The organism is Thioclava sp. L04-15 (assembly GCF_002020275.1).
In the GTDB taxonomy this organism is placed as follows: Bacteria; Pseudomonadota; Alphaproteobacteria; order Rhodobacterales; family Rhodobacteraceae; genus Thioclava; species Thioclava marina.
In genome coordinates, this window is the sequence record NZ_MPZW01000007.1 from 1 (window position 1) to 56,348 (window position 56,348).

Genomic DNA, 56,348 nt, shown 5'->3' on the forward strand with positions numbered 1-56,348 from the left:
AAACTTGTTCGTCGTCTTGCTCATGATGCTCCATCCTACTCAGGAGTTGGAGCCTCCGGCAAACATGGGGCGGTTCACTTGCGCGTTGCCCTCCAAGCTCGTGTTGGCCGAACGCTTCAAGATGATTGCGATCGCAGTCGACAGGAGCACCGGCTTCTGGACGAACACATCGAGGTCTGCGATCCCGTTGTCGTTCAGGAGCGGCTTGGCGCACTGGCGCAACTCGTCACCCTCGAGGATCTCGGTCTCGATTTCGATCAAGCGCCGTTTGAGGCCAATCGCCTGGCGGCCAAGATCAGGATCGAGCGGCTCGGGGGCAGAAATGCCGATCAGCTTCGTCGCTGCGTCGAGCAGATTGCGGACACCGTCCCAATTTCCCTGGCGCGCAGCCCTCCTGAGCGCTTTGTTCTCAGTCTCCAGTTCCTCGATGCGCGCGTCGAGCTCGGCGTCGCTCGTTTTCGTCATCTCGTATTGTGTCTCGAGAAGCCGTGCGAGCTCGGCGCGCAATATCTCCGTCAGCAGGGCTTTTGCGTCTTCTTTCGTCAGTGTGTCGTTCAGAATTGCGTCCACGATCTTTTCTTTCTCTTGCTCGTAGACCGCGAGCAGCGCAGCGGCGCGCTTCACGGCATCGGCTGGGAGATCGGTGCGCAAGGAGAGGCACAAAAAATGGTTTGAATCCCGATTTTCACCGGCGAGGGGCAGACGCTTTCGGAAATAGAAGATCCGGCCGCGCCGCATCATATAAGGGCCAGCCGAGAACGGGTGCTTTCGGGAAATGGACAGGCGAGGTCCGCCACGCCTGTGTGTCACACCGTGTGTTACAGTTTTTGCAGGCTGTAACACACGTGGGGTGATACGAGGGCTATCAGCCCTTGTTTCATTGGCGCTGTCGAAAAAAGTGGCTGGGGCGGTAGGATTCGAACCTACGGTGCGCGGTACCAAAAACCGGTGCCTTACCACTTGGCTACGCCCCAACGTGGAGCGGTGTTTAGCCAAGCTCGGGCGGGGCTTCAAGAGGAAAATCGGAAGAAATTTCGATTGCGTGCAGATCGGCTCTCGGGCAGGAGGCGGGGCATGGAACGAAGTGATGTGGTGATCCTCGGTGCGGGCGCGGCGGGGCTGATGGCGGGGATCGAGGCAGGGCGCCGCGGGCGTTCGGTCACGGTGCTCGATCATGCGCGCAACCCCGGCGAAAAGATCCGGATTTCGGGCGGGGGGCGGTGTAATTTCACCAACCGGCTTCTGACGCGCCAGAATGCGTCCGAGCGGTTCCTGTCCCGCAATCCCCGCTTCGCACTCTCCGCACTGTCTCGCTACACGCCCGCCGATTTCATCGCGCGGGTCGAGGGCGCGGGCATCGCCTGGCACGAGAAACATCTGGGCCAGCTCTTCTGCGACGGCAAGGCCACGCTGATCGTGCAGATGCTGGTCGAGGATCTGCGTGCATCAGGGGGGCGCCTCCAGCTTGAGACATCGATCGAGAGCCTGCGACGCGTCGGAGAGGGATTCGTCGTCGAGACGTCGGCGGGCCCCATCGCGGCGGAGGCGGTGATCGTGGCGACCGGCGGCAAATCGATCCCGAAAATGGGCGCCACCGGGCTTGGGTACGAAATCGCCAAAAGCTTCGATATCGAGATCGTCGAGACACGTCCCGCGCTGGTGCCGCTCACTTTCGCAGAGCAGGAACTTGCGCGCACCGCGCCGTTGGCCGGGCTCGCCCGCGCCGCCCGCGTGAGCCACGGCAAGACCCGCTTCGACGAGGATTTGCTCTTCACCCATCGCGGCCTCTCTGGCCCGGCGGTCCTGCAGATCTCGAGCTACTGGCGCGAAGGCGATGCAATCACGATCGACCTCATGCCGGAGGGGGATATCGCGGCGCTCCTGGCCGCGCAGCGCGCCGAGGCAGGCAAGCAGGCGCTCCATAACGCGCTTGCGCGCCATGTTCCCGAGAAACTCGCGCAATTCGTCGTGGCCGAGGCGGGGCTGACGGGCCGGCTGGCGGATCAATCCAACAAGGCGTTGGCGTGTCTGGCGGAGCAGATGCATCGCTGGCAGGTGCGCCCGGTGGGCTCGGAGGGCTACCGCACGGCCGAGGTCACGCTGGGCGGTGTCGAGACGGATGAACTCGACGCAAAGACGATGGAGGCCCGCCGCGTGCCGGGGCTCTATTTCATCGGAGAGGTGGTCGATGTGACGGGTTGGCTCGGCGGCTATAATTTCCAGTGGGCCTGGGCCTCGGGTTGGGCGGCAGGGCAGGCGGCCTGAAAGGCGCGCCTCTTCTTCTTGATGAAAATATCTCGGGGGGTGAATTCGGCGAAAGCCGAAGAGGGGGGGCAGCGCCCCCCAATTCCGTTTCCCCCTTGCGCGGTATCGGGTCTTACCGCCCGACGCCCACATAGGCCTCGAACCCGGCCTTCTTGGCATCCTTGTGATGGTAGATGTTGCGCAGGTCGGCCATGCGCGGGGTCTCCATCTTCTTCGCGAGCTTCTTGAGATCGAGGGCGCGGAACTCGTTCCACTCGGTCAGGATCACCACGCAATCGGCCTTGGCGGCGGCCTTGTAGGCGTCATCGACCCATTGCACGCCCGGCAGCAGGGCCTCGCCCTCGCGCTGGCCCTGCGGGTCGACCACGCGCACCTTGGCACCACCGCCCACCAGCGCGGGCACGATGGTCAGGGCAGGGGCTTCGCGCATGTCATCGGTGTTGGGTTTGAAGGTCACGCCGAAGACCGCGATCGTCTTGCCGTTCACCGATCCGCCGCAAAGATCGACGATCTTCTCGATCATCCGGCGCTTGATCTCGTCATTGACCTTGATGACGGTCTCGACGATCTCCATCGGGCAGGAATAGTCCTGACCGATCCGCGCCAGCGCCGCAGTGTCCTTCGGGAAGCACGAGCCGCCATAGCCCGGACCCGCATGCAAGAACTTGTTGCCGATCCGCCCGTCGAGCCCCATCCCGCGCGAGACCTGCTTGATATCGGCGCCGGTCTTTTCGCACAGCCGCGCGATCTCGTTGATGAAGGTGATCTTCGTCGCGAGGAAGGCGTTGGCAGCGTATTTGATCATCTCCGCGGTCTCCAGATCCGTGTAGAGGATCGGGAATTCGCGCAGGAAGAGCGGGCGATAGATCTCGCCCATCACCGCTTCGGCCTTCTCCGAGGTGGTGCCGACGACCACGCGGTCAGGACGCATGAAATCGTCGATCGCGGCACCTTCGCGCAGGAACTCGGGGTTCGAGGCCACGTCGAACTCGGCATTCGGATTGGCCTTGCGGATGGTTTGCTTGACCTGGCGGTTGGTGCCCACCGGAACGGTCGACTTGGTCACGATCACCGCATAGCCGGTCAGCGCGTTCGCGATCTCCTCGGCGGCCGCCATCACGTAAGTCAGATCGGCATGACCGTCGCCGCGCCGCGTGGGCGTGCCCACCGCGATGAAGACCGCATCGGCGCCCGCAACGGCGGATTTGAGATCGGTGGAAAAGCTCAGACGGCCCGCCTCGACATTCTTGGCCAGCAGCGCATCGAGCCCCGGCTCGTAAATCGGGACCTCGCCTTTGAGCAGCATCTCGATCTTCTCGGGGTTCTTGTCGACGCAGACCACCTCATGGCCGAAATCCGAGAAACATACCCCGGAGACGAGCCCGACATAGCCCGTGCCGATCATTGCGATTTTCATAGTGTGACGCCCCTTGTGGCTGCCTTGTCTTTCGTGATTCCCGCTCCGCGCCGTCCTTGGGCCGGATCGGGCAACCCCTCGTGTTTCTTCTCAGAATCCGGACGATAAAACGAGAGGCGAAACGCCGCCCCGGGTTGGTTGCGGCGGAATTCTGGCCATTTCATGCAAGAAAAGTGCCAAACTGCAACAGTCTTTAATGCCACGTGATGAGGTCACGAATTTCCCCCTTTGCAATCAAGATTAGCTGTGTAAATCTCGCCCGGAAGCTGCCAGTTATGGGTGGCTCCTTACGGTAATGACGGAGATTACTATGAAAAAGATCGCTACCATCGCTCTCGCTCTCGCCCTCGGCCTCACCGGCTCGACCGCTTTCGCCGGCGGCTACACCGCTCCGGTCGTTGAGCCCGAGCCCGTTGTGGTTCAGCAGTCGTCGTCCTCGAACCCGGCGATCGTTGTTCCGATCCTGCTGCTGGTTGCCGTGGCTGTCGCTGCGTCGAACAACTAATTTCGGGTAACACCGATTTTGGAAGGGGCCGGACGCATGCGTTCCGGCCCTCTTTCATATCCGGACAGGAGGGGTAGGGCCTGACAGTCCGGGGACTGGAAAAAGCCCGCGTCTTTGCGCGGGCTTTTTTCGTTTCGGAAGAGGGAGGCGGGCGCTCAGTTGCGCAGCTGTTGGATCGCCACGTATCCAAGCGCAGGCCCGATCCATTGGCGCGACGCGAGGATCGTGCCGTTGCCCTCCACCAGATAGCTCAGGTCAAGCGTGACGCCAGAGCCTTCGCAACGTTCGGCTACCTGCCGGGCCGAGATTCCGCCCTGATCGACGATGCCCGCGGGCTGGATCGTGCAGGTGACGGGCAGGGGGCGTTCCGCCCCGTCGCCGTCGAGATAACGGAAGGTTCGTTTCGCGGTGCCTGCCTTGCGCGCATGGATCAGCGCGCCTGCCGCAGACGTATCGGCCGACATCAGGTCGCGCCCGAGGCCGCGCGTGCCCGCAAGCAGCCCGTCACGCAGGATGAAGGCGCGGGCATCGGGCGTCTGGTAGGTGCGCATCGCCCCGTTCTCGCCGCGCATCGCGCCCACGGTCGAGGCGTTGCCCGCCTCGAAGGTCACGAGGATGACGGGGCCCTGGATCGATTGCAGAGCCGCCGCCGCGAGGCTTGCCGGGTCGCTGGGTGCAGCCGGGGCCGCGTCCGCTTTCTTGCCGGGAAGGATCTTGCCGAAGGCCGATTTCACCATCGTGCCGCCGACCGAGCCGCCTTCCTGCACGCCGGCGCTGTCGTGGTTCGAGCAGCCCGCAAGCAGGCCGAGGCCCAGAACCGCCCCGAACAGGGCGCGAGGGGCCCCGCTCATCGCCAGAACCTCCCCCAGTCACGATAGAGACCGCCCTGGTGGCTGCCCTCGAGCGTCTCGTAGAGCCGCCCGTCGACATTCACCTGAGCGCCGCCATCGCCGACCGACGGCCGGATCGTCGTCGAGAAGCTCTTGAGCGAGGGCTGGCCGGTCGCGTACCCCAGCGGGATCGTCAGGCGGATGCCCTTGTCGAAGTGGCCGTCGCCGAACTCCTCTTCCGACATGTCGGTGAAGGTCGCGAAAGCGCCGATCTTCCAGCCGTTGGCCATCTCGCGGTCGAGCGAAATCGTCGCGCCCCAATCCTCTGCGAGGTAGCGACCGACATCGAGCTGGCCGGTCAACCCGTCGCCGAAGTCGTAATAGGCCGAGACGAAGCCGGTGACCGTGTCGTAATCCTGGAAGCCGAAGCGCTGGTCGAAATCACGCTGCTTGACCCAGTTCAGCTCGGCCCCGAGCGCAAGGCGGCTGTCGACGGGCTTCCACAGCAATTCGCCCGAAATCCCGCCATACATCCGCTCGAGATAGCCCACGGTGACGCGCGAATAGAGATCCTTGCCCGGGCGCCCATAGGCCGCGAAGGTCAGGTTCTGAAGCGCGAGATCGCCGTGTTTCTGGTATTCGTAGATGTCGCTGCGTACATGCGGCACGGTCGAGGTGGAGGTGGTGGTAACCTCGTCGAGATTGCCCAGAACCTTCTGGCGCACCTCGCCCGCAAGCACGAGCCCGGGCGCGAATTCGTAACGTGCCTTGATCGCAAAGCCCATATCGGCATGCAGCCCTTCGCCCGGATCGAAGGGCGACAGCTCGAGGTAGGGGCCGATGCCCCAGAGCAGGCGTGGATAGAGCCCAGCCGTCTGTACATAGCCCTGATTGCCGCGCTCGGCCTCGCCGATCTGCGCGACAGCCGCGATCTGGGTCGAGGGGCCGTTTTCCAGCCGCTCGATATCGCTGCGCGAGAGGGTCGTCGTCGAGGCGGGCATGCCGCGCTCAACCAGCGTGATCTTGATCGTCTCGACCGAAGCGGGCAGGGCGCGCGTCGCGATGCGCGCGGCATGGCCGATCGCCTGCGGGTTGGCGCGATAGGTCTCGTTCGAGATCCGCAGATCGGCGGAGGTCGGGCTCAGCTTGAGCGATTCCAGAACCTGCCCGTCCTTGCGCAGCGCATCGGCGATCGCGGTCTGGATCGCGGGGCGGGCGGTCGAGTCATTGGCCCAGTCGGTCGACCAGGCCTCCGGGTCGGCCGCGCGTGCGGGGCGCGGCGCGACCGGGATCGGGGCGCGCTCGAGCCCCGAGGGGGCGACCGGATGACGCGGATCGAGCGCGATGTTGAATTGCAGCCCAAGCTTGTCGCCGTGCAGCACGTAGCCCGAGACCGAGGCGATCTGGTTGATCCTGTAATCGACGCCGAAGTTGAACGGCGTCTTGACGTCAATCTCGCCCGCGGCCTCCTGCGCCGAATAGGCGTCCTTGGAGTATTCCGCCTTCAGCGTGAGCTTTTCGGTGGCTTGCCAGGCGATCGACGCGAAGGGTGCCGAGGGGCCCTTGAACCAGGCCTCCGAGTTCAACCCGCCCGTCGTGGAGGGGGCAGGGCGCGTGCCGCCACCCGAGCCGTCCGAACCGAGCCGACCCCAGCCCCAACCGATGCTGGCACGCAGGCGCGGTGTGATGGTCTTGGTCGCGACCACATATTCCGAGGCGTAGATCCCATTGTCGAAGATGTCGCGCAGGCCGACGGCGAAGGCCGGGCGCCAGCCCTTTTCGTTCAGCACCTGGAGATGCAGATCGAGGCTGCGATCCTTAAGCGTATCGCCCGCATCGAGCCCCTGCTCGCGCGAGTAACGCACGGTCGCGGTCAGGCGCGGGAAGACCTGAAAGGAGAAGTTCGCGCGCTGGCTGCCCTGATAGCCCGAGAGCGAGCCCACCAATTCGCCATCGCGGAAGACCTCGGCGGTGGGGGTGTCGATCGCACCGGGTGCGCCAAGCGTTCCGACGCTCCAGGCGATGGTCGATTCCGCCCCCGCCGGTTGCGCGAGCCCCATGCCCGCCAGAAGCGCCGTCGTCGCGATGCCGCCCGTGATCCGTTTCATCCGTCTTCCCCGAAGGTTCGTTCCCAGTCTGAGGCCTTTCGTAACCGCTTTTGCACGCGCGCGCGAGAGGCGAGTGAAGATGTGTGAACGGGCGTTGCAGTTTGGCGGCATGGGGGCAGTCGATCTGCGCCCTCAAAGCGTGCGCAATCACCCTGAGCGCAACATCTGCGGCCACCCCTTGGAGCGGGGCGATCCGCGATGGGGCTGCGCCAGTCCGGCGTTCGCGATGTGCGCGCGTTCGCCGGGGCGTCCTGCGGCTGGGGGGCGATTGGCCCCGACCTGCCCCCTGCGGCAATCTGTCAGAATGATCTCTCGAAAATATATGTTATCTGATAACATAACGAAGCGAGGAGCCCGATGTCGCAACCTGCCGAGCATATGCCGAACGCGCGCCGCCATGGTCATGGCAAGGGCCATGGCCCCGCCCATGCCGCGCGGCATCAGCAGGACCAGCACGATTTCCACACGCTTCTGAAGCATCACGCCCAGATCGCCCGCGAGGTCACCGAGACCCCTGACGGCATCATCGCCACCACGCGTTCGCACGATCCGCAGATCGCGGCGCTGATCCGCAAACACGCGGTCTCGATGCATGAGCGGATGGAGAAGGGCCTTGGCTTGCGCAACTGGGATCCGGCTTTCGCCGAGATCTTCGCGCAGGCCGACAAGGTCGAGATGCAGATCGAATTGCTGCCCGATGGCGTGCGCGTCATCGAGCGGTCCGATGATCCGAATGTGGCGATCCTGATCCACGCGCATGGCGCGGTGGTCTCGGGCTTCGTCGAAGGCGGAGCAAAGGTCGCGGCTCACGAGAGCCCCTTGCCCGACGCCTATATCCGAATGGCCGGCTCGTCACCGGTCGGGTGAGCGATCCGGCGGCACGCTGCGTCCCTAGTGCCGCCGGATCCGCCCTTATTTCTTAAATGCAGGACTCGAACAGCGCGCGGGTGTTCTCGCGCGTCATCTCGACCGGGTTGCCGCCGCAGGAGGGATCTTCCAGCGCCATATCCGTCAGCATGTCGAGGTCTTCCGCTTTCACGCCCATCGCGGTGAGGTTGGCGGGGATACCCAGCTCGGTGCGCAGGCTCTCGACGCGCGCCTTGAAGCCCTCGAACCCGCCCGCGATGCCTAGGTAAGCCGCCGCTTGCGTGATCTTCTCCTCGATGGCGTCGCGGTTGAAATCGAGCACCATCGGCATCACGCAGGCATTGGTCGTGCCGTGATGGGTGCCGTAGACCGCCCCGACCGGGTGGCTGAGCGAATGGATCGCGCCAAGCCCTTTCTGGAACGCGACCGCCCCCATCGCCGCCGCCGACATCATATGCGCGCGCGCCTCGATATCGGTCGGGGTGGCGTAGGCCTTGGGCAGGTTCTCGAACACCAGCCGCATGCCTTCGAGCGCGATGCCCTGGCTCATCGGGTGGTAGAAGGGCGAGCAGAACGCCTCGAGGCAATGCGCCAGAGCGTCCATCCCGGTGCCAGCCGTGATGAAGGCGGGCATGCCCACCGTCAGCTCCGGGTCGCAGATCGTGACCACCGGCAGCAGTTTCGGGTGGAAGATGATCTTCTTCTTGTGGGTCTCGGAGTTGGTCAGAACGCCCGCGCGCCCCACTTCAGAACCGGTGCCTGCCGTGGTCGGCACCGCGATGATCGGTGCGATCGTGTCGGGGTTGGCCCGCGTCCACCAGTCGCCGATATCCTCGAGATCCCAGACGCTTACCGACTGATCCACCATCAGCGCGATCATCTTGCCCAGATCGAGCGCCGAGCCGCCGCCGAAGCACACGACCCCGTCATGCCCGCCCGCGCGATAGACCTTGAGCCCGTCTTCCATGTTCTTCTCGTTCGGGTTCGGATCGACCTGCGAGAAGACCGCGCGGCCCAGACCTGCGGAGTCGAGAATTTCCAACGCCTGCGCGGTGATCGGCAGGCTCGCCAGCGCCTTGTCGGTCACCAGAAGCGGCTTGGTGATGCCTGCGGCCTTGCAGTGATCGGCCAGTTCCTTGACCCGGCCGGGGCCGAATTTGATCGCGGTCGGATAGGACCAGTTGGCGGTGGGGGCGCTCATTTCGTCACCTTCTTGAGATGGTAGGATTTGGGTCGGGTCAGCGCGTGATAGCCGAGCACGGAGAGCGAGCCGCCACGGCCCGTTTCCTTGCAGCCCGTCCAACACAGCGCCGGGTCGAGATAGTCGCAGCGGTTCATGAAGACCGTGCCGGTCTGCAGCCGGGCGCCGATCGCCTCGGCGCGCACCGGATCGGCGGTCCAGATCGAGCAGGTCAGCCCGTAGTCGCAATCGTTCATCGCGGCGATGGCTTCCTCGTCGTCCTTCACCGACATGATGCCGACGACGGGGCCGAAGCTCTCCTCGCGCATCACGCGCATCTCGTGGTTCACATCGACGAGGATCTGCGGCGCGAGATAGGCGCCGCCGTCATCGGCCGGGAACAGCGCCGGGTCCAGCAGCGGCTTTGCCCCGTCGGTGATCGCATCTTCGATCTGGCCGCGCACGACATCGGCAAAGCGCTTGTTCGCCATCGGACCGATCGTGGTTTCCGGCTCGAACGGGTTGCCGAGTTTCAGCTTGCTCGCCCAGTCCACGGCCTTCTCGACGAAGGCGTCATACAGGCTTTCATGGACATAGATCCGCTCGATCCCGCAGCAGCACTGGCCCGCGTTGAACAGCGCGCCATCCATCAGCCCGTCGACTGCGGCATCGAGATCGGCATCCTTGGCCACATAACCCGGGTCCTTGCCGCCCAGCTCCAGCCCCATGCCCACGAAGGTACCCGCCGCGGCTTTCTCGATATTGCGCCCGCCACCGACCGAGCCGGTGAAGTTGATGAAGTCGAAGGCGCGCTCGCCCAGCAGCGTCTCGGTCACCTCATGGCTGAGGAAGACGTTCTGGAACACGTCCTGCGGGATGCCCGCCTCGTGGAAGGCCTCGGCGATGCGCTCGCCCACCATCAGCGTTTGCGTGGCGTGTTTCAGCATCACCGTATTGCCCGCGATCAGCGCCGGCACGAGCGAGTTGATGACCGTCATGTAAGGGTAGTTCCACGGCGCGATGATCAGCACGAGGCCCACCGGCTCGCGGGTGATCTGGCGCAGGAAGGCCGGGCTTTCCTCGACCACCATCGGCGCGAGCGCACTTTCCGCGATCGAGGCCATGTAGCCCGCGCGCTCGTTCATGCCGCCGAATTCGCCGCCATAGCGGGTGGGGCGGCCCATCTGCCAGGCCAGCTCCTCGACGACCTGGTCCTTCTTCTCGTTGAGCTTGGCGATACCAGCCTCGACGAGCTTGATCCGCTCGGCCAGCGGACGCGCCGCCCAATCGGCCTGGGCCGCCTTGAGCTGCGCGACCATCGCCTGCGCCTCCGGGTGGGAGAGCGTCTTGCGCTCGGCATAGACCTGCCCGTCGACGGGCGAGATGCATTGGATCACTTTCGACATCATGTCTCCTTGCGGGCGTCCACGGCCCGCGGTCTCACTTTCAAAAACTCAGGCGCGCTCGAAGCCGCGCATCCGTTCCCAATCGGTCACGACGCGGTTCTGCTCTTCCAGCTCCCAGCGCGCGGCACGGGCGTAATGGGCGACCACCTCAGGGCCGAAGGCCTCCTTCAGCATCGCGCTGCCTTCCAGCGCGCCGAGCGCCTCGCCCAGAGATTTGGGCACCTCGGTCACTTCGCCCGCCTTGTAGATATCGCCTGCGGCTTCCGGCCCCGGGTCCATCTCGCCCTCGATCCCCGCGAGCCCCGCCGCGAGCAGCGCGGCACAGGCGAGGTAGGGGTTCAGGTCTGCCCCGCCGATCCGGCATTCCACGCGGATGCTCTTGGTGCCCTCGCCGCAGATGCGGAAGCCCGCGGTGCGGTTGTCGAGCGACCAGACCGCTTTCGTCGGCGCGAACAGCCCCTCGCAGAAACGCTTGTAGCTGTTGGTGTAGGGAGCGAGGAAATAGGTGATCTCGCGGGCATGGGCCAGCTGCCCGCCAAGGTATTGATGCATCAGCTCGGACATGCCGTTGGGCGCCTCCGCATCGAAGAAGACGGGCTTGCCAGCTTTCCACAGCGACTGGTGCACATGGCTCGACGAGCCCGCCTTGTCGGTGTGGTATTTCGCCATGAAGGTCGCCGAGAGCCCATGCGACTGCGCCACTTCCTTCGCGCATTGCTTCACCAGCACATGCATGTCGGCGGTCTCGAGCCCGCCCGAGTATTTCACGTTCAGCTCTTCCTGACCGCGCTCGGCCTCGCCCTTCGAGCACTCCACCGGGATGCCCGCGCGGTAAAGCGCATTACGCATGTCGCGCATCGCGGGCTCGCAGCGGGAATTGCCGAAGATCGAGTAATCGACATTGTAGCGCGCCACCGGGGTCGGGTCGGGATAGCCCGCGTCGAACAGCTCGGGGTAGCTTTCCTCGAACAGAAAGAACTCCAGCTCAGTCGCCATCATCACGTCATAGCCCATCTCCTTCGCGCGCCCGATCTGGCGCTTGAGGACCGAGCGCGGCGCATGGGGCACCGGCTGATGGGTGTGATGGTCGAGCAGATCGCAGATCACCAGCGCCGTGCCCGGCACCCAGGGAATCAGGCGCAGCGTCTCCATGTCGGGTTTCATGACATAGTCGCCGTAACCGCGCTCCCAGCTCGAGGCCTCGTAGCCCTGAACCGTGGCCATCTCGAGATCGGTGGCGAGAAGGTAGTTGCAGCAATGTGTCTCCTGCCAGCCGCTATCCACGAAATGCTGGGCGTGGAAACGCTTGCCCTGAAGGCGGCCCTGCATGTCCACCAGTGCGGCGATCACGGTGTCGATCTCGCCGGCCTTCACGGCCTTCTTGAGCGCGTCGAACGAGAATTTGGCGGTCATTGGCTCCTCCGGGGTTTGAATGCGCCTCGCGACACTGCCGCGAGGCGAGGCGCCCGGCAAGAGCCGGACGTGGGGCAGGGCGCGCGGAACCGATCAAAGCGTCGCGCGCCCGCGATGTCGTCAGCCGTAGCGGTAGGGCGGGCCTGCCTTCGCCATGGTGTCGTTGTATTTCTTGAAGATGTCCACGACCTTCGCCTTGAGCGGGCTTTCGGCAGCGATTTCGTCCCAGAACTTGTGGGCGGCGTCTTCGACCTGTTTCCACTCGGCATCGGGGATCGTGGTCAGCTGCATCTCGGTGCCGTCCACGCGCAGCTTCGCTTCGCCCGACCAGTACCAGTACTGGCGGTGGTAATGCGACTGGTCGAAGCAGGTCTTCATCAGCGTCTTGAGACGATCCGGGACCTCGTTCCAGCGATCCATGTTGGCAAAGAAATGCCCGATCCACGCGCCCGAGATGTTGTTGGTCAGGAAGTAGGGCGCGTTCTTGCCCCAGCCCGAGGTGTAATCCTCGGTGATGCCCGACCAGGCGACACCGTCGAGCTCGCCGGTCTGAAGCGCGACTTCGACGTCTTCCCACGGGATCGTCACCGGCACGACGCCGAATTGCGCGAGGAAGCGCCCCGCGGTCGGGAAGGTGAAGACCCGCTTGCCATTGAGATCGGCCAGCGACTTCACCGGCTCTTTCATCGCGAAGTTGCACGGATCCCACGAGCCCGCCGAGATGTGCTTGATGCCGACGGCCGAATACTGCTCGTCCCAGATCTCGTTGAGACCCCATTCGTTGAACAGCGTCGGCACGTCGAGCGAATAACGCAGCCCGAAGGGGAAGTAGCCGCCGAAGACGGTCACTTCGGTCGGCGAGGCCATCGAGTCGTCATCCGACTGGACCGCGTCGATCGTGCCCGACTGCATCGCGCGGAACAGCTCCGAGGTCGGCACGAGTTGGTCGGCGTAATAGAGTTCGATCTCCATCTGACCGTCAGCGATCTCGTTGAAGGTCTTGATGCAGTTGTCCACGACCTGTTCGGCGAGTGCCGGACCTGCATAGGTCTGCATCCGCCACTTGATCTTGGATTGCGCGAGCGCGGGCGCCGCGAGACCGGCTGCCGCCGCCCCCACCGCCCCGGTGGTCAGAAACTTACGTCTTGTCGTCATCTTTCACTCTCCTTGTTGGTAGGAAAGGCCCGGTTTGTCCGGGCTCTGGTTATCGTCCCAAAAACGCATGCGGCAGCCAAAGCGCCAGCTGCGGGAAGATCATCACGAGGATCAGCGTCAGGACCATGACGCCCACGAAAGGGATCACCGAGGCATAGATCACCGGCAAGGTGAACTCCTTCGGCGCCATCGCCTTCATCAGGAACAGGTTATAGCCGAAGGGCGGCGTCAGATAGGCAACCTGACAGGTGATGGTATAAAGGACACCATACCAGATCATGTCGAAGCCCAGATGCCGCGCGAGGCTGACATAGACCGGCGCCACGATCACCAGCATCGCCGTGTCGTCGAGGAACATCCCCATCACCAGAAAGCTCAGCTGCATCAGGATCAGGATCTGCCATGGGCCGAGGCCGAGGCTCTCGGTGAAGAAATCCTCGATCGCGCGGCCAGCGCCCAAGCCATCGAACACCGCGCCGAACGACAGCGCCGCGGTGATGATCAGCATGAACATCACGGTGATCTTGAGCGTGTTCTCGGTCGAGACCTTGAAGACCTGCCAGGTGAAGCGGCGCTTCACCGCCGCCGCCAGCACGGCCGAGAGCGCGCCGATCACCGAAGCTTCGGTCAGGCTCGCCCAACCCTTCAGGAAGGGCACCATCATCGCCACGAAGATGAAGACCGGCATCAGGCCCGCGCGCAGTAGCCGCAGCTTTTCGCGCATGGTGATCGCGGCGCGTTCCTCGGCATCCATCGGCGGCGCGAGATCGGGGTTCAGTTTGCAGCGGATCACGATATAGGCGACGAAGAGCGTGGCCATCAGCAGCCCCGGAATGGCGCCCGCGAGCCATAGCTCGGACACCGGCTGGCGCGCGATCAGCGAGAACAGCACCAGCACGACCGAGGGCGGGATCAGGATGCCAAGGCTCGACCCGGCCTGAATCACGCCCGAGATCATCAGCTTGTCGTAATTCCGGCGCAACAGCTCCGGCAACGCGATCGTCGCGCCAATCGCCATGCCCGCGACCGACAGCCCGTTCATCACCGAGATCATCACCATCAGCAGGATCGTCCCGATCGCGAGCCCACCCGGCAATGGCCCGAACCAGACGTGGAACATCCGGTAAAGATCCTCGGCCAGCCGGCTCTCGGACATCACGTAGCCCATATAGACGAACATCGGCAGCGTCAGCAGCGGCGTCCACTTCATCAGCTTCATCACCGAGCCGAAGCCCATCTGCGTGCCACCGGGCCCCCAGAGCGCGAAGGCCGCCACGACCGCGACGAAGCCGATCGCGCCGAAGACCCGCTGACCGGTCAGCATCATCAACAGCATCGTCGAGAACATCAGTAGGGCGATGGTGTTGTGATCCATCAGATTTCCTCCCCGCGGATCGTCGCGATGTCGCGGATCAGAAGAGCGCTCGCCTGCAACAGCATCATTGCGAAACCGAAGGTGATGATCGTCTTGATCGGCCAGAGATAGGGCCGCCAGGCGGTCGGGTTCCGCTCGTTATATTCGAACGCGTAAACCGTGGAATCGAAGGCCGAGTAGACCATGATCCCGAGATAGAACATCAGTGCGAAGACGGTGAACGCATCCCACCAGGCCTGACCTTTCGGGGACCAGCGCGAATAGAGAAGGTCCATGCGCACATTCGCGTCCCCCTGCAGCGACCACGGCGCGCCGAGCATGTAATAGGCCACCAGCGTGAACTGGGCCATCTCCAGCGTCCAGAGCGCGGGGATATGCAGGATCTTCGTCGCCGACGAAAACAGCATGATCGCCATGATCACGTAGAGCAGATACATCGCCACTTTCCCGAGGCGACGGTTGAACCCCTCGACAAAGCGGACATAGGCGCGGATCCATCCCGGCATCAGGCGGCCTCCCCGGTCTGAGTTTCGATGCGCGCGATCGCAGCTTGCAGTACCGGCGCGAGAGTCGCGGCCATCGCGGACTGCGCGCTCGCATCGGCGATCAGGTCGTTGCGCAGCTCCAGCATCACGTTCGGGAGCCCCATCGGGGTCGCCTGCAACGCGAGCGTATGGGTCACGCCATCGGCGCCCGAATAGGGCTCGTTGAGCCGCGCATCGAGGCCCGTTCGCGCCTGCGCCTCCGCCAGCACGGCCTCTGCGAGAGTGGCATCGGCATCGTGGATGATACCCAGTTCGACATCCCGGCGCTGCCCGAAATAGAGCGGCGTGAAGGAATGCACCGTCACGATCACAGGGGCAGCACCGCGCGCGAGCCTTCCCGCGATCAGCGCGCGCAGCTCGGCATGGAAGGGCAGGTAGAGCGCCTCTGTCCGCGCCGCACGCGCGGCCCGCGTCAGCCCTATGTTCCCGGGAATATCATGGACTTCCGAACGTTCCGGCATCGCGCCCGCGTGCTGCGGCGGGCGGTTGAGATCATAGATCAGCCGCGATTGGCAGGCATGGGCCAGCGGCGCATCCAGTGCCTCGGCCAGCCCTTTCGCCAGCCCCAGCGCACCCGGATCCCAGGCGATATGCGCGTCGCGCTGCTCGGCGCTCAGCCCCAGATCGCCCCAGGGCGCGGGGAAGGCATTCGAGGCGTGCTCGCAGATCACGACGCAACGCCCCTTCCGGGCGGCCCCTTCGATCCGGATCGGTGCTATACTCCCGCTCACCCCAGTCCCCGATTCCCGCTTGCAACTCGCATTCAGGCTCGCCTCGCGTGCCCTTTTGTGTCAAGATATTTTCAGAATTTGTTTTTCTGTTACGATCTGTTCGATCCTTTTGGGCAAGGAGTGCACAATTTGGCGGCAGTCTCGCAAAGCATCGAAGACCAGATCTCGGGCGCCATCGAAGAGATGACCCGGGCCGAGAAGCAGCTCGCCAGCCATATCCTGCGCCATTACCCGATGTCGCTTCTGGGCTCGGTGACGCAGCTCGCCCGCGCCGCCGAGGTGTCGTCGCCGACCGTGGTGCGGCTCGCGCAGAAGATGGGTTTCGGCGGCTATCCCGGGTTGCAACAGGCGGTGCGCGACGAGCTGGAGGCGCAGCTTGTCTCGCCGCTGGTGAAACACGACCGCTGGGCCGGGGACGCGCCCGAGACTCATATGCTCAACCGTTTCGCCGATGCGGTGCTGGGCAATCTGCAAGCCACGCTGAAACAGATCGACCATGCGCAATTCGATGCGGCCGCCGCCCTTCTGGCCGATCCGAACCGCCGCATCTTCGCCACGGGCGGGCGCATCACCCTGCCGATCGCGCAATATTTCGTCTCGCATATGAAGGTGATCCGGCCCGGCGTCGAGTTGCTCGAACCGGTGTCGAACGCCTGGCCGCCCGCGCTTCTGGAGATGCGCAAGGGGGATGCGCTTCTCGTTTTCGATATCCGGCGTTACGAGAACACGGTGCTGCAACTGGTGGAAATGGCGGCCGATCAGGGCGTCGAGGTGATCCTGTTCACCGACCCCTGGGTCAGCCCCGCCGCCGCCCATGCCCGGTTCCGTTTCTCTGCCCAGATCGAGGTGCCCTCGGCCTGGGATTCGACCGTTGCGATCCAGGTGCTGGTCGAGACGCTGATGGCCGCCGTGCAATCGCTCACCTGGGAAGAGACCGAGGCCCGGATGAAGCGCCTCGAAGAGCTCTACGACCGCGCGCGCTTCTTCCGGCGGAAGTAAGGGGGCGCTGCCCCCGTCTCCTTCGGAGACTCCCCCGAGATATTTAGATCAAGAAGAAGCGGAACGGACCGCATCTTCTTCTTGATGAAAATATCTCGGGGGTGAATGGCCGATAGGCCAGAGGGGGCAGCGCCCCCTAGGCGAATTCGCCGGGCGCGGCGAGCTGGTTCGTCGGTGCCGAGCTGATCCGCATCGTTTTGATCGTGCCGATCCCGGCGCGGGCTTTGCTGCCGCTGCAGGCGCGCGAAAAGAGCGGTGATTTTCACGCGCATCTGTGCGAGCATGAGCCGGAGGAGGACCGCCCATGACCGAGATTTCCAGCGATTTCAACGGGCAGACCGTGATCTGCACCTTCGAGATGACCCCCGCCACCGCCGACGAGCTTATGGAGAAGCTTCAGTCGGCCTATTCGGAAGTGATCTCGAAAGCGCCCGGCTTCGTTGGCGCGGGGTTGCATATGAATGATGCACGTACCCGCATCGCCACCTATTCGAAATGGGCAGAGCGCGGGGATTATCAGGCAATGCTGCGCAGCCCCGAGATGATCGCCCGCAACCGGGTGATCAACACGCTTTGCCGGAGCTTCGAGCCGGTGATGTACGAGGTCGCGGCAGATTTCTGAGCGGCGCCTGCGCGGCCCGCGGTTTTTCGTGCGGTAGCGCTGGACGGATGGGAACTTGCACCCCCATATCCGCGTTGATGTGAAAAGACATAGCGGAGAGTGACATGGAAGACGTTCTTCAAGCCATCGGGACGGTCGGGATGGTGCTGCTGGTCATCGCGGGGCTGCTTGCGGGCTGGATCGCGAGCCTCGTCTCGGGCGGGCGTCACACGGGCGCCTATCTCGCGATTGGCGTCATCGGCGCGCTGATCACCCCCTTCATCGCGGCGCTGCTGGGGGGTGCGGTTCTCGCGGCGGGCGGTTTGCTCGCGATTGTCGGGATCGCGCTGGTGGGGGCAGTCGTGGTGCTTGTCATCGGCAAGCTCATCCTCGACTGAGCACGGTTCGGCCTCACGGGGCCGGCGCCCCGCGCAAAAGCCACCATCCGAGCTTGAGATAGGCAAACCCTTCGCGGGCGCGGGCCTTCGCGCTCGCGCGGTGGTCGGGGCAGTCGGCCCGTGCCATCAGCCCCATTGCCCGCGCAATGACGATGGCGCGCGGTGCGTGATAGGGATCGGTGACGATGACGACCTCGCGGGCTGTAAGCATCTCGCGCGCGAAGGCGACATTCTCATAGGTGCTGGTCGAGCGATCCTCGAGCGCGATCGCAGCCTCCGGTACCCCTGCGTCGCGCAGGATCGCGGCCATGGCCTGCGCCTCGCTCGGCTCATGCCGCCCGAGCCCGCCGCAACAGATCACCCGATCGCTTTTCCCGGCGTGGAAAAGTCGCGCCGCGTGGCGTGTGCGTCGCACCAGAGCGGGCGAGGGGGCGCCACCGGGCCAGACGGCCGCGCCGAGGATCAGGATGGTGCTCATCCTTCCGAGCTAGGCGCTGGCCTCTTGCGGGACAAGCCGGAATGCGCATGCTATGATTACAAAAATGGGAGGTTTTCATGCGCATTACGATCATCGCGGCAGTTCTTGCCGCAGCCCCGGCTTTCGCCGATCCGGTCAATATCCGCCCGGACATGATGTCGGTCACTGTCGAGACCGCCAATGGCCCGGTCGAGATCAGCCGCATCCAGGACAACGAGAACAAGCTGGAGGGCGACTGGGCCAAGACCTCGCGACCCTGTCCGAATTTCTGTATCCAGCCGATGGTGCCCGCCGAGGGGGTGACCCCGATCGGCGAGTTGGAGATCCTGCAATTCCTGCAAGATCCCAATGTCGTGGTGATCGACGGGCGGGTGAAGCCCGATTTCGAGGGCGGCGCGATCCCGGGGGCCGTCAATGTGCCCTATACGGAGGCCGCCGACCGTCTGGGCGAGTTGGGCTGCGAGCCCGATTTCGAGGGGTTCGACTGCACCGGCGAGAACGTGAAATCGGCCGCGCTCTATTGCAATGGCCCGTGGTGCGGCCAGTCCCCCACGGCGGCGCGCCGGATGATCGAGGCGGGCTTCCCGGCGGAGAAGATCTACTACTATCGCGGCGGGATGCAGCAATGGCGGCTGCTGGGGCTGACGGTGACCGAGTGAGGTTGCCTAGAGAGTGGAGTGAATGCCGAGATAGCTTGACATGCCTTCAGTATTTCAGTATATGCTGATTTACTGAATCGGGTGGAGCTATGAAGGTTACCTTTAAGGCTAAGGAAATCGAAAAGAACCTTTGGGTTGCTCAAATGGCACTGGATGACCGCGTGTTTTTTCCAGTGAACCCGTCTCAGCAAGGTGAGAACGGTATCTATGTTGTGACCGGCGCAAACTTCTCATCGTCCAGCCAAGACCTGACTTTCGATCTCTCGGAATGCCGTTGCCTGCAGAGCGGTTCAGGTAAGGTGATGGTGTTCTCAGGAGAAGAGCCTATTCCTCGTCATGGGGCCGATAAGGTTGTACTTTCGCCGAAAGCGGTCACTCAAAATATGTCAGATATCGACAGTCTTGATCTATCCATCAATCGATTCCTCGAGGAATGCAAAGGCTACGGGCTACCAAAGCAACTAGTTGGGGCGGTAGAGAAGCTGCTTCTATCACTTTCATCGCGACAGAGCTTTACGCTTGAGGAAGGGAAACAACGCAAGTGGACTTCTGCGCCCAACTTTATCGCAATGACGATACAGAACCGCAAAAAACAGTTGCTTGTCTCTGTGAAAGGCGATCCGCAGAACATGAGCTTTTGCAGCATCGCTCCGAAAGTAAGCCGCCCTCCCTACTGCGAGTTTCATTTTTCAGATGCCGCTCAGTTTGAGGAAGTGTTAGAGGCGTGCATCCGCTCACAGGACTATTGAGGTTCACCGCCCCTTCCTTCGCTTCACGCCACCCCTTTGTCCCGGCCGTCCCGCCGTCGACCGGCCTTTCGCCTTCACCGCCGCCTCGCTCGCGGCCTCCACGGCCGATTGCCGCGCGAGCGGGTCGTCATGGACGGCGAGGTCCACCGCCTCCAGACGCTTCACCTCGTCGCGCAGGCGGGCGGCTTCCTCGAATTCCAGATCCTCGGCGGCCTTGCGCATCTTGGCACGCAGATCGTCGAGATGGGCGGCAAGGTTCGCGCCGGGCTTGACCGCATCGACCTTGGCGGTGACGCGCGACATGTCGGTGTCGCCCTGATAGAGCCCGGCCAGAACGTCCTCGACATTCTTCTTCACCGTCGCGGGGGTGATGCCGTGTTCCTCGTTATAGGCGATCTGCTTGGCGCGGCGGCGGTCGGTCTCGTCCATCGCGCGCTGCATCGAGCCGGTGATCTTGTCGGCATACATGATCACCCGCCCATCGGCGTTGCGCGCGGCCCGGCCGATCGTCTGGATCAGCGAGGTTTCCGAACGCAGGAAGCCCTCCTTGTCGGCATCTAGGATCGCGACCAGACCGCATTCTGGGATGTCGAGCCCCTCGCGCAGCAGGTTGATCCCCACCAGCACGTCGAAAGCGCCAAGGCGCAGGTCGCGCAGGATCTCGATCCGCTCGATCGTGTCGATATCGGAATGCATGTAGCGCACCCGTACGCCCTGTTCGTGCAGGTATTCGGTCAGGTCCTCGGCCATGCGTTTGGTCAGCGTGGTGACGAGCGTCCGGTAGCCGCGCGCGGCGACCGTGCGGATTTCATCCAGCACATCGTCCACCTGAGTCTCGACCGGGCGGATCTCCACGACCGGGTCGAGAAGGCCGGTCGGGCGGATGATCTGTTCGGTGAAGACGCCGCCGGTCTGCTCCAGCTCCCACGCGGCAGGCGTGGCCGAGACGAAGACCGATTGCGGGCGCATCGCGTCCCATTCCTCGAACTTGAGCGGGCGGTTGTCCATGCAGGAGGGCAGGCGGAAGCCGTGTTCGGCCAGCGTGAACTTGCGCCGGTAGTCGCCGCGATACATGCCGCCGATCTGGGGCACGGTGACGTGGGATTCGTCGGCGAAGACGATCGCGTTGTCGGGGATGAATTCGAACAGGGTGGGCGGCGGCTCACCGGGCGCGCGGCCGGTGAGATAGCGCGAATAGTTCTCGATCCCGTTGCAGACGCCGGTGGCCTCCAGCATCTCAAGATCGAAATTCGTGCGCTGTTCGAGGCGTTGCGCCTCGAGCAGCTTGCCTTCGTCCTGCAACTGCTTGAGCCGCTGCGTCAGCTCCTTGCGGATGCCCTTGGTCGCCTGCTGCAGCGTCGGGCGGGGCGTGACGTAGTGGCTGTTCGCGTAGATGCGGATCTGCTCGAAACTGTCGGTCTTCGCCCCGGTCAGCGGATCGAATTCGGTAATGGCTTCAAGCTCTTCTCCGAAGAAGCTGAAGCGCCACGCCCGATCTTCGAGGTGCGCGGGCCACAGGTCCACGGTGTCGCCCTTCACGCGAAACGCGCCGCGCTGGAAGGCCGCATCCAGACGCTTGTATTGCTGCGCCACCAGATCGCCGAGGAATTTGCGCTGTTCGATCAGCTCGCCGACCTTCAGATCCTGCGTCATCGCCGAATAGGTCTCGACCGAGCCGATACCGTAGATGCACGACACCGAGGCCACGATGATCACGTCGTCACGCTCGAGCAGCGCCCGGGTTGCCGAGTGCCGCATCCGGTCGATCTGCTCGTTGATCTGCGATTCCTTCTCGATATAGGTGTCCGAGCGCGGAACATAGGCCTCGGGCTGGTAGTAGTCGTAGTAGGAGACGAAATATTCCACCGAGTTGTCGGGGAAGAAGCCCTTGAATTCGCCGTATAATTGCGCAGCCAGCGTCTTGTTGGGCGCAAGGATGATCGCAGGGCGCTGCGTCTCTTCGATGACCTTGGCCATGGTGAAGGTCTTGCCCGTGCCCGTCGCGCCGAGCAGCACCTGGTCGCGCTCTCCCGCGTTGACGCCCTCCGACAGCTCCGCGATCGCGGTGGGCTGGTCGCCTGCGGGTGCGAAATCCGTCTTCATCACGAACCGCTTGCCGCCTTCGAGCTTGGGGCGTGTGAGCACGTCGGGACGTTCGGTGGGCAGGTTCGTATTGTTGTGGGGCATCGCGCAGACCTTTCGCTGGACCCTAGATTTGTCCTCTTTTCGTTCGCGTTCAAGGGGTTGCGCACAGGGTTAAGGAAGGGTTTCTGGATGGTTCTGAATTTTACATATTTATCAATTTGTTATGGCCGGAACTTGCTTGATTCAGATCCTGGGACCATGCAAGGTGAGCGGGCAAGCAGTGTAGATCTGCCGGCCGGCGTACCACTTCACCCCTCGCTCCCCAGCCGGCTGGCAGAAACCTTTGGCTCTCAATGGGGATCTACGACGCGTGGGCGGTTTCTGGTGGCTTGAAGGCTTGCGATTTGTTTCCGATGCTCTAAGAGGAAGGGGAAGCATCGCTGAGGAGTTTGTCCATGCGCGCGCGCATCTACCAACCCGCCCGCAACGCCATGCAGTCGGGCACCGCGAAAACCAAGTTCTGGTATCTCGATTACGTTCCCGCCGACGCGCGTGAGATCGATCCGCTGATGGGCTGGACGAGTTCGGATGACACCCAGACCCAGGTGCGTCTGCGTTTCGAGAGCCGCGAGGCGGCCGAGGCCTATGCCAAGGAAAAGGGCATCGACTATCTGGTGACCGAGCCGCACAAGCGCTCCGCCAATATCCGCCCGCGCGGCTATGGCGAGAACTTTGCCACCGACCGGCGCGCCAACTGGACGCATTGATCCCGTATAGCACACCTGAGGTCTCCCGATGGGAGGCCGGGTTTTGCCTTGGGTCAAACGGCGTGGGCGCGGCTGGGGATTGCGCCTCGTTTTCGTAGGCTTTTTTGTGTCACGCAGGGTGGCGCGCGATCGCGCGTCGCTCGCCAAAGACGGTCCGGGGTATGGGCGCTTTGAGGGGCGGTGAGGGGGCTCCCGCTCGCGACGCGCTCTTGTGTTGCCCAGTACTGACGCCATGAGATTTCTGATCGGTCTGGCACCTCCAACGGGCCGGACTGCTCGCGGTTGAAACGCTGGCTGATGATATTCGCACCAATGATCTGCGTTTCGTTTTCGAGCACACGCAGAATGACTCGCCTGCAACTTCAATCGCCGGTTTTCCCGTGTCCGGCGGGCGCCGTCAGAAATCGTAAACGATCGGCAAAAGCCCCACCGCGACCAGCAAGGTGAAAAGCGCGAGCGGCGTCCCGATTTTCAGGAAGTCGACGAAACGGTAACCCCCGGGGCTCAGCACGAGGAGATTCACGGGCGAGGCGACGGGCGTCATGAACGCCGTCGAAGCCGCCAGCGCCACGCACATCATGAAGGGCTCTGGCGAAGCGTCCATGCCCTTCGCGATCGCAAGCGCGATCGGCCCCATCAGCACGGCTGTCGCGGTATTGGACATGAACAGGCTCAACGTCATCGTCACCAGAAACAACGTTCCGAGCACGACGCGCGGGGCGCTTTCTCCAAAGGTATCAAGGACGGTCGCGGCCGCAAGATCGACGCCGCCTGCGCGTTCAAGCGCCAGCGCGAAGGGTATCATGCCGGCGATGAGCACCAAGGTCTGCCAGTTGATCGCGCGATAGGCCGACGGAAGATCGATGCAGCCGAAAACCCCTAGCGCGATGCAGGTTATCAGTGCGATCTGCGCGTTTGGCAGAACCCCGAATGTCATCGCGAGCACCATGGCGGCAAGGACGGCGATTGCGGTCTTCGCCCGCTTGCGTTCGGGCACATATTCCTCGGCCTCCTCGGGCAGTTCGAGAAGGACGAGATCGCGCCGATGCTCCTGCAAACGCTGGATCGTCCTCCACGGACCGCTGAGCAGGAGCGTGTCACCTGCTTTCAGCTGCGTATTGGCCACGTCGCCCGTAACGGGTTGCTGGCTGCGACAGATGCCCAGGACGCTCAGTTCCGAAATGGTCCTGAGGTTTGCCTCGACGGGCGATTTGCCCACCAGAGGCGAGTTCGGCGGAACCATCGCTTCGACGAGCCCCACGTCACGGTTGGGAAGGGGGGTGGAGTTTTCGAAAGAGGCGCATCGCTGCAAATCGTGCAACGCAATGTACCCATCGAGGTCGAAAGAGGGGGACGACAGGATGACGATGAGACGGTCGTTGGCGACAATCTGTTCATGGGCCTGCGGAAGCAGAAACTCCCTCCCGTGCCGCCTGCGGCGCTCGAGCGCGAAGATGGCCACGCCATCGCGTCCGAAGAGACCGAGCTCGTCGAGCCGATGTCCCGTGATGTTGCTCGCGGCCGGGATGGCAATGCGCGCGATCCGATCAGCCAGGCCGAAGCGTTCAAGCAGATCGCGAAACCTCGGTCGCAGGCTGGCAGAGGTCGATGCCTGTTTCCCCGGGCCAAGAAAACGACGCATGAACAGCATGTAGAGGATCGCGAAGACCAGGACAGGCACGCCGAAAAGAGAGAAATCGAAGAACCCGAAACCGTCATATCCCTGCCGGATCAGCTCGGCATTGAGCACCATGTTCGGCGGGGTTGCGACAAGCGTGAGCATGCCCGAAATGAGCGCCGCGATCGAAAGGGACATCATCAGTCGGTTTGGCGGAATATGGACCTTGCGCGCTGCACTCAGGACGATCGGAATGAAGATCGCGACAACGCCCGTCGAACTCATGAAGGCGCTGAGCCCGGCGGCAAACAGCATCAGCAGAACGAGCATCTTGGCCTCGCTGCCGCCCGAGCGGAGGCTGAGCTGATCGCCGATCCACTGGGTCACGCCGGTTCGCACCAGGGCTTCGCCCACGACGAACAAGGCCGCGATAAGAATGACGCTCGGATCGGAAAATCCCTTGAGCGCCTCGGAGACGGAAATCAGCCCGGTGAAGGGCATCGCGATCACGAGCAGAACCGCGACCACATCCATGCGCGGTTTTCCCAGGACGAAGAGCGCAAGCGAGATAATGAGAAGGACAAGGACGGATGCGAGCTCGAATGTCATCAGGTTTCCGATTTCCGGGTTTGACGATGTCCTGTTGTCATCGGCATGCGCAACACGATCACCTCAGGGGGGAGGGGAGGTTTTCCTGAAACCCATCTTGCAGACCTTCGCGGGCAGATGAAAGGTCACTTGGCGAAACGGGCGTCTCGAAAAGCAATCGGATCACGCACCGATCCGCTCCCCGGGGCCCCACTGAGCCTACCGGGCATTGCGCTCGATCGTGTCAGCGTCTCGATCACTGCGGAGGGTAGTGGGTGCGCAGGGCGATCATGTCCTGCCCGCCCAATCTGGTCACGGAATTCCCGTCCTCGGAAAAGATCGAGCGCTGCGTGTAATAGGGGTTCACGATATCGGTCGAAAATCCGAGGCTTTGGGTGAGTTCCTCGAGCACGATCGAGCGTATGTCGCGCGACAGGATATCTCGGGTGAAGACGATATCGGCTTCGCTGATCCGGCCGGTATTCGTCTGCCAGAAGAAGGTGACGCGCGCGACGCTGCCTTTTTCCATGCGCGTTCCGTCGACCATCCGGTCGCCCGTATCGCGCACGATGCCGCCTTCTTTCGTGGCGCTGAGAAAAATCTCGATATCGGCGCGCTTGCCCGTGACATAGGTCACTCGGAGATCGGCCCCGGCGGCGTTGATCTCCTGCGTGGCGTCGAGAAGCGCATTATGGATTTCGCGCCGCGTACGGTCCGGGAAATGCGGGGAGACGAACTTGATGGCCACGGTAAGGTTCCTGCGTTTCGGCGCGAACCATTTGCGCATCGGCAATTTGCAGGCGCCTCCGGGCTGCGCTTCGCAGGCGACGGCACGATAGAGATCGCGGTCGCTCAACTTGCCTTCACAACGCACCAGTCCTTCGGCGAAGAGCGGTGGTGCGCTCAGCGCGGTCATCAGGGCGGCGACGGTGAGGGCGTGGCGCATGGAGGCTCCCGGGCGCTGTGAGACGATGCTCACAGGGTTCACCGGGGGCCTCGGATGCGTCAAGCGATTTGAGCGCTTCGCCTCAGCTTTGCAGCGAAACGATGTGGTTGTCCCAGGCGCAGTCCTGCCGCCCGAGCGGTCGCGTGCCTTGCGCGCCGACCGCGATCAGCCCGCCCAGCCCGTCGCTGGCCAGATAGCCTGCCGGGTGGGTCGCGAGCCCGCAGACATCGGCACGCGAGACCGCGCCGAGGAAACTCCCGTCGGGCGCAAAGCGATGGAGCCTCCCGCCGCGCGGTGAGCTGATCGCGATTTCCGAACCATCGCCCGAAAACGCGATGGAGCCGGCATAGCCCTTCATCGCCAGCTCGTCCGCAAGCGGGGCAGAGGCAAGCACCGGTGCCTCGCCGCGCCGATGCAGGCCCAGAAGGGGCGTGGCGGCATCCGGCGCGCCTTCCCATTGCATCGCGAAACCCACCTGTCCGTCGGGACCGAGCGCGAGGTGACGGATCGAGTTCTGCCAAAGCTCGGGCTCCAGCTCGATTGTCTCCAGAAGCCGCCCGTCGAGATCGAAATAGCTCAGGTTCGGGCGCATCGTGTCGATGTTCAGCTTCGTTCGGTCGCTCGGATCGGTCGCGATCCCGCCATTCGCCCCGACCAGCGTGCGCCCATCCCCCATCAGCCGCAGGTCATGCGGGCCAATGCCGTGGGTCGCGAACTCCCCGACGCGCAGATAGCCCGCCTCGACATCCCAGATCCCGATGACGCCGGCGCTGGTGTCGGCCATCTGCTCGACCGTGAGGAGACGCGCGCCATTCTCGACATAGACGCCGTGGCCGTTGAACTGGCGTCCCTCGGGTGGCGTGAGCGTACGGATGACCGCGCCGCCCACGCAATCGATGACCAGCGCGAAATGGCCCGGACGGCGGGCGAAGGCCACGGCCTCTGCGCGGGTCGGGTGGCCTGCGCCCGCATGGCCGCGCGCGGGAAGGGGAAGTTGAAACAGGGTCGCGCCTTCGGGATCGAGACCAAAGAGCGCGAAGCGCCCGTCGGGGGTTTTCGCGGCGGCGATATAGGCAGGGTCACCGGCGGCGGCCCAGCTCAGGTTCGGCGCGGCCGAGGCGGCGAGAAGACCGGCGAGGAAAAAGCGGCGGGTGGTCATGGGGTCAGTCTCCGTCTTGCGAGTTGAATCCGGCCGAGATGCCGAGCGCGGTGCCGATCTCGGTCTCGACCGCGCGGCGCATGGACTGCACCTGTTGTTGGAGGATCTCGACGCGGAGCCGGGATTGCGGATCGCTCACGCCAGATAAGTCTTTTTTGTCAATCGACTGAGCGGCTTTCTTGATGTTGTCCGACGCTGCGTCCACCTGCGGAAGATCGTGATCGACAAGCGCATGGGCAAGCTGCTCGGCGGCCTCCGTCGACAGGAGAACATTGCGCAGGCTGCGACCGGAGCGCCGTGCTTCGGCAAGCTTGGGTCGGGGTTTGTCGAAGGTACCAAGGGGGCGCCCGAGTCGGCTGTCAGCGGTGAATTCGAGTCCCGAAAGCAGTTGGGTGTAAAGCGCGCGGATCGCCTCGTCATCGCTCATATAGGTTGCGTTGTCGGGCGCCCCGGCGGTTTCCAGAACCTTCGCGTACTCCTCCCAGTCGGCGTTGAGCGCCTGTGCCTGACGCGCCAGTTCAATGCTCGCGGCCTGCACGTAGCGGCAGCTGTAGCTCTGCGCGTCATAGCCCGAGAAAGCGGGGTCGTAGAGCAGCATCTCGAGTGCGAACAAACCCTTGGCCGCGATCGAAGCCTCGGCAAAGCGTGCAGGGTCATCGACCACCGGATCTTGCTGTGCGACCATCTTCGTGACTGTTCGCTGCGTGAAACCGCGATCGTCGGGCCAGAAGGCAATCGACAGGGCCGCCGTCTCCGATGGCCCGAGGCGCAGGTCCCCCACCGCAAGCCAGGCATCGAAGGCGGCGTTATAGGCAGGGCGGACCGAAGGTGCGGTACAATCGGCCTCTGCCGTCTCGGCCAGCGTCCGGGCGGCTTCGGCAAAGCCTGCAAACCCTGGCAGGATGTCTTGCTCAAGCGCTTCAGAGACGCCGCCGAATGCGGGCGCGGCAAGCGTGAGCGATAGCAGAAGGGCGGGCAGGCGCATTACAGGCTCTCCAGGAATTTGATCAGGGCGTCGCGGTCGGCTTTCGGCATCTCGATCACGCGGGTCTTCGCGGGGTCCGCTTCGCCACCATGCCAAAGGATCGCCTCCAGCAGGTTGCGCGCGCGCCCGTCGTGCAGGAAACGGGTATGGCCGCTGACCGTCTCGGTCATGCCGATCCCCCAGAGCGGCGGCGTGCGCCATTCGCGTCCCGTCGCGCGACCCTCGGGGCGATTGTCGGCCAGACCCTCGCCCATGTCATGCAGCAGCAAGTCGGTGTAGGGCCAGATCAGCTGGAAGCTCTGCTCGGGCTGGCCCTCGAGCCGGTGGGTGACGAATTTCGGATTGTGGCAGGCGGTGCAGCCAGTCTCGTAGAAGATCTGTTTGCCGCGCAATACCTGCGGATCGGCGGCGTCGCGGCGCGCGGGAACGGCGAGGTTGCGGCTGTAAAAGCTCACAAGATCAAGACCTTCCGCGCCGATCTCAAAGCCGTCCTCTTCCGGATCGCCGCCATGGATCGCGGTGCGGCACGCAGCTTGCGCCGCGGTGCAATCGCCCCAGGGATCGGGAAAGAGCGGCGAGGAAATCCCCATGTCACCGGAGAAAGCTGCAGCCGATTGTTCCTTCACCGTCGGTACACCGGCCTTCAAGCCGAAACGCCCCAGCATCGGGCGGGCCTGCTCGATCGACCAGACGATATTGGGACGCCCCGAAATCCCGTCGCCATCGCTGTCCTCGGGATCGGCCAGAGCGAGGATGTCCGCCGCCGGGATCGCTTCGAGCAAGCCAAGCCCGATCATCTGAGGCGCCACACGCGGCGAGAGCATCGCATCTTCGGCCAACGGACCGTATCCGAGATCGGCCGCGCGGTAGTAGGGCTTGAGAAGCGTCGCGGTTTCGCCTTCGGACAGCGCCACGTCGACCTCTTCATACCGAATATCCAGCCGATATTCGGCCGCATGTCCGGTCGTCGCGAAATCCTGCAGCTGGCCGCCATAGATCGGGTCGGGGGCGGTCGCGATATAATCCTCGATCTCGGCCATCTGCGCATTCAGGTCAGCCCGGTCGCCCGGCACCGAGACCCGCAGGAACATCGACACGGCGGTATCCTCGGGGCCCTCGGGCGGATGGCCGCGCCCGTCCTTGATATGGCAATTCTGGCAGCCCCGCGCATTGTAGAGCGTGCCCAACCCGTCGGAGGCGCGCGTCGAGGCGGGGGCCTCGACCCAGATCTTGCGAAAGAGCCCGTTGCCGACCTTGAAGTCCAGTTCGCGCGCGAAGTCGATATTGCCCGAAGGCTGCGAGAACGCATCGGCATTGCGCCGAGCGCGCACGGTGGCAGCTCCGGCAGGCATTTCCTCGAAGCGCTCGGGCTTGGAGAAATCATGCGTCGGGGCGGTGACCGCCTCGATCCGCGCAGCCTCTTCGGGCGTGCGCGCGACCACCGCGAGATGCGGATCGTCGAGGGTGAGGGCCGCCGCGGGACCGGCGCAAAGACACGCCGCGGCCAGAGCGCGGCACGAAAGGTGGCGGAGGGGGTTGGCTGGGCGTGAGGAGGGCATCGCTTGCTATTCGAAGGTTGCGCGGTGCGACATTAACTTCATGTCGCACCGCTTTGGTTTTACTGGAAAACGGCGTTCGGATTGTCGAGGCTGTCCGAGCCTTCGAAGGCGATCTGGTCGAGCTCCAGCGTCCGGACGACCCGTTCGATCGAGCGGGTCTGGTCGATCAGCCCGTTCACGCCACCCATGATCAGCGCCTCGCCTTCGGCATTGCCCGCAGCGAGCATCATGTCATAGGCGAAACCATCTTCGGCCGCAGCCTTGATCGCGCCGAGCGCGTCCATCGTGGTGTCGAGCTTGCCGCGCATCTCGGCATCGAGCGCGGGGTCTTTCGCAGCCACCAGATCCGAGAGAGACGCGCCCTCGATCACCGAGCCGTCGATCCGCTCGTAGCGGCCGAGATAGACGTTCCGGATGCCGAGCCCGTCATAGTAATGGCTGTTATGGGTGTTGTCGGAGAAGCAATCATGCTCTTCCTCGGGATCGTTCAGCATCAGCCCGAGACGCATCCGCTCGCCGGCCTGTTCGCCATAGGAAAGGCTGCCCATGCCGGTCAGGATCGCGACAAGGCCCGCGCCTTCATCGGCCGTGACCGACTGGCGTGCGTCGCCACCTTCGGCCCAGTTCGCGGCCATTTCTTCGAGATCGGCCACCAGCAGGTCGGTCGCCGCTTTCAGATAGGCCGAGCGGCGGTCGCAGTTGCCACCCGTACATCCCTCGCCGGTGACGTAATCGGTATAGGGGCGCGCGCCGGCGCCGGGGCCGGTGCCATTGAGATCCTGCCCCCAGAGGAGGAATTCGATCGCGTGATAGCCGCGCGCGACATTGGTTTCGATCCCGTCTGCCTCGTTGAGGGTCTCACCGATCAACTCGGGCGTGATCTCGGTCGCGTCGACCTGCTGGCCCGCAATGGTGATCTGCGGATTGGCGATCACATTCAGTGCGGCCAGTTCATTCGCATCGCTCGGTCCACCATAGGATGCATCGACATAGTCGATCAGCCCTTCGTCGAGGGGCCAGGCATTCACCTTGCCCTCCCAGTCATCGACGATGGCATTGCCGAACCGGTAAACTTCGGTCTGCTGATAGGGCACACGGGCGGCAAGCCACGCGGTTTTCGCCGCTTCCAGCGTTTCGGGCGAGGGGCTGGCGATCAGCGCATCGACCGCCGCTTGCAGCGCGCGGGCAGTGGCGAGGCTGTCGGCGTATTTCGCCTCCGCGATATCGGCATAGGTGTCGAGCACCGCAGCCGGGCTTGCCGCGGCCTCGGCCTGTGCCAGAGAGGGGGAGAGGCAAAGGGCAAGGTAGGTCGTTGCCATCAAGGATTTCATCATGTGTCGCTGTCCTTTCGCGCGTCTGTTGCGGCCGACAGGTTTGGATGCCCGGACAGGGCATCGAACCGCTCTGGCCGATGTCCGTGTCTCTGGGCTGCCCGAGGTGCAAAATTCGGGTGGCTAAGAGGATGCGGCAATACCTGATTGAATTGATCGGATATGTCAATCGGGGTTTTGGAATGCTGTGGTTTTTCTTCCCGGCAGTGCGTCAAAAAGCGGGAGAGAGGTGCTTTTCGTCGTGAAACGATCAAAATCGCGCCCTATCACGCAGCGAAAGAGCCGCTTGGGCAGCTTGACGAAACTGTCGGATGACAGGAACGCGAAGCTGTGGCAGCAAGGGCAAAGACGGAGGGGGCGATGGCACTGAATTTTCGACAAAGCGAGATTCTCGAGATCGCGCGCAACGAGGGGCGCGTGGGTGTCGAGGCACTGGCCGAACGCTTCAACGTCTCGTTGCAGACGATCCGGCGCGACCTCACCGATCTGGCCGATGCGGGCCATCTGGAGCGGGTGCATGGCGGCGCGGTGATCCGCACCGGCGTGGTGAATTTCGCCTATGAGGAGCGCCGTCGGATGAACGAGGCGGCGAAGGCTGCGATCGGGCGGGCCTGCGCGCAGGCGATCCCCGACAACAGCTCGATCATCCTCAATCTGGGCACCACCACCGAAGCCGTGGCGCGCGAATTGCTCGGCCATCGCAACATCACCGTGGTGACCAACAATATCAACGTCGCCAATATCCTGCTGGCCAATGAGAGTTGCGAGATCCTCGTGGCGGGCGGGAACCTGCGGCGCTCGGATGGCGGGTTGGTGGGCGATCTGACGGCGGATTTCATTCGCGAGTTCAAGGTGGATTTCGCGGTGATCGGGGCCTCGGGGCTCGACGCGGACGGCGATCTTCTCGATTACGATCTGGCCGAGGTTCGGGTAAGCCGCACGATCCTGCGTCAGGCGCGCACGAAATTCCTCGTGACCGATGCCTCCAAGCTCGCGCGCTCGGCCCCGGTGCGGCTGGCGTCGCTGAGCGAACTCGACCGGGTCTTCATCGATGCGCCTTTGCCCGGGGATCTCGCGCAGCTTTGCGCTGAGGCCGAGACCGAGGTCACCGTCGTCGGGTCGTAATCTTCACCCGCGCCGGAGCGTCTTGCGGTAGGCCCTGCGCAGGGGCTGGCCAAGCCCGGTTCCCATGAGGGCGCGGATCAGGCTGCGCCGCAACCTCAGCATGGCAAATCGGGCACGCAGAGACAGAGGGCGGCGCGCGGCGCGCTTGTCCTGCGCCACGAGCAACGGCTCGATCCGCAACAGGTCCTCGCGATCCTGTCCGGCAAGGCGGGTTGCCTTGAGAGCCGCGACCTCCGGAAGGCTCACGAAACTCAGCCCTGCATAGCGAAAATGGAGCGCCGGATCGCGCAGGATCTCGGCGGGCGGGGCACTGTGATAGCCGCCTTCATGCTGCTCGATCGTGGTGCCGGGCGGCCCTTCAGGCAATGGTGCGGGCGCGATCACGTCAATATCAGTGGATGGGCGCACCCCGTAGAGCCCCATCACCATCCCGGTGTCCACCGCAAACGCGTCCGCTGTCAGCCCCCGCGCATCGCGCCAGGTCGCAAGCGTCTCGAGATGGGCGCGGGTTTCGGCGAAGGCCATCGGATGGCCATGTTCGAGGAAATGCCGCGCATTGGGGTTCAAGAGCAGATGCGCCAGCTCCACCGCCTCGCGATGGGTGTCGGTGATATGAACCGAGCTTTTCGCGATCCTGTAGAGCGCGCGGATCTCGTCTTTCAGCGCGACCCGGTCGCGGTCGGGCGGGGCATCGAAGACGAGAACCCGCAGCGGACCGGGACCGGAGAAACACTCCAACAACTTGCGCCGGATGCCGGGGAAGTTCTCCTCGGACGGGCCGATCCAGGGCTCGTTCGGATAGACGCGGGTGAGCAGCGTATGGCCCGCGTGAAGCGACAGCTGCAAGGCGCGACGATAGGTGAGTGGGCCGATCAGCTGCTCGACCTCGCGTTCGCGCCCCTTGGCTGCGGGCCACAGGAGCGCGACGGCGGCATGGGGCATCGCCTCGACCAAGCGGATTGCGGATGCGTCGAGATCGGCCTCGGCCATGCCGCGTCCGGCAAAGAAGCGGTAATCGAAAACTTTCGGCTCCAACCCCGTCTCGACCGCCGTCACCGTCGTTCCAAGCGCGATGGCGCAGGCCGCGCGGTGACCGGCGTTGAGCAGGCTGCCGTCCGAGGCGAGCGGGACGAGGCTGCGCATAGGATCGAAGCCGCTGGTTTCCATGCTATCCATCAATGCGTCGAAATCATCGCGATAGCGCGCGATCCCCGTCTTGCCATCGCTGCCCGGCTCGATCATGTCGCCCAGCGAGAAGGCCGCGATATGCTCTTCATAGAGCCGATCGGCGAAAGGCGAGCCACCCGCGCGCCGTCCATCGAGCCACAAGAGCTTGAAGCCAAGATCGAAGCGGTTCCAGCTCGGGGTCGGGACGTGGGTTTTCAGCGGCAGCTCGGTCCGTGCGGGGTCAATCTGTTGCGCGAGAAAGGCGTCGATCCGGGTCTCGAGCGCGGCGCGGGGCAGGGTGGTTTTCGTCATGCCGCGACCTTCCCCGGTTGCCCGAGCGCGATCAGCCGGTCGATCAGAGCATCGAAATTACGTCTGCCGTCGAAGCGCTGTGCGGCACGGGCGCGGGCCGTTTCGCCCATTTTTGCGCGCAAGGCAGGCTCCTCGAGCAGCGCCGAAAGGGCGGCGACAAAGCCCGCATCGTCCTCGGGGGCGACAAGTCGCCCGGTCACGCCGTCCTCGACCAGATCAGGGATGCCGCCAAGCGCGCTGGAGACGACCGGAAGACCCGCCGCCGCCGCCTCGACGAGAACGAAGGGCGACATGTCAAGCCGGGTGGGCAGGCAGAAGAGATCCATCCGTGGCAACAGTTCCTGCATCAGCTGCGCATGTGACAGAGGTCCATGACAGGTGACGTGCGGGCCTTTCGGTGGTGGCGCGCTGTCGCCCGAGACGATATGCAGATGGCACCGCCCGGACAGGGGCCCGCCGACCCAGTCCGCCAGACGATACGCCCCTTTGCGCAGCAGGTTGTTGCCGACGAAAAGGATTTGCGGCACTGCGTTCACCGCCCCGCCCGCAGGTGGTGGCCATTGAGCGGGATCGAGCGAGGGCGGCTGGATCGTGATCCTGTCCATCCCGATTCCGAAATCCTCGCGGAGCGAATCCGCGGCCCAATGGCTCATCGGGAAGAGATGCGCGGCCTTGCGGCACAGCATCGCCTCGGTCTCTACCTCGGCCGCGCTCCATCCCGGCAAGGGCAGGTCGCGCGTCAGCGCGGGGCGCGTCGTGTCGAGGGCGAGTGTCACCGGGATGTCGCCCCCGGTGACCGCGCCGGCGGGCCAATGAGCGGCGACGTGGATGATATCGGGGCGATGGCGCGCGATGGCGGCCCGGATGTCGTGCCCGAGCACCCCCTCATGCATCGCGATCGGATCAAAGGGCCGCAAGGCGCGCCCGAGAGCCCCGTCGGCATGGCGGCGCGCAAGCTGCATGGCGATCCGGGGCGGCGCGCGGTGCAGCACGGTTGCGCGCAGGTCGTCGCGCATGCGCAGCGCGGCCTCGAGCTGGCGCGCATAGGTCGCCCAGCCCAGCACGTCATTGGCCACGAAGAGAATATGCGTCTTCGCCATCAGATCCCTTGCCCCACCAAGGCGTGGCGTCCGTCCCCATCGAACGCCTGTGGCTCCCAGCCTGCGCCACCCTCGCGCGATCCGTCAAGTTGGCGTATGAGAGAGGGGTGGCAATCACACCGGATGGCGATCCGGAGGCGAAGGAGCGGGCGTGCAAACTGCGGAGCGAAGCGATCCTCGGCTGACGGATGTCCTGATCGTGAGCGATTTCGCCGATGTGACCGGGGGGCAGGCGAAGGTCGCGATCGACACGGCGCGGCTTCTGGCGGGGGCCGGGCTTGAGGTGTCGTTCTTCGCAGCGACCGGGCCGGTGAGCCTGCTGCTCAGCCATCCGAAGATCCGCGTGACCTGTCTTGGCCAGCATACGCTGCTCGACAATCCGAGCCGGATGCGCGCGATGCTCTCCGGGCTGTGGAACCGTGCCGCCGCGCAGGCCTTGCGCGCCGAGATCGCGCGCCATGACCCGGCGCACACGGTGATCTTGTGCCACGGCTGGGCCAAGGCACTCTCACCGGCGATCGGGCCGGTGCTGACCGGGGGCGGGCTCCGCTGCCTCTATACGATGCACGAATATTTTCTCGCCTGTCCCAACGGCGGATTCTACGACTACCGCGCGGGCGAGATCTGCATGCGCAAACCTCTGGGCGCGGCCTGTCTGACCCACAATTGCGATGCGCGCCACGCGGTTCACAAGGGCTGGCGCGTCGCGCGGCAGGCCCTGGCGCGCGGCCCGGGACGGCTGCCAGGCGGCTTGAGCGACATTGCCTATATCTCACGGACGCAGTGCGCCGCGATGGCGCCTTACCTACCACGAGACGTGCGGCTCCATCATCTGGCCAACCCGGTTGCGAGCGATGCCCCCCCGGTGGACGCCACCGCCAATGACGCCTTCGTCTTCGTCGGACGGCTCTCTCCAGAAAAAGGCGGTGCGATCTTCGCCGAGGCCGCAAAGCGCGCTGGGCTGCGCGCGGTTTTCGTGGGCGATGGGCCCGAGGCGGCCCACATCCGCGCGATCAACCCGCAGGCCGAGATCACCGGCTGGGTCACGCCCGACGAGGTGCAGGAGCATCTTGCGTGCGCCCGCGCGGTCGTCTTCCCGAGCCTCTGGCATGAATGCCAGCCCCTCGTGCCGATCGAGGCGCTGTTGCGAGGGGTACCGGTGGTGACGGGGCGCTGGAGTGCGGCCCATGAGGTCGTCGAGGACGGGGTGAACGGGGTGATCTATGACCGCCCCGATGCGCAGGCGCTGGCCGATGCGCTGGGCCGGGTGGAGCGGATCGGTCCATTCGAGAGCGCGGGCCTCGCCGAAGCGGTCTCGCCCGCGCGACATGTCGAAAGCCTCATCGCGATCTGCGAGGAGATGCTAGGGCGCCCAGCCTGAGAGATCGAGGTCGAAGGCCTCGGCCAGCCGCGCGTTCTTTTCGGCGAAGCCCCGGCGCAGATCCACCAAAAACGCCGCATCGCCGTCGCGCTCGGGCGGGCGGGTATTGAGTGTGCGATAGAGCGCGCGCGCGGCCGAATAGACCCGCCCCTTCGGCAATGCGCCCCGCACCGCGATATTGAGCCGTTGCAGGGCGCGGTTGCGCGGCGTGTAGCTCTCGTTCTCGACCGGGAAGGCATAAGCGGCGTAGAAAGCCGGGTCGATTCCGCACCAATCCGCAATCTCCGTCACAAGCCCGTTGGGATCGGTGCGCAGCCGGTCGAAGGTCACCACCTTCATCCGTGCGGGGTCCAGCCGGTCGCGCCAGCGCTCCAGCCAGGGCAGGTAATCGGCGCAGGCCAGCGCGTTCGCCGCCACCTCGTTGCCGCCGAAGGCCTGCGTGCCCGCGCGGACCGCCGCGAGATAGTCGGGAAAACTCATTCCGGCGGGGATGTAATCCCAGTTGTCGCGGAAGTAATCATACACGGAGCGGATCTGGCTTGCCGGTTCGCGCAGCACGAAGAGCGCGCGCGCCTTGGGCAATTCGGGGATCAGGGCGAGCGCGGTGCGGGAATAGATCGTGCTGGGCGTACCCTCGACGCGCAGGCGGGTCGCTGCATCGAGGGGGGGGAAGGCGTCGGCCAGCCTCTCGATCCCCTGACCGGCGTTGAACGTCGGGCGGAAGACATGGCTGCCGGGATCAGCGAAGAAACAGCTCTCCTTCTCGTGCGAGCCCTGCACCTGCGGATGATCTGCAAGCCAACCGAAAAGCGACGAGGTGCCCGCCTTCGGCACGCCGGCGAGAAAGAGGATCGGTGCGCTCATCGCCGCGCCTCCAACTCTGCCAGATGAACTGCCATCTCGCGGGCAAAGCGCTCCAGCGTGAATCGGTTTTCGTAGCTTTGGCGCGCTGGACCGCGCATCGCCTGCAGGGCGGGACGGTCGAGCGAGGCAAGCATCCCGACCAGGGCGTCCGGTTCGAGTGCGAAGACGAACCCGGTCCTGCCGGAAGCCACCAGCGCACCCATATCGCTGCGATCGGAGACAAGGACCGGCGTCCTATTGCGCAACGCCTCCGGCACGATCAGCGGCAGGCCTTCCCAGCGCGAGGGTACGATCAGCGCATCGGCCGCCGCGTAATATCCATTAAGCGCCTCGGGTGGCTGCCAGCCATGCATCGTGACGCCCTCGGGCAAATCCGGCGTCACTCCTCCGCGCACCGGCCCGCCCACGAGGTGCAGATGCAAATGCGGCCCTGCGCGACGGGCGCTTGCGAAGGCGGACAGGAGGATATCGAGCCCCTTCTGATGGTCGAAGCGGCCGACGAACAGGAGATGGATCTCGTCCTCGGATCCACGGGCGAAAGGGGCAGGGGCCGTGTCCGGCGCGCGATCGGTCACGGCGTTTTCCACCACGACGTGCCGCCCGCGATAGCCATGGCGCCGCGCGAGCGCGAGATCGCCCTGCGAGACATTGACCACGAGATCGGCAAGCCCGCTTAGCCGCCCCTCGATCGCGCGCACGATCCGGCCCTTTGGCGATGCTGGATCGTAATTGCTGATCGCCCAGGCATGGGCGCAATAGAGCGCGGGGCTCCGATCGCCCATCGCCCGCAAGGCGAGGAGTGCCAGCAGCGAGAAGGTGCTGTTGAAGACATAGATATCAGGGCGGATCTCGCGCCGGGCGGTGCGGAATGCGCGCAGGAACCGGCCTAGCGCACCGAGGGTGCGCCCACCGCGCCGGAACCCGATCACGCCGGTTCGGTCCGCAAGGATGCGGGCGTCTTCTTCCGGCATCACTATGTTCAGATCATAACCATGAGGGGCAAGCGCGCGCAGGCTGTCTTGATAGCGCCCGACCCCGCCCAGAGCGGTCTCGCAAAGGCTCAGGATGCGTTTTCGAGAAGACGATTCGGGCAAATTGCACAACCTTTCAGCGACGCCATTGGGAAGCTTTACACCTAAGCGATGGGAGTTGCTTGATTTTGCGCAGCGACGCGCCGCTTCTCTCCGCACTTGGCGCACAATGCCGAAAAAGAGGTCAAATTGTCGGGCTCGAGTGCACAGAGCCCGGATATGAAGAACATTCACCTGACTTTTTGACGGAATTGTGTCAAAAATGTGATGCCGGATGAGCTGTAAGGGGCAGTGCGCCGGCCTCCTTTCTGGGGGTGGGAGAACATGCAAGATCAGTCGTATCAGGCCGATTTCATCGGCTTTTCAGGTCATGGCCGAGAGGCTTTGCCGAGTGGTTCCGTTTACGAGCGCTTCGGCAAACGTCCTGTCGACATTTCCTGCGCCGCATTCCTTTTGATGCTGAGTGCGCCGCTGATGGTGGCAATCACGCTCGGGCTGATGCTGACGGGCGGCACGCCGGTCTTCGCGCATCGCCGGGTCGGGCGCGACGGGATCTCGTTTCGCTGCTACAAGTTCCGCACGATGCGCAAGGATTCCTCGCGCGTGCTGCGCTTTGTCCTGCGGACCGATCCGGCGGCGGCCGAGGAATGGGCGGGCGCGCAGAAGCTGCTCGACGATCCGCGCGTGACCCGGATCGGGCTTTTCCTGCGCAAGACAAGCCTTGACGAATTGCCACAGCTTTTCAACGTATTGCGTGGCGATATGAGCATGGTCGGGCCGCGCCCGGTGACCGATCGGGAACTGCCGCGCTATGGCCGTTTCCTGCAGGCCTATCTTGCTGTGCGTCCCGGCGTGACGGGGCTCTGGCAGGTCCATGGCCGCGGCACGACGCTGTTTTCCGAGCGCGTCGAGATGGACGTGGCCTATATCCGCAAAATCCGCCTGTTCACCGATCTGAAACTGATGTTCCAGACCGCCGAAGTGGTGTTGCGGAGGTCGGGCAGTTGAAACACCTTCCCGCCTTCTCGCCCGATGGGGGTCGTGACCCATATCGCGACCCGGAGCTGGCCGAGGTGTTGCGCGCCGCAGCCATGCTGTTGCGGCGCAATCTCTGGGCGATGGTGCTGACAGGGCTCGTATTTGCCGCGTTGGGGCTGGTGATGGCGCAGCGTGTCGACAAGCTCTACCGCTCGAGTACCCAGCTGATGATCGAGCGCCCCGTTTCAAGCCCGATCGAGGTCGAGCAGGGCGGGACCGGGGGCATTGACGCGGGCTATGTCGAGGGGCAGGTGTTGCTGCTTTCATCCGATGACATGCTGCGCAAGGTGGTCGAGCAGGCGGATTTGCTCGAAGAGCCCTCTTTTCAGCCGCAACCGCCGAGCCTGCTGCGTCAGGGGATCAAGTGGGTGAAATCGCTGGTGCCTGCTCCTGCGCCCTCCGCCCCTGCGGCCTCGGAAGAGGAACGCCGGATGATCTCGGCGGTGAACACGCTGTCGGATCTGGTCAGCGTGGATCGCGAGGGCGAGACGAATGTCGTCACGATCCGCGCCAGCGCGACCTCGCCGCGATTGGCGCAGCGCATCGCGCAGACCCTGGCGCAAAGCTATATCACGTTGCGGCTCGATCAGCGTGAGGCCGAGGCGCGGGGCCTGAGCGACTGGATCGACGCGCGCGCCTCCGAGTTGCGCGACAAGCTCTCCGAGGCCGAACGCGCCGCGACCGCCTACCGCATCGAGAACAACCTGATCGGTGATGCGCAGGGCACGGGGCTGGGCGGCCAGCAATTGACCGAACTCAATGCCGAACTGATCCGCTCGCGTGCCGACCTCGCGCAGAAACGCGCCTCTCTCGAACAGGCGCAACAGGTGCTTTCAGGAGGTGGTGACCCCGCGAGCCTGCCCGAAGTGCAGGCTTCGCCGATCATCCAGGCCTTGCGCGAAACCCAGATGCAGCTGGAGCTGCGCGCCGAGGATGCCGCGCGGATCGGGCGTGAAGACAATCCCCGCCTGAGCCAGATCCAGCGCCAGATCGCGGCGGTCGAACAGCAACGCCGCGACGAGATCGGGCGCATCGCGCAGGTGCTCGCCAATGAAACCGAGGCGCTGGAAAGCCGCGCGCGGCTTCTCTCGGAGGCGTTGGCGCTGGCCGGGGGAGAGACCGGGCAGGAAAGCCGCGATGCGCTCAAGCTGCGCGAGCTCGAACGGATCGTCGAGGCCTATCGCACCCGCTATGAGCGCTATCTCAACAATGCGGGGCTTGCGAGCGAGCTGCAAAGTTTCGACACCAGCGGCACGCAGATCGTCAGCGCGGCCTCGTTGCCGCTGGAGCCCTATTACCCGCCCACCAAGGTGTTCATGATCCTCGGGTTTCTCGGCGGGGTAGCACTTGTCCTGATCGTGGCGCTCGTCCGCAATGCGCTGGGGCGCGGCTTTGCCTCGATCGAGGAGGTCGAGAACGAGCTCGGACTGCGTGTCCTCTCGGCGCTGCCGCTGCTGAGCGAACGCCAGTCGGGTCCAGACGTCATCCGCCGCGAACCTTTCTCGGATTTCAGCGAAACGGTGTCGGTGCTGCGCCAGAGCGTGATGGCCAGCGCGCAGGAGATGCGCGCGGGAACGGGCGCGCCGGTCGTGCTGATCACCTCGGCCGAGGACAATGTCGGCAAGACCACCGTCGCGGCCTCGCTGGGGGAGGCGGCCAGTGCGGCGGGCAAGCGGGTTCTGGTCGTCGATGCCGACCTGCGCTTCGCGGGTCTCACCGCGCTTTACGACATGGAAGACAGCCCCGGCCTGTGCGAGATCTTGCGCGGCCAGAACTGGTTGCCCGATATCGAGCCGCCGGAGGGGGGCTCGCTCGAGGTGATGCCTGCGGGCGCTTTGCGGGGGCGCCAGCCCTCGGGCTATCTCGAGACGCCGCACCTGCGCACCTTCCTGCGTGCGGCGGCGGCGGAATATGACCTCGTGGTGGTCGATGGTCCTCCCGTCGCCAATCTCGCAGACTGCCGCATTCTCGCGCGCGAATGTTCGGCCGTCGGGGTCGTGATGCGGGTCGGGCGAACCTCGCGCGACGTGATGCGCGCCGCGATCCGCCAATTGCCGCGCCAGAAACTGGCGGGGGTGATCGTGACGGGCGTGCCGCCGCAGGATCCGGCCGGACGCTGGAGCCTTGGCGGGGTCTATACCTCAAGCGCGATCCGCGCCGTCTCGACCGAGCCCCGCCGGGTCAGCCCCGCAACCGCGAGCGCGATCGCGAAAGCGCGCAAACAGGAGCCGGCATGAGCGCCGCGCGCCCTGAGGGTCTGCGCACACGCCTGATCGGCTGGGCGCTCGTGCTCGCGCTGGCGGGGCTGCCGCTGACTTGGATCCCGCTGGCGAGCCTTGGCGGGTTCGACCTCACGTTACCCTATGCGCTGAGTATCGCACTTGGCGCGGCGCTGCTGCTACGGGTTTTGCGTGCTATGCTTGCCGCCAGCGCATTGATCCCAGCGGTGACGCTCTGGCTCGTGCCTTATCTCGCCTATCTCTTCGTGCTGAAACTTCATCTCGCGGGGCTGCCCGATAACGGCATGATCCTGCGTCAGCTCTTCTTTCTCACCTGTGGCGGGACTATCGCCACAGCAATTTTGCTTTGCGGGGGAGAGGCGCGTCTCTTGCGTCGGGGCGGGTTCGCGGCGCTGGCGGGGTTCGTGGTGGTCGCCGAGATCCATGCCCGCCAGTTGGGGATGAGCTGGCTCGACGCGGTGACCCGCTTTCTCTCGGGCGATCTGAATTTCGTCATCTACAACTTCCTGCGCGCGATCTTCCAATCCGCGAGCGGTGATCCGGGCGAGGTTCCGGCCTCGCTCAAGAACGCGGTCTCGGGGGGGCTTTTGATCGGGCTCATCCTCTACCGCGCGGGCCATGAAAGTGCGGCGCGCGACAGCCGGGGGTGGGTCGTGACCTTGATCACGCTCGTGATCCTCGTATTGCTCAATACCCGCTCCGTGCTGTTGATCGCGGCGCTGGTGCTGCCGGGAGCTGCGATCATCGCCACGCTGCGCCGCCCGAGCCATAGCGCCAACCGGCTGGTCGTGAAGCTCCTGATCGGCGCGCTTGCACTGGCGCTCGGGGCGATGATGCTGCTCAACGGCTCGGCCGCGACGGATCTGATCGAGAGCCGTTTCACCTTCGAGGATGCCTCGACCGGAGGACGTTTCGCACAGTTCTCCTTCGCGCTCGCCGGGATCGAGCGGCATGTGATTGCGGGCTCTGGCCTGCACGAGATCAACGGCCTGCTGGTGCATAACCTCTTTCTCGGCGCGTGGCTTCATGGCGGGTTGCTGGCCTTCCTGCTGGTGCTGCTCAGCTATTGCGCGATGATCGGGCTTTGGGGGCGCTTCGTGGCGCGGATCGTGACCCAGCGCGGCTATTGGTTGCTGCCTGTGCGAGCCGAATGGGTGGCGATGCTGCCGGTCTTGGCTTTCTTCCGGGTCTGGATCGCGGGGGATGCGGGCCATCCGGGCTATCCCGAATGGATCTCGATCACCGGTTTCTTCGCGCTGGTTCTGGCCAATGCGCAGGCACGCCGCCCGGTTGCGCGCAGGGCGAGCTATCCGGTCGCGCGGGAGGCTTTCGCATGAGCTCGGGTCTGCCACAGGGCCAGCGCGCGGACTGGCATCGCGAAAGCGGCGGCGCGGTGGGCCGCTTGCGCCGCGTGCGAGAGCGCGTGCTGGACCGCGCCATCCCGCAACGTTTCGTCTTCCATCACGTGCCCAAATGCGGCGGCACCTCGGTTGGCCGCGCTTTGCGCAAACGCTGTATCCTGAGCCAGGGAACGGTTCTGCCCGAGGCAAGTTACCGCGCGTTCGAGGCCTTCATGGGCCAAGGCGATACCGAGCGGATGCTCGTCGATGTGCTCGACCTGCGCGAGCAGATGCTGCTCTACCTGATGTTCGCCGACACGCGCTGCATCTCGGCCCATGTGCGCTTTTCCGAAACCGCCTATGAACGCTTCGCCGAGCGCTACAAGTTCATCACCATCCTGCGCGAGCCGGTCTCTCGTTTCCTGTCCCATTACGCCTTTAGTCATGGCCGCAGCGGCGCCCATGCCGAGATCCGCGAGGGGTTCGATGCCTTCCTCGACACGCCCCGCGCGGCGCGGCTGGGGGCGAGCTATGTCGAGTTCTTCTCTGGCCTGCCCAAGGAGGCGGATCTGCGCGCGGATGCCTCGATCGACAAGGCAATCGCGGCGCTGTCGCGCTTTGCCGTGGTGGGGCGGCTCGACGATCAGAAGGGTTTTGCCGAGGCGATCCGGCGCGAGTTGGCCCTGCGGGTGCGCATCGGTTACGAGAACCGTGCGGGCGGCGCGCGTCCCGGGCTGCGGGCCGACGATCTGAGCGAGGCGCAACTTTCCCGCGTGCGCGCGCTTTGCGCTCCCGATCTCGCGGTGTGGGAGGCGGCGCCATGACCGATCTTCCCGGACCGGGCGCGTCTGCGGCCGTCGCATCCCCCCCGGTCGCCGAGCTCTCCTTGCGGCGCAATATCGTCTACGCGATGGTCGGGCGGGGCTATTACGCGGTCACGCAGTTCCTGATCATCGCCATCACCGCGCGGCTCGGCTCGGTTTCGGATGTCGGCGCACTGACGCTGGCGACGGCGCTTGTCACACCGCTGTTCTTCTTCACCTCGATGGGAGCGAAGACGGTGATGACGGTCGATGATTTCGACCGGTTCACCCGCGCCGATTATGTCGGACTGCGCTTTGCCGGAGGCTTGCTTGCGCTTGCGGCCTCGATGCTGACCGTGGCGTTGATCTATCCCGATCGGGGCTGGCTGGTGATCGCCTCGGTCGCCGGGGTGGCGCTGGTCCGGTTCTTCGGTGCGCAGGCGGCGCTCAATCAGGCGATCTTCCAGCGCGCCGAGCGGCTCGATTATGTCGCCGCCTCGATCTTTACCCGAGCCACGGCAGGACTGGCGGCCTTTGCGCTGGCCTTCTGGTGGAGCCGCGATCTGCCCTTGGCCCTTTTTTGCGAGGCCGCCTTGTGGTTTGCGAGCTATTGGCTCGTCGACACGCGCCTGCTGGCGCGGCTCGGGATGGAGGTCCCGCTCGCCATCCTGCGCCAAACCACGCCGCGCCGGATCTGGGCGCTGACGCTCTGGGTGCTGCCGATGGGCCTTGCGCTGTGGTTGATGCGGGCGGTTGGCTCGATCCCGCCGGTGATGCTCGAACATTACGCAGGGCTTGGCGCGGTAGGGATATTCGGGGCGCTGGCCTATGCGCATACGCTGATGTCGATGGTCTCGAACGCGATGGCCGGGGCGGCGGCGGCGCGGTTGCGGCGCTATGCGCGCAAGAGGCAGATGGGCGCGTTCCGCACCCTGACGCGCAAGATGATGCTCTTGTCGGGCGGGCTTGGGCTCGGGGCGTTTGTGCTGGCATGGATCATCGGCGCGCCGGTATTGGGGCTGGTCTTCGGCCCGGACTATGCGGATCGGGAGCTGTTCACGGTGATCGTGGGCGCGTCGGGCCTCGCGCTGGTGGCGGCTACGCTCAACACCGCGATCACCGCGCTTCACGCCTTCGGCTGGCGGGTCGCGGTTGCCGGGGCAAGTTTCCTCGCGGGGCTTGCGGTCGCGCTGGCGCTTGTGTCCTCGCATGGCGCGCTGGGCGGCGCCGTGGCGTTTCTGGCCTCCAGCGCGGTGAGCCTCGTGATGTCCTGGGGCGCCTGCCGCCTGCTCATCGCCCGCGCCAGGATGGTCTGACGGATGCGGGCGGGGCTGAAACCCGTGGCCAAGGCCGCGATCGCATCGCTCACGCTCAATGAATTGCGGTGGCGTAAACGTCGTGAAGCCGAGGCCGGGCTGCGCGTGCTCGCGGCGAATGGGCGCAAGATCTCGGAGGCGGCCCGGCGACGCGCGCGCGAGGAGGCAAAGCAGAAATTCGGGCACGAACGGCACGCGCCCTGGTTGATGCTCTATGCCGCCGCGCGTGGCGATTATCTGGAAGGCTGGCTCCCCGAGAGCTTCTATGCCGAAAACCTGATGCCGCAGGTCAACGGGATTGCCCATCACCTCAGCCGCGTGCAGGCGACCAACCCGGTCTTTTTCGACAGCCCCGCGATCTGTGACCTGCTCTATCTGATCAACGGGCGTATCCTGACCCCGCAGAAGGCCGCGATCGAGCCCTCCGCAGCACTTGAGCGGCTGCGTGCGGGGGGCGAGACACTGGTATTCAAGGCCGATCATTCCGCCTTCGGCAAAGGGGTGCGAAGCGTGGTGGTCAAGGATCTCGACGCCGCGACGCTGTACGGGTTCGGCAATGGCGTGTTCCAGCCGCTGCTGCGACCGCATCCCGAGCTTGCGCGCTTCGGCTCGCCCGCCTTGGCCACCCTGCGCGTAGCGACCGTTCTGGCTCAGACCGGCGCGCCGCTGATCCGGTCAAGCTATCTGAAGATCGGCCAGCCGGGGCAGGCGCATGTGCTCGCGCGAGATCAGCTGCGCGTGGCGGTGGCCCCGGAGAGCGGTGAGCTGGCCGCCGAGGGTTTTCACGCCGACTGGCGACCCGCGACAGGAGCGCAAGGCGCGGGGCCTTTCGCGGGCCACCGTGTGCCCGCCATCAGCGAGGCAGTGCAGACCGCTCTCAATCTGCATCGGCAATTGCCCCTGGCACGTTTCATCTGCTGGGATTTCGCGATCGACGAGGCCGAACGTGTGCGGCTTCTGGAATGGGAGGGCGGGGTGGTCAGCTTCGCCGAGGCCACGCAGGGTCCGTGCTTTCAGGGGCTTGGCTGGCCGGGGCTGGCATGGAAGGTCACGCCAGCGCCCTGATCTTGGTAAAGCCGCCGGGGAAAGCGCCTGAAAAGCCGCGCCGCGCTCAACCCTTCGCTTCCGCCTTCGCAACCGTCGCCTTCACCGCAAGGAAGCTGTCGGGCGTCACCGAGATCGTGTCGATCCCCGCTTTCACCAGAAGCTGGGCAAAGCCCGGATCGTTGCTCGGCGCCTGACCGCAGAGCCCGACCTTGCGCCCTGCCGCATGGGCCTTCGTGATCAGCGTCTCGATCATCCAGACCACCGCCGGGTCCCGCTCGCTGAACAGGGGCGCCAAGGCCTCGGAGTCGCGGTCGATGCCAAGCGTGAGCTGGGTGAGGTCGTTCGAGCCGATGGAGAACCCGTCGAAGCGCTCGGCGAAGCCTTCCGCGCTGATCACGTTCGAGGGGATCTCGGCCATCACATAGACCTGCAATCCGTTCTCCCCGCGCCTGAGGCCGTTGTCGCGCATGACGTCGAGCACATCATCTGCCTCGCCCAGCGTGCGGCAGAAGGGGATCATCACGATGACATTGTCGAAGCCGATCTCCTCGCGCAGCCGCCGGATCGCGCGGCATTCGAGCGCGAACCCGTCGCGATAGGCCTCCGAGTAGTAGCGCGAGGCGCCGCGGAACCCGATCATCGGGTTTTCCTCGGCAGGCTCGAAGCCGCGCCCGCCCAGAAGATCGGCATATTCGTTCGTCTTGAAATCGCTCATCCGGATGATGACCGGGTTGGGATACCAGATCGCGGCAATCCTCGAGAGGCCCATTGCGAGCTTTTCGACGAAATAGGCCTCGCGCTCGGCATAGCCCCTGGTGAGCGCGTCGATCGCCTTGCGATCCTCGGCGCTTTTCACCTGATCGTAGCGGGTCAGCGCCAGCGGGTGCACTTTCACCTCGTTGGAGACCACGAATTCCATCCGCGCAAGCCCCACGCCATCGGCGGGCAGTCGCCACCAGCGCATCGCGGCCGCCGGATTGGCGAGGTTGAGCATGACCTTGGTGCGGGTGTGCGGCACCGCGTCGAGATGCAGCTCTTCGACCGTGACCTCGGCCTTGCCCTCATAGATCGCGCCATCCTCGCCCTCGGCGCAGGAGACGGTGACCATCTGGTGATCGTGCAGCACATGGGTCGCATTGCCGGTGCCGACGATCGCGGGCACGCCCAGCTCGCGGCTGATGATCGCGGCATGCGAGGTGCGCCCGCCGTGATCGGTCACGATGGCCGAGGCGCGTTTCATGATCGGCACCCAGTCGGGGTCCGTGTTCGAGGTGACCAGCACCGCGCCGTCGACGAAGCGGTCGATATGCTCGGCGCTCTCGATGATGCAGACCTCGCCGCTCGCCACCGCGCCGCCCACGCTGAGCCCGGTCGCAAGCAGCTTGCCGCGATGGCCGAGCGTGTAACTTTTCATCGCTCCGGCGCCAGCGCGTGACTGCACCGTCTCGGGCCGCGCCTGCACGATGTAGAGTTTGCCATCTTCGCCGTCGCGCGCCCATTCCATGTCCATCGGGCAGCCGTAATGATCCTCGATCACGCGTGCCATCTGCGCCAGCTCGAGGATCTCGGCATCGCTCAGCACGAAACTCTCGCGCTCGGCTTTCGAGGTCGGGACGTTGCGCGTGGCAGGCTCGCCTTCGCGCCCGTAGATCATCTTGATCGCCTTCGCGCCGAGGCCCTTGTGCAGGATCGGCGTGGTCTCGGGCCTGTCGAGGAATGGTTTGTAGACCTGGTATTCGTCGGGGCTGACCGCCCCTTGCACCACGTTTTCGCCCAGACCCCAGGCGGCATTGATCAGCACCACATTGTCGAAGCCGCTTTCGGTGTCGAGCGAGAACATCACGCCCGAGCCCGCCAGATCCGAGCGCACCATCAATTGCACGCCGATCGAGAGAGCCACTTCCATGTGATCGTAACCGCGCAGGTTGCGATAGGTGATCGCGCGGTCGGTGAAGAGGGACGCGTAACACCGGCGGCACGCGCTCAGGAGCGCTTCTTCGCCCACCACGTTGAGGAAGGTCTCCTGTTGGCCTGCGAAGCTCGCATCGGGCAGATCTTCGGCGGTGGCCGACGAACGCACCGCGACGGCCGGATCGTTGCGCCCGGACCGTTTCGCAAGCTCGCGATAGGCCGAGCGGATATCGGCCTCGAAGGCGGCAGGCCACTGACCCGAGGCAAGCGTCGTGCGGATCGAAGTTCCGGTTTCGGACAGGCTCGCGCGCCCGTCGGCCATCTTGTCGAGCGCGTCTTTCAGGCTCGCGCCGAAATCGTTCTCGGCGAGGAATTCGCGATATGCGTCGGCGGTGGTCGCGAACCCGGGAGGGACGCGGATGCCCTTTTGCCCCAGCTCCTGAACCATCTCGCCCAGCGAGGCATTCTTGCCGCCCACCTTGGCGACATCGGTTCGGCGCAGCTCTTCGAACCAGATCAGACGCGTGTCGCTCGTCCCGTTTTTCATGATCGTTTCTCCTCTCCCGGTGGCGGCAGGTTAGGCCGACCTCGGCGAAGCGCAATGATCCGAGTCAATTTTTCCGCGACAGGTCAGTCACTCAATCGTGATTGTCCTAGGGATAAAGGCGGGCTGAAAAACCGCGCAAATCTCTGAGCAATTTCGCGAATTCGCGGCTGCACTTGTCAGAGATCATGTGAAATGATCCAATCCAGTGATGTATTGCCACGAGGTCGGAGAGCGGAGTGAAGCGGATGACTGAGAGGCTCGAAGAAACGGTCGCCGCGACTGCGGGAGAAGTGATCGCCGTGCGCGGCGCGGTTGTCGATGTGCTCTTCTTCTCCGGTCCCTTGCCCGCGATCAACGAGGCGCTGCGGGTCGAACGCGGCGACGGTGCGCCGGTTCTTCTCGAGGTGCAGGCGCAGCTCGACGCGCAAAGCCTGCGCACGATCGCCTTGCAGAACACCAACGGGTTGCGACGCGGCGCCCGGGCCGAACCGCTTGGCGGGCCGATCGCGGTGCCGGTGGGCGAGGCGGTGATGGGGCGGTTGCTCGATGTGACCGGCACGCCCGGCGACAAGGGAGGTCCCTTGCCCGTAGATGTGCCGCTGAGCCCGATTCACCGCGCGCCGCCGCCACTGCGGACCCGGGGCGGGCGCGCCGAGATCTTCCGCACCGGTATCAAGGTGATCGACCTGCTCACGCCGCTGGCGCAAGGCGGCAAGGCGGCGATGTTCGGGGGCGCGGGCGTGGGCAAGACCGTGCTGGTGATGGAGCTGATCCACGCCATGGTCGCAGGTTATAACGGCATCTCGGTCTTTTCCGGCATCGGCGAGCGCTCACGCGAGGGCCACGAGATGCTTCTGGAGATGACGCAGGCCAAGGTGCTCGACCGCACGGTTCTGGTCTATGGCCAGATGAACGAGCCACCCGGCGCGCGCTGGCGGGTTCCGTTGACCGCGCTCACCATCGCCGAACATTTCCGCGACGTCGATCATCGCAACGTGCTCTTGCTGATGGATAACGTGTTTCGCTTCGTCCAGGCGGGCTCGGAGGTCTCGGGGCTTCTGGGGCGGCTGCCGAGCCGGGTGGGCTATCAACCGACGCTTGCCACCGAAGTGGCGCAGTTGCAGGAGCGGATCGCCTCGGTGGGCGATGCCTCGGTGACCGCGATCGAGGCGGTCTATGTGCCGGCCGATGACTTCACCGACCCGGCGGTGATGGCGATCGCGGGCCATGTGGATTCGATGGTCGTGCTCTCGCGCGCGATGGCGGCCGACGGGATGTATCCGGCGATCGATCCGATCGCGTCCTCCTCGGTGCTGCTCGACCCGCTGGTGCTGGGGCAGGACCATGTCGATGTGGCGACCGAGGTGCGTCGGGCAATCGAACATTATCGCGAATTGCAGGATGTGATCTCGCTTCTGGGCATGGAAGAGCTGGGCCGCGACGATCGGCGCATGGTCGAGCGCGCCCGCCGCCTGCAACGCTTCCTGACCCAGCCTTTCACCGTGACCGAGGCATTCACCGGGATCGAGGGGCGCTCGGTCGCGCTGGAAGACACGATCAACGGCTGTCGCGCGATACTCGCGGGCGAAGCCGACGATTGGGACGAAGGCTCGCTCTACATGGTGGGCGATTTCGAGGAGGCGCGCGCCAAGGAAGATGCCGCGCGCAAGGCGGAGGCGGCGGCATGAGCGGCGCTTTGCATCTGACCGTATCGACCCCGATGGAGGTTCTCGTGAAGGATCTGCCCGTGGTCGCGATCCGGGCCGAGGATGCAAGCGGCAGCTTCGGCATTTTGCCCGGCCATACCGATTTCCTGACCGTTTTGCCGCCTTCGGTGCTGCGCTGGCGCGAGAGCGCGGATGCAGCGCCGCGCTATTGCGCGATCCGGGCGGGGCTGATGACGGTCACGGGGGGCACCAAGGTCGCGGTGGCGTGTCGCGAAGGGATCCTCGGGGCTGATCTCGAGGCGCTCCGGGCCGAGTTGCGCGCGTTGCGCAAGGACGCAACCGACGAGGACCGCCGCGCCCGGGTCGAGCATCTGCGCCTTCATGCCCAGGCCGTGCGTCAGATGATGCGTTTCCTGCGGCCCGCACGCCCCGGTGCCTTCGATCATCCGCCAGCGATCGGCGTCAGCGTGGAGGGCGATGGCGATGGCTGGTGAGCGCAAGAACGAGGATCCGGTCGAGGAGGCCGCCCGCCGCGCCGAGGCGCGCGAGAAGATGGGGATCGAAACGCCCGAACCCTCTTTAGGGTCACGGCTGGGGCAGATCGGTATCCTCGGTTGGGCCATCGTGACGCCGATTCTTCTAGGGATCGTGCTGGGCCGGCTGGCCGACCGGGCCTTCGGGACCGGCATCTTCTTCACCGCGCCTGCGATCTTCCTCGGTGCGGCCATAGGGCTGCACGCGGCCTGGAAATGGATGCATCACCAATGAATTCGCCTTTCGTCTTCGCCGCTCTTGCCCTTCTGCTCGGTTTTGCCGTCGGGCTGGTGCATTTCCTTTCGCTCAAGCGGGTCGCGGCGCTTTATCTGGGCGGCTCGGTGGGCTGGCCGATCGCGCTGCAACTGATCCGTCTCGCGATCCTAGTGGTGATGATGGTCTGGCTGGCGAAGGCCGGGGCGCTGCCGCTTCTGGCAGGGGCCTTGGGCGTGATCCTCGCTCGCATCGTTGTGCTGCGGCTGGCCGGGAAGGAGGCGTGATGGAAAACCCGCTGACCCTTCAGCCGCTGTTTCATCTGGGTCCCGTGCCGATCACATCGCCGGTTGTGATCAGCTGGGCGCTGATCGCGATCCTCACGCTCGGCTCGATCCTGCTTACGCGCAATCTCAGCCTCACGCCGTCGAAGACCCAGACCGTGCTGGAACTGTTCGTCACCACAATCGAGGCGCAGATCCGGGACACGATGAACCGCGAGCCCGGACCCTATCGCGCGCTGATCGGGACGATCTTCCTCTTCGTGCTCGTGGCGAACTGGTCCTCGCTGGTCCCCGGGATCGAACCGCCCACCGCGCATCTGGAAACCGACGCGGCGCTCGCCGTCGTGGTCTTCGCCGCGACCATTTCCTTCGGAATCGCGCAACGCGGTCTCAAGGGTTATCTCGCGACCTTCGCCGAGCCGAGCTGGGTGATGATCCCGCTCAATATCATCGAGCAGATCACCCGGACCTTCTCGCTCATGGTGCGCCTCTTCGGAAACGTGATGAGCGGGGTCTTCGTGGTCGGGATCGTGCTCTCGCTCGCCGGCCTTTTCGTGCCGATCCCGCTGATGGCGCTCGATCTGCTGACCGGGACCGTGCAGGCCTATATCTTCGCGGTGCTCGCCACCGTCTTCATCGGCGCGGCCGTGGGCGACGGGCCCGCGCGAGCGCCCTCCGACACATCCGACAAGGAGACCCCCCAACCATGACCGGAAATCTCGTCCATATCGTCTCGATCCTTGCCGCCGCGATTGCGGTGAGCTTCGGAGCCATCGGGCCCGCACTGGGCGAAGGCCGTGCGGTGGCCGCCGCGATGGATGCCATCGCCCGCCAGCCCGAAGCTGCGGGCACGATCAGCCGCACCCTCTTCGTGGGGCTTGCGATGATCGAGACGATGGCGATCTACACGCTTGTAATCGCGCTGCTCGTCCTTTTCGCCAACCCCTTCGCCTGAGCGGGCGGCGATGACCATCGACTGGTGGACATTGGGGCTTCAGACGATCAACGTCGTCGTCCTCGTCTGGCTGCTGGCGCGGTTCCTGTTCCGCCCGGTGAGCCGGATCATCGCCGAGCGGCAGGCGGCGGCGCAATCGGCGCTCGATGCCGCGAAGGCGGCACAGGCCGAGGCTGAAGCGGCGCGGGCGCAAGCGAAATCGGAAGCCGCCGAACAGGCAAGCGCGCGCGTGGCGCAACTCGCGCAGGCACAGGAGGCGGCGAAACAGGAAAGCGCACGGCTTCTGACGAAGGCCCATAACGAGGTCGCGGCATTGCGGGCGCAGACCGAGGCCGAGATCGCCAAGGAGCGCGAGGCGGCACAGACGCAGATGGCGCGCGAGGCGGGGGTGCTGGCGAGCGACATCGCCGCGCGCCTGCTGTCGCGCCTGCCCGAAGGCGCCCGGATCGACGGTTTCGTGCCCGGACTCGTCGAGGCGGTGCGCAAGCTGCCCGAGCCGACCCGAGAGGCGCTTCTTGCACAAGGAAAGCTGGCGCTGCGCGCTGCGCGTGCGCCGAGTGCCGAGGAAACCACCCGGATCGAAGCGCAGCTTTCCGAGGCGCTTGGCGGGCCTGTCACGGTGGATCTCAGCGTGGACGAGGGCCTGCTGGCGGGGCTCGAGCTTGATGCGGCGACAGCGGTGGTGCGCAACCACCTGCGCGCCGATCTCGACCGGATCAAGGCGGAGGTGACGCAAGATGACTGATCGCGCATTGCCCCCCGATTGGCTCGAAACCCGCCGCGCGCGTCTGGCGAGGGCAGAGCTTGCCCCCGAGGCCGAGGCGGTTGGCCGGATCACCCATCTGGCCGACGGGATCGCGCAGGTCGCGGGCCTGCCCGAGGCGCCGCTGGGTGCGCTGCTGCGCTTCGAGAGCGGCGGCTACGCTTTCGCGCACAGTCTCGGACGCGAGGCGATCGACGCGGTGTTTCTCGATGCGGCGACCTCGGTCAGCGTGGGGGAGAGGGTGACGGATACGGGCGACGTGCTGCGCGTGCCGGTAGGCGAGGCGCTGCTGGGCCGGGTCATCGACCCGCTTGGCCGCCCGCTCGACAACGGTCCTGTGCCCGAGACGACCGCGCGGATGCCCGTCGAGCGCCCGGCGCCCGCGATCATCGAGCGCGATCTGGTCTCGACACCGCTTGAGACGGGCCTGCTGGTGGTCGACAGTCTCTTTGCCCTCGGGCGCGGCCAGCGTGAGCTGATCGTGGGCGACCGCTCCACGGGCAAGACCTCGCTCGCGGTCGATGCGATCATCAACCAGAAGAATTCCGACGTGATCTGCATCTATGTCGCGGTCGGCCAGCGCGCCACGGCGGTCGAGCGGGTCGTGGCGGCGGTGCGCGAACATGGCGCGCCCGAGCGGTGCATCTTCGTCGTGGGCAGCGCCGCGGCCCCGCCGGGTCTGCAATGGATCGCGCCTTTCGCGGGCATGACGATGGCCGAGTATTTCCGTGACAAGGGGCAGGACGCGCTGATCGTGATCGACGATCTGACCTTGCATGCCGCGACCCACCGGGAACTTGCATTGCTCACGCGCGAGCCGCCCGGACGCGAGGCCTATCCGGGCGATGTCTTCTACCTCCATGCGCGGCTTCTGGAGCGCGCCGCGAAGCTCTCGCCCGAACTGGGCGGCGGCTCGCTCACCGCGCTGCCCATCGCACAGACCGATGCGGGCAACCTCTCGGCCTATATCCCGACCAACCTGATCTCGATCACCGACGGGCAGATCGTGCTCGACACGCATCTCTTCTCGGCCAATCACCGGCCCGCCGTCGATGTCGGGCTCTCTGTGAGCCGGGTGGGCGGCAAGGCGCAAAAACCTGCGCTGCGGGCGGTCTCGGGGCGGGTGCGTCTCGATTACGCGCAGTTTCAGGAGCTTGAGATGTTCACGCGTTTCGGCGGGATCTCGAATGCGCGGGTGAAGGCGCAGATCGCGCGGGGCGAGCGGATTCGAGCGCTTCTCGCCCAGCCGCGCTATTCGGGGTTGCGGCTGGCCGATCAGGTGGCGTTGCTTGCGGCGCTGGCCGATGGGGTGCTCGATGCCTTCCCGGTCGCGATCATCCCCGATCTGCGCGCGCGGCTTGCGGGCTGGCTGGATGCCCATGCGGGGGAGGCAGTGGCCGAACTTGCGCGCAGCGGCGAGCTGACCGACGAGACGCGCGCGGCGCTCGTGGCGGCGCTCAGGACATTAGCAGAGGAACTGGCCCCCGCAAACGACACGGAAGGCGCGTCATGAGCGGACGGGCCGCGGAACTGCGCGAGCGGATCGAGACGGTCCACAAGCTCGAGACGGTGATCTCGGCAATGCGCGGGATCGCGGCCTCGCGGGTGCAGGAGGCGCATCAGCACCTCGAGAGCATCCGCACCTTCGCCGCCACGATCGGCGCGGCGATCTCAGAAGTGCTCGCGGGGCTCGATCCTGCGGGCGGTGGCGTCGACGCGCCGCAGGATGAACGCCAGCTCCTGTTGCTGTTCGCCGCCGAGCAGGGGTTCGCGGGCAGCTTCTCGGAGAAGCTCTTCGATGTGGCGCAGGCGCAGCTCAAACGCGGAGGGGAGCTGTTCCTCGTCGGCGATCGCGGGCTGCTGGTCGCGGCCGAACGTGGGCTCTCGGTGGATTGGTCCGTGCCGATGATCGCCCATCCGATGCAGGCCGCAGGGCTCGCGACCCGGATCACCGACGCGATCTTCGCGCGCATCGCGGGCGCGGGGATCACCCGTGTCACGCTTGTCCATGCCAGCCCCGACGGCGCCGAGCCGGTCCATATCGAGACCAAGACCCTGATGCCCTTTGACTTCACGCGCTTCCCGCCCCCGAAGACGCGGATCGCGCCCCTGATGACCCTGCCGCCTGAACAGCTCCTGCAAAGCCTGATCGAAGAACATGTCTTCGCCGAGATCAGCGAGGCCGTGATCCTGTCCTTCGCCGCCGAGAACGAGGCGCGGATGCGGGCGATGATCGCGGCGCAGGAGAACACCTCGGACACGCTTGACGAGATGGTGCGCGGCGCGCGCCGCCTGCGTCAGGAAGAGATCACCGAGGAAATCGTCGAGCTTGCAACGTCAAGCCTAACCCAGTCCTGACCTTGCGAGGAATACCATGGCAAGCGACCCGCTTTCCGCATCCGAAAAACCCGAACCCGCGCCCGATATCGAGCGCGTGATCGAGCTGCCCTGGAGCCAGCCGAAAACCGACCAGGAGGATGTGCGCGCCCCCGATCTGCTGCGCGAGATCATGGAGCATCCGAACTATCTCGAAGCGGATGCCGATCTGGGCTTTCTCAACCGTGACGACATGCGCGGCACGCGGCTCCAGATGGATTATCAGAAGGCCGAGACGCTGCTCAACGAGCACGGCATCGCCCATTCAATCGTGGTCTTCGGCGGCACACGCATCCCCGAGCCCTCGGTCGCGCAGGAGCGTCTGGCCGAAATTGCCGCGCAGGCTGCGGCCCATCCGGCAGACGAGGGGCTGCGCACCCGGGTCGCGATTGCCGAGAGGATCGTCGAGAAGAGCCGGTATTACGATGTCGCCCGGGAATTCGGACAGATCGTGGGGGCGCAGGAAGGTCCCGAGGACAACCGTCTCGTGATCGTCACCGGTGGCGGGCCGGGGATGATGGAGGCCGCCAATCGCGGCGCATGCGAGGCGGGCGCGAAGACCATCGGGCTCAATATCACCCTGCCGCACGAACAGTTTCCCAACCCCTATATCACGCCGGGGCTGTGCTTTCGCTTTCGCTATTTCGCCCTGCGCAAGCTGCATTTCCTGATGCGCGCACGGGCGCTCGTCGTGTTTCCGGGCGGCTATGGCACGCTCGACGAGCTGTTCGAGACGCTCACGCTGATCCAGACGCGCAAGATCCGCCCCGTCCCGGTGATCCTGGTGGGGCGCGACTATTGGAAGCGCGCCTTCGATCCCGATTTCCTCGTGGCCGAGGGGGTGATCGACCCGGAGGATCGCGAACTCTTCTGGTATGCCGAGAGCGCCGAGGAGATCTGGCAGGATATCCGTCGCTGGTACGCGCGCATCGGGCGCGAGATCGTCGAGACGCAAGAGGGAGGAGAAAGCTATGAAGATTTCATTTCACGGTGCCGCACATGAGGTGACGGGCTCGTGCCATCTGGTCGAGTGCTGCGGCAAGCGCATCCTGATCGATTGCGGCATGTTCCAGGGGCGTGCGGAACTGACCGACGCCAATGCGGCGAAATTCGGCTTCGAACCGGCGCAGATCGACGCGGTCTTGCTTACCCACGCCCATCTCGACCATTGCGGGCGTCTGCCGCTACTGGTCAAGCGCGGGTTCAAGGGCGAGATCATCGCGACCTCGGCCACGCGCGATCTGGCGCGGCTGGTGATGCTCGACGCGGCGCATCTTCAGATGGAAGAGGAGCGCCATCACCATCGCCATGGTCAGCATGGGCGCGCCGATGAAGCGCTTTATGATGAGATGGATGCGCTCGACGCGGTCGACCGCTTTGGCCGCAATGCAAGCTATCGCGAGCCGATCGAGCTCTTTCCCGGCATCACCGCGACCTATCACGAGGCGGGGCATATCCTCGGCTCGGCCTCGATCGAGCTGACCCTGAGCGAACACGGCAAAACCCGGCGCGTGCTGTTCTCGGGCGATCTTGGACCGCTGGGGCGGCCGCTCCTGAACGATTTCGACCCGCCCTCCGGTGTCGATGTGGTGGTGATGGAAACGACCTATGGCGA

General features: G+C 64.9%; 52 protein-coding genes and 1 tRNA gene (1 of these 53 running past the window's edge). 28 read left to right on the forward strand and 25 right to left on the reverse strand.

Annotated elements, in window-relative coordinates:
- Positions 1-39 precede the first annotated feature (39 nt).
- Together BMI90_RS14430 and BMI90_RS14435 are read right to left on the reverse strand one after the other, a co-directional pair.
- A complete protein-coding gene (locus BMI90_RS14430; protein ID WP_078530204.1) occupies positions 40-741 on the reverse strand; it encodes a DUF6538 domain-containing protein in 702 nt (233 codons plus the stop codon).
- A gap of 158 nt (positions 742-899) precedes the next feature.
- A tRNA-Gln gene (locus tag BMI90_RS14435) sits at positions 900-974 on the reverse strand.
- Between the two features lie 100 nt (positions 975-1,074).
- On the opposite strand from BMI90_RS14435, the gene BMI90_RS14440 reads away from it, so the two are divergent.
- Positions 1,075-2,265 (forward strand): NAD(P)/FAD-dependent oxidoreductase, encoded by a 1,191-nt coding sequence (locus BMI90_RS14440; RefSeq protein ID WP_078530205.1) that lies wholly within the window; start codon positions 1,075-1,077, stop codon positions 2,263-2,265.
- A gap of 112 nt (positions 2,266-2,377) precedes the next feature.
- On the opposite strand, the gene BMI90_RS14445 is transcribed toward BMI90_RS14440, so the two are convergent.
- A complete protein-coding gene (locus tag BMI90_RS14445) occupies positions 2,378-3,682 on the reverse strand; it encodes a UDP-glucose/GDP-mannose dehydrogenase family protein (RefSeq protein WP_078530206.1) in 1,305 nt (434 codons plus the stop codon).
- A 310-nt stretch (positions 3,683-3,992) separates the two neighbouring features.
- Between BMI90_RS14445 and BMI90_RS14450 the strand changes: the two genes are divergently transcribed.
- Positions 3,993-4,187, forward strand: a complete 195-nt coding sequence (locus BMI90_RS14450; RefSeq protein ID WP_146671303.1) for a hypothetical protein — start codon at positions 3,993-3,995, stop codon at positions 4,185-4,187.
- Between the two features lie 155 nt (positions 4,188-4,342).
- Here BMI90_RS14450 and BMI90_RS14455 read toward each other — a convergent pair whose 3' ends face one another.
- Together BMI90_RS14455 and BMI90_RS14460 are read right to left on the reverse strand one after the other, a co-directional pair.
- Entirely contained in the window at positions 4,343-5,038 is a 696-nt protein-coding gene (locus BMI90_RS14455; RefSeq protein ID WP_078530207.1) for a YjbF family lipoprotein, read from the reverse strand.
- Positions 5,035-7,125 carry a YjbH domain-containing protein gene (locus BMI90_RS14460; protein WP_078530208.1) on the reverse strand — a complete coding sequence of 697 codons (2,091 nt, stop codon included), beginning with the start codon at positions 7,123-7,125 and terminating at the stop codon, positions 5,035-5,037. The genes BMI90_RS14455 and BMI90_RS14460 overlap by 4 nt, the downstream gene beginning before the upstream one ends.
- Before the next feature lie 357 nt (positions 7,126-7,482).
- On the opposite strand from BMI90_RS14460, the gene BMI90_RS14465 reads away from it, so the two are divergent.
- Positions 7,483-7,992, forward strand: coding sequence for a hypothetical protein (locus BMI90_RS14465; protein WP_210401961.1), 510 nt, complete (start codon positions 7,483-7,485; stop codon positions 7,990-7,992).
- Positions 7,993-8,044: 52 nt separating this feature from the next.
- Here the strand turns inward: BMI90_RS14465 and BMI90_RS14470 are convergent, their stop codons facing one another.
- From BMI90_RS14470 to BMI90_RS14500, 7 genes are all read right to left on the reverse strand, one after another.
- A complete protein-coding gene (locus BMI90_RS14470) occupies positions 8,045-9,193 on the reverse strand; it encodes an iron-containing alcohol dehydrogenase (protein ID WP_078530209.1) in 1,149 nt (382 codons plus the stop codon).
- Complete coding sequence (locus tag BMI90_RS14475; RefSeq protein WP_078530210.1) at positions 9,190-10,578, reverse strand: aldehyde dehydrogenase family protein; 1,389 nt, start codon at positions 10,576-10,578, stop codon at positions 9,190-9,192. Before BMI90_RS14475 ends, BMI90_RS14470 begins: the two co-directional genes overlap by 4 nt.
- 48 nt (positions 10,579-10,626) lie before the next feature.
- Entirely contained in the window at positions 10,627-11,991 is a 1,365-nt protein-coding gene (locus BMI90_RS14480) for a glutamine synthetase family protein (protein WP_078530211.1), read from the reverse strand.
- A 120-nt stretch (positions 11,992-12,111) separates the two neighbouring features.
- Positions 12,112-13,146 carry a TRAP transporter substrate-binding protein gene (locus tag BMI90_RS14485; protein ID WP_078530212.1) on the reverse strand — a complete coding sequence of 345 codons (1,035 nt, stop codon included), beginning with the start codon at positions 13,144-13,146 and terminating at the stop codon, positions 12,112-12,114.
- Positions 13,147-13,195: 49 nt separating this feature from the next.
- Positions 13,196-14,521 (reverse strand): TRAP transporter large permease subunit, encoded by a 1,326-nt coding sequence (locus tag BMI90_RS14490; RefSeq protein WP_078530213.1) that lies wholly within the window; start codon positions 14,519-14,521, stop codon positions 13,196-13,198.
- Positions 14,521-15,027 carry a TRAP transporter small permease subunit gene (locus BMI90_RS14495; protein WP_078530214.1) on the reverse strand — a complete coding sequence of 169 codons (507 nt, stop codon included), beginning with the start codon at positions 15,025-15,027 and terminating at the stop codon, positions 14,521-14,523. Before BMI90_RS14495 ends, BMI90_RS14490 begins: the two co-directional genes overlap by 1 nt.
- A complete protein-coding gene (locus tag BMI90_RS14500) occupies positions 15,027-15,797 on the reverse strand; it encodes an N-formylglutamate amidohydrolase (protein WP_078530215.1) in 771 nt (256 codons plus the stop codon). The genes BMI90_RS14495 and BMI90_RS14500 overlap by 1 nt, the downstream gene beginning before the upstream one ends.
- 129 nt (positions 15,798-15,926) lie before the next feature.
- On the opposite strand from BMI90_RS14500, the gene BMI90_RS14505 reads away from it, so the two are divergent.
- The 3 genes from BMI90_RS14505 to BMI90_RS14515 all read left to right on the forward strand — a co-directional run bounded on the left by BMI90_RS14505 (position 15,927) and on the right by BMI90_RS14515 (position 17,795).
- The gene (locus BMI90_RS14505) at positions 15,927-16,796 is read left to right on the forward strand and encodes a MurR/RpiR family transcriptional regulator (RefSeq protein WP_078530216.1); all 870 of its coding nucleotides are present in this window, start codon (positions 15,927-15,929) and stop codon (positions 16,794-16,796) included.
- Positions 16,797-17,100: 304 nt separating this feature from the next.
- Positions 17,101-17,418 carry an antibiotic biosynthesis monooxygenase gene (locus BMI90_RS14510; protein ID WP_078530217.1) on the forward strand — a complete coding sequence of 106 codons (318 nt, stop codon included), beginning with the start codon at positions 17,101-17,103 and terminating at the stop codon, positions 17,416-17,418.
- Between the two features lie 104 nt (positions 17,419-17,522).
- A complete protein-coding gene (locus tag BMI90_RS14515; RefSeq protein WP_078530218.1) occupies positions 17,523-17,795 on the forward strand; it encodes a hypothetical protein in 273 nt (90 codons plus the stop codon).
- Positions 17,796-17,808: 13 nt separating this feature from the next.
- On the opposite strand, the gene BMI90_RS14520 is transcribed toward BMI90_RS14515, so the two are convergent.
- Positions 17,809-18,273 (reverse strand): YdcF family protein, encoded by a 465-nt coding sequence (locus tag BMI90_RS14520; RefSeq protein WP_078530219.1) that lies wholly within the window; start codon positions 18,271-18,273, stop codon positions 17,809-17,811.
- Positions 18,274-18,350: 77 nt separating this feature from the next.
- Here BMI90_RS14520 and BMI90_RS14525 point away from each other — a divergent pair, with 77 nt between their 5' ends.
- Together BMI90_RS14525 and BMI90_RS14530 are read left to right on the forward strand one after the other, a co-directional pair.
- Complete coding sequence (locus tag BMI90_RS14525; RefSeq protein ID WP_078530220.1) at positions 18,351-18,932, forward strand: rhodanese-like domain-containing protein; 582 nt, start codon at positions 18,351-18,353, stop codon at positions 18,930-18,932.
- A gap of 89 nt (positions 18,933-19,021) precedes the next feature.
- Complete coding sequence (locus BMI90_RS14530; RefSeq protein ID WP_078530221.1) at positions 19,022-19,681, forward strand: hypothetical protein; 660 nt, start codon at positions 19,022-19,024, stop codon at positions 19,679-19,681.
- A 3-nt stretch (positions 19,682-19,684) separates the two neighbouring features.
- On the opposite strand, the gene uvrB is transcribed toward BMI90_RS14530, so the two are convergent.
- The gene (gene uvrB / locus BMI90_RS14535) at positions 19,685-21,868 is read right to left on the reverse strand and encodes an excinuclease ABC subunit UvrB (protein WP_078530222.1); all 2,184 of its coding nucleotides are present in this window, start codon (positions 21,866-21,868) and stop codon (positions 19,685-19,687) included.
- Between the two features lie 353 nt (positions 21,869-22,221).
- On the opposite strand from uvrB, the gene BMI90_RS14540 reads away from it, so the two are divergent.
- Complete coding sequence (locus BMI90_RS14540) at positions 22,222-22,533, forward strand: ETC complex I subunit (RefSeq protein WP_078530223.1); 312 nt, start codon at positions 22,222-22,224, stop codon at positions 22,531-22,533.
- Between the two features lie 397 nt (positions 22,534-22,930).
- Here the strand turns inward: BMI90_RS14540 and BMI90_RS14545 are convergent, their stop codons facing one another.
- The 6 genes from BMI90_RS14545 to BMI90_RS14570 all read right to left on the reverse strand — a co-directional run bounded on the left by BMI90_RS14545 (position 22,931) and on the right by BMI90_RS14570 (position 30,707).
- Positions 22,931-24,760 (reverse strand): SLC13 family permease, encoded by a 1,830-nt coding sequence (locus BMI90_RS14545; RefSeq protein ID WP_078530224.1) that lies wholly within the window; start codon positions 24,758-24,760, stop codon positions 22,931-22,933.
- A 235-nt stretch (positions 24,761-24,995) separates the two neighbouring features.
- A complete protein-coding gene (locus BMI90_RS14550) occupies positions 24,996-25,685 on the reverse strand; it encodes a DUF2927 domain-containing protein (RefSeq protein WP_078530225.1) in 690 nt (229 codons plus the stop codon).
- Positions 25,686-25,767: 82 nt separating this feature from the next.
- Positions 25,768-26,844, reverse strand: a complete 1,077-nt coding sequence (locus tag BMI90_RS14555; protein WP_078530226.1) for a DUF1513 domain-containing protein — start codon at positions 26,842-26,844, stop codon at positions 25,768-25,770.
- A gap of 4 nt (positions 26,845-26,848) precedes the next feature.
- The gene (locus tag BMI90_RS14560; RefSeq protein ID WP_078530227.1) at positions 26,849-27,829 is read right to left on the reverse strand and encodes an imelysin family protein; all 981 of its coding nucleotides are present in this window, start codon (positions 27,827-27,829) and stop codon (positions 26,849-26,851) included.
- Positions 27,829-29,388, reverse strand: a complete 1,560-nt coding sequence (locus BMI90_RS14565) for a di-heme oxidoredictase family protein (RefSeq protein ID WP_078530228.1) — start codon at positions 29,386-29,388, stop codon at positions 27,829-27,831. The genes BMI90_RS14560 and BMI90_RS14565 overlap by 1 nt, the downstream gene beginning before the upstream one ends.
- A 59-nt stretch (positions 29,389-29,447) precedes the next feature.
- The gene (locus tag BMI90_RS14570; protein WP_245795064.1) at positions 29,448-30,707 is read right to left on the reverse strand and encodes an imelysin family protein; all 1,260 of its coding nucleotides are present in this window, start codon (positions 30,705-30,707) and stop codon (positions 29,448-29,450) included.
- A 372-nt stretch (positions 30,708-31,079) separates the two neighbouring features.
- On the opposite strand from BMI90_RS14570, the gene BMI90_RS14575 reads away from it, so the two are divergent.
- Positions 31,080-31,844, forward strand: a complete 765-nt coding sequence (locus BMI90_RS14575) for a DeoR/GlpR family DNA-binding transcription regulator (protein WP_078530229.1) — start codon at positions 31,080-31,082, stop codon at positions 31,842-31,844.
- Positions 31,845-31,847: 3 nt separating this feature from the next.
- Here BMI90_RS14575 and BMI90_RS14580 read toward each other — a convergent pair whose 3' ends face one another.
- On the reverse strand, positions 31,848-33,323 hold the full coding sequence (locus tag BMI90_RS14580; RefSeq protein ID WP_078530230.1) for a hypothetical protein: 1,476 nt from the start codon (positions 33,321-33,323) through the stop codon (positions 31,848-31,850).
- Complete coding sequence (locus tag BMI90_RS14585; protein WP_078530231.1) at positions 33,320-34,423, reverse strand: glycosyltransferase family 4 protein; 1,104 nt, start codon at positions 34,421-34,423, stop codon at positions 33,320-33,322. Before BMI90_RS14585 ends, BMI90_RS14580 begins: the two co-directional genes overlap by 4 nt.
- 151 nt (positions 34,424-34,574) lie before the next feature.
- On the opposite strand from BMI90_RS14585, the gene BMI90_RS14590 reads away from it, so the two are divergent.
- Entirely contained in the window at positions 34,575-35,804 is a 1,230-nt protein-coding gene (locus BMI90_RS14590) for a glycosyltransferase family 4 protein (RefSeq protein ID WP_078530232.1), read from the forward strand.
- On the opposite strand, the gene BMI90_RS14595 is transcribed toward BMI90_RS14590, so the two are convergent.
- Both BMI90_RS14595 and BMI90_RS14600 read right to left on the reverse strand, forming a co-directional pair.
- Positions 35,787-36,668 (reverse strand): sulfotransferase, encoded by an 882-nt coding sequence (locus BMI90_RS14595; RefSeq protein ID WP_078530233.1) that lies wholly within the window; start codon positions 36,666-36,668, stop codon positions 35,787-35,789. The two genes, BMI90_RS14590 and BMI90_RS14595, sit on opposite strands and share 18 nt — an antisense overlap.
- Positions 36,665-37,933, reverse strand: a complete 1,269-nt coding sequence (locus BMI90_RS14600) for a glycosyltransferase family 4 protein (protein ID WP_348638928.1) — start codon at positions 37,931-37,933, stop codon at positions 36,665-36,667. Before BMI90_RS14600 ends, BMI90_RS14595 begins: the two co-directional genes overlap by 4 nt.
- A 90-nt stretch (positions 37,934-38,023) precedes the next feature.
- Here BMI90_RS14600 and BMI90_RS14605 point away from each other — a divergent pair, with 90 nt between their 5' ends.
- From BMI90_RS14605 to BMI90_RS14630, 6 genes are read left to right on the forward strand one after another with little or no spacing between them, the layout of a single operon-like run.
- Positions 38,024-38,707, forward strand: coding sequence for a sugar transferase (locus tag BMI90_RS14605; protein ID WP_078530235.1), 684 nt, complete (start codon positions 38,024-38,026; stop codon positions 38,705-38,707).
- A complete protein-coding gene (locus tag BMI90_RS14610) occupies positions 38,704-40,974 on the forward strand; it encodes a polysaccharide biosynthesis tyrosine autokinase (protein ID WP_078530236.1) in 2,271 nt (756 codons plus the stop codon). Before BMI90_RS14605 ends, BMI90_RS14610 begins: the two co-directional genes overlap by 4 nt.
- The gene (locus BMI90_RS18795; RefSeq protein WP_078530237.1) at positions 40,971-42,314 is read left to right on the forward strand and encodes a hypothetical protein; all 1,344 of its coding nucleotides are present in this window, start codon (positions 40,971-40,973) and stop codon (positions 42,312-42,314) included. The genes BMI90_RS14610 and BMI90_RS18795 overlap by 4 nt, the downstream gene beginning before the upstream one ends.
- On the forward strand, positions 42,311-43,141 hold the full coding sequence (locus BMI90_RS14620; RefSeq protein WP_168172798.1) for a sulfotransferase family 2 domain-containing protein: 831 nt from the start codon (positions 42,311-42,313) through the stop codon (positions 43,139-43,141). The genes BMI90_RS18795 and BMI90_RS14620 overlap by 4 nt, the downstream gene beginning before the upstream one ends.
- The gene (locus BMI90_RS14625) at positions 43,138-44,436 is read left to right on the forward strand and encodes a hypothetical protein (protein WP_078530239.1); all 1,299 of its coding nucleotides are present in this window, start codon (positions 43,138-43,140) and stop codon (positions 44,434-44,436) included. Before BMI90_RS14620 ends, BMI90_RS14625 begins: the two co-directional genes overlap by 4 nt.
- Positions 44,437-44,439: 3 nt before the next feature.
- Complete coding sequence (locus tag BMI90_RS14630; protein WP_078530240.1) at positions 44,440-45,501, forward strand: sugar-transfer associated ATP-grasp domain-containing protein; 1,062 nt, start codon at positions 44,440-44,442, stop codon at positions 45,499-45,501.
- A 46-nt stretch (positions 45,502-45,547) separates the two neighbouring features.
- Here BMI90_RS14630 and ppsA read toward each other — a convergent pair whose 3' ends face one another.
- Complete coding sequence (gene ppsA / locus BMI90_RS14635) at positions 45,548-47,941, reverse strand: phosphoenolpyruvate synthase (protein WP_078530241.1); 2,394 nt, start codon at positions 47,939-47,941, stop codon at positions 45,548-45,550.
- 245 nt (positions 47,942-48,186) lie between these two features.
- On the opposite strand from ppsA, the gene atpD reads away from it, so the two are divergent.
- The 11 genes in view from atpD to BMI90_RS14690 are tightly spaced (at most 16 nt apart) and all read left to right on the forward strand, a layout consistent with a single transcriptional unit that may run on beyond the window.
- A complete protein-coding gene (gene atpD, locus BMI90_RS14640) occupies positions 48,187-49,629 on the forward strand; it encodes a F0F1 ATP synthase subunit beta (RefSeq protein ID WP_078530242.1) in 1,443 nt (480 codons plus the stop codon).
- A complete protein-coding gene (locus tag BMI90_RS14645; RefSeq protein WP_078530243.1) occupies positions 49,626-50,102 on the forward strand; it encodes a F0F1 ATP synthase subunit epsilon in 477 nt (158 codons plus the stop codon). The genes atpD and BMI90_RS14645 overlap by 4 nt, the downstream gene beginning before the upstream one ends.
- Complete coding sequence (locus BMI90_RS14650; protein ID WP_078530351.1) at positions 50,092-50,376, forward strand: AtpZ/AtpI family protein; 285 nt, start codon at positions 50,092-50,094, stop codon at positions 50,374-50,376. The genes BMI90_RS14645 and BMI90_RS14650 overlap by 11 nt, the downstream gene beginning before the upstream one ends.
- Positions 50,373-50,642: an ATP synthase subunit I gene (locus BMI90_RS14655; protein ID WP_158521754.1), complete on the forward strand. Its 270-nt coding sequence runs from the start codon at positions 50,373-50,375 to the stop codon at positions 50,640-50,642. Before BMI90_RS14650 ends, BMI90_RS14655 begins: the two co-directional genes overlap by 4 nt.
- A complete protein-coding gene (locus BMI90_RS14660) occupies positions 50,642-51,349 on the forward strand; it encodes a F0F1 ATP synthase subunit A (protein ID WP_245795065.1) in 708 nt (235 codons plus the stop codon). Before BMI90_RS14655 ends, BMI90_RS14660 begins: the two co-directional genes overlap by 1 nt.
- Entirely contained in the window at positions 51,346-51,594 is a 249-nt protein-coding gene (locus BMI90_RS14665; protein WP_078530246.1) for a F0F1 ATP synthase subunit C, read from the forward strand. The genes BMI90_RS14660 and BMI90_RS14665 overlap by 4 nt, the downstream gene beginning before the upstream one ends.
- Before the next feature lie 10 nt (positions 51,595-51,604).
- Complete coding sequence (locus BMI90_RS14670; protein WP_078530247.1) at positions 51,605-52,339, forward strand: hypothetical protein; 735 nt, start codon at positions 51,605-51,607, stop codon at positions 52,337-52,339.
- A complete protein-coding gene (locus BMI90_RS14675; RefSeq protein ID WP_078530248.1) occupies positions 52,332-53,870 on the forward strand; it encodes a F0F1 ATP synthase subunit alpha in 1,539 nt (512 codons plus the stop codon). The genes BMI90_RS14670 and BMI90_RS14675 overlap by 8 nt, the downstream gene beginning before the upstream one ends.
- Positions 53,867-54,715: a FoF1 ATP synthase subunit gamma gene (locus tag BMI90_RS14680; RefSeq protein ID WP_078530249.1), complete on the forward strand. Its 849-nt coding sequence runs from the start codon at positions 53,867-53,869 to the stop codon at positions 54,713-54,715. The genes BMI90_RS14675 and BMI90_RS14680 overlap by 4 nt, the downstream gene beginning before the upstream one ends.
- 16 nt (positions 54,716-54,731) lie before the next feature.
- A complete protein-coding gene (locus BMI90_RS14685; protein WP_078530250.1) occupies positions 54,732-55,736 on the forward strand; it encodes an LOG family protein in 1,005 nt (334 codons plus the stop codon).
- A protein-coding gene (locus tag BMI90_RS14690; protein ID WP_078530251.1) for an MBL fold metallo-hydrolase crosses the window boundary here: on the forward strand, positions 55,705-56,348 show its beginning. 736 nt of this gene lie beyond the right edge of the window; only the first 644 of its 1,380 coding nucleotides appear in the window; its start codon is at positions 55,705-55,707; its stop codon lies beyond the right edge, outside the window. Before BMI90_RS14685 ends, BMI90_RS14690 begins: the two co-directional genes overlap by 32 nt.

Coding starts and splice junctions, on each gene's coding strand:
- BMI90_RS14430 (WP_078530204.1), bottom strand. CDS start 741: ATGATGCGGCGCGGCCGGATCTTCTATTTCCGAAAGCGTCTGCCCCTC.
- BMI90_RS14440 (WP_078530205.1), top strand. CDS start 1,075: ATGGAACGAAGTGATGTGGTGATCCTCGGTGCGGGCGCGGCGGGGCTG.
- BMI90_RS14445 (WP_078530206.1), bottom strand. CDS start 3,682: ATGAAAATCGCAATGATCGGCACGGGCTATGTCGGGCTCGTCTCCGGG.
- BMI90_RS14450 (WP_146671303.1), top strand. CDS start 3,993: ATGAAAAAGATCGCTACCATCGCTCTCGCTCTCGCCCTCGGCCTCACC.
- BMI90_RS14455 (WP_078530207.1), bottom strand. CDS start 5,038: ATGAGCGGGGCCCCTCGCGCCCTGTTCGGGGCGGTTCTGGGCCTCGGC.
- BMI90_RS14460 (WP_078530208.1), bottom strand. CDS start 7,125: ATGAAACGGATCACGGGCGGCATCGCGACGACGGCGCTTCTGGCGGGC.
- BMI90_RS14465 (WP_210401961.1), top strand. CDS start 7,483: ATGTCGCAACCTGCCGAGCATATGCCGAACGCGCGCCGCCATGGTCAT.
- BMI90_RS14470 (WP_078530209.1), bottom strand. CDS start 9,193: ATGAGCGCCCCCACCGCCAACTGGTCCTATCCGACCGCGATCAAATTC.
- BMI90_RS14475 (WP_078530210.1), bottom strand. CDS start 10,578: ATGTCGAAAGTGATCCAATGCATCTCGCCCGTCGACGGGCAGGTCTAT.
- BMI90_RS14480 (WP_078530211.1), bottom strand. CDS start 11,991: ATGACCGCCAAATTCTCGTTCGACGCGCTCAAGAAGGCCGTGAAGGCC.
- BMI90_RS14485 (WP_078530212.1), bottom strand. CDS start 13,146: ATGACGACAAGACGTAAGTTTCTGACCACCGGGGCGGTGGGGGCGGCG.
- BMI90_RS14490 (WP_078530213.1), bottom strand. CDS start 14,521: ATGGATCACAACACCATCGCCCTACTGATGTTCTCGACGATGCTGTTG.
- BMI90_RS14495 (WP_078530214.1), bottom strand. CDS start 15,027: ATGCCGGGATGGATCCGCGCCTATGTCCGCTTTGTCGAGGGGTTCAAC.
- BMI90_RS14510 (WP_078530217.1), top strand. CDS start 17,101: ATGACCGAGATTTCCAGCGATTTCAACGGGCAGACCGTGATCTGCACC.
- BMI90_RS14515 (WP_078530218.1), top strand. CDS start 17,523: ATGGAAGACGTTCTTCAAGCCATCGGGACGGTCGGGATGGTGCTGCTG.
- BMI90_RS14520 (WP_078530219.1), bottom strand. CDS start 18,273: ATGAGCACCATCCTGATCCTCGGCGCGGCCGTCTGGCCCGGTGGCGCC.
- BMI90_RS14525 (WP_078530220.1), top strand. CDS start 18,351: ATGCGCATTACGATCATCGCGGCAGTTCTTGCCGCAGCCCCGGCTTTC.
- BMI90_RS14530 (WP_078530221.1), top strand. CDS start 19,022: ATGAAGGTTACCTTTAAGGCTAAGGAAATCGAAAAGAACCTTTGGGTT.
- uvrB (WP_078530222.1), bottom strand. CDS start 21,868: ATGCCCCACAACAATACGAACCTGCCCACCGAACGTCCCGACGTGCTC.
- BMI90_RS14540 (WP_078530223.1), top strand. CDS start 22,222: ATGCGCGCGCGCATCTACCAACCCGCCCGCAACGCCATGCAGTCGGGC.
- BMI90_RS14545 (WP_078530224.1), bottom strand. CDS start 24,760: ATGACATTCGAGCTCGCATCCGTCCTTGTCCTTCTCATTATCTCGCTT.
- BMI90_RS14550 (WP_078530225.1), bottom strand. CDS start 25,685: ATGCGCCACGCCCTCACCGTCGCCGCCCTGATGACCGCGCTGAGCGCA.
- BMI90_RS14555 (WP_078530226.1), bottom strand. CDS start 26,844: ATGACCACCCGCCGCTTTTTCCTCGCCGGTCTTCTCGCCGCCTCGGCC.
- BMI90_RS14560 (WP_078530227.1), bottom strand. CDS start 27,829: ATGCGCCTGCCCGCCCTTCTGCTATCGCTCACGCTTGCCGCGCCCGCA.
- BMI90_RS14565 (WP_078530228.1), bottom strand. CDS start 29,388: ATGCCCTCCTCACGCCCAGCCAACCCCCTCCGCCACCTTTCGTGCCGC.
- BMI90_RS14570 (WP_245795064.1), bottom strand. CDS start 30,707: ATGGCAACGACCTACCTTGCCCTTTGCCTCTCCCCCTCTCTGGCACAG.
- BMI90_RS14575 (WP_078530229.1), top strand. CDS start 31,080: ATGGCACTGAATTTTCGACAAAGCGAGATTCTCGAGATCGCGCGCAAC.
- BMI90_RS14580 (WP_078530230.1), bottom strand. CDS start 33,323: ATGACGAAAACCACCCTGCCCCGCGCCGCGCTCGAGACCCGGATCGAC.
- BMI90_RS14585 (WP_078530231.1), bottom strand. CDS start 34,423: ATGGCGAAGACGCATATTCTCTTCGTGGCCAATGACGTGCTGGGCTGG.
- BMI90_RS14595 (WP_078530233.1), bottom strand. CDS start 36,668: ATGAGCGCACCGATCCTCTTTCTCGCCGGCGTGCCGAAGGCGGGCACC.
- BMI90_RS14605 (WP_078530235.1), top strand. CDS start 38,024: ATGCAAGATCAGTCGTATCAGGCCGATTTCATCGGCTTTTCAGGTCAT.
- BMI90_RS18795 (WP_078530237.1), top strand. CDS start 40,971: ATGAGCGCCGCGCGCCCTGAGGGTCTGCGCACACGCCTGATCGGCTGG.
- BMI90_RS14620 (WP_168172798.1), top strand. CDS start 42,311: ATGAGCTCGGGTCTGCCACAGGGCCAGCGCGCGGACTGGCATCGCGAA.
- BMI90_RS14625 (WP_078530239.1), top strand. CDS start 43,138: ATGACCGATCTTCCCGGACCGGGCGCGTCTGCGGCCGTCGCATCCCCC.
- BMI90_RS14630 (WP_078530240.1), top strand. CDS start 44,440: ATGCGGGCGGGGCTGAAACCCGTGGCCAAGGCCGCGATCGCATCGCTC.
- ppsA (WP_078530241.1), bottom strand. CDS start 47,941: ATGAAAAACGGGACGAGCGACACGCGTCTGATCTGGTTCGAAGAGCTG.
- atpD (WP_078530242.1), top strand. CDS start 48,187: ATGACTGAGAGGCTCGAAGAAACGGTCGCCGCGACTGCGGGAGAAGTG.
- BMI90_RS14645 (WP_078530243.1), top strand. CDS start 49,626: ATGAGCGGCGCTTTGCATCTGACCGTATCGACCCCGATGGAGGTTCTC.
- BMI90_RS14650 (WP_078530351.1), top strand. CDS start 50,092: ATGGCTGGTGAGCGCAAGAACGAGGATCCGGTCGAGGAGGCCGCCCGC.
- BMI90_RS14655 (WP_158521754.1), top strand. CDS start 50,373: ATGAATTCGCCTTTCGTCTTCGCCGCTCTTGCCCTTCTGCTCGGTTTT.
- BMI90_RS14660 (WP_245795065.1), top strand. CDS start 50,642: ATGGAAAACCCGCTGACCCTTCAGCCGCTGTTTCATCTGGGTCCCGTG.
- BMI90_RS14665 (WP_078530246.1), top strand. CDS start 51,346: ATGACCGGAAATCTCGTCCATATCGTCTCGATCCTTGCCGCCGCGATT.
- BMI90_RS14670 (WP_078530247.1), top strand. CDS start 51,605: ATGACCATCGACTGGTGGACATTGGGGCTTCAGACGATCAACGTCGTC.
- BMI90_RS14675 (WP_078530248.1), top strand. CDS start 52,332: ATGACTGATCGCGCATTGCCCCCCGATTGGCTCGAAACCCGCCGCGCG.
- BMI90_RS14680 (WP_078530249.1), top strand. CDS start 53,867: ATGAGCGGACGGGCCGCGGAACTGCGCGAGCGGATCGAGACGGTCCAC.
- BMI90_RS14685 (WP_078530250.1), top strand. CDS start 54,732: ATGGCAAGCGACCCGCTTTCCGCATCCGAAAAACCCGAACCCGCGCCC.